General features: G+C 69.1%; 50 protein-coding genes (2 of these 50 only partly in view). 24 read left to right on the top strand and 26 right to left on the bottom strand.

What is annotated here, in order from left to right:
• The 7 genes from SB816_RS12860 to SB816_RS12890 form a co-directional block, all read left to right on the top strand.
• On the top strand, positions 1-321 hold the 3' portion of the coding sequence (locus SB816_RS12860) for a VOC family protein (protein WP_049077856.1). Its footprint begins 27 nt before the window's first position; the window shows 321 of its 348 coding nt (coding positions 28-348); the start codon falls outside the window, past its left edge; it ends in the stop codon at positions 319-321.
• A gap of 40 nt (positions 322-361) precedes the next feature.
• Positions 362-1291: a CysB family HTH-type transcriptional regulator gene (locus SB816_RS12865; RefSeq protein WP_054504216.1), complete on the top strand. Its 930-nt coding sequence runs from the start codon at positions 362-364 to the stop codon at positions 1289-1291.
• Between the two features lie 117 nt (positions 1292-1408).
• The gene (locus tag SB816_RS12870) at positions 1409-3616 is read left to right on the top strand and encodes a rhodanese-like domain-containing protein (protein WP_144657463.1); all 2208 of its coding nucleotides are present in this window, start codon (positions 1409-1411) and stop codon (positions 3614-3616) included.
• Positions 3617-3861: 245 nt separating this feature from the next.
• Positions 3862-4791 (top strand): sulfurtransferase, encoded by a 930-nt coding sequence (locus SB816_RS12875; RefSeq protein WP_196767534.1) that lies wholly within the window; start codon positions 3862-3864, stop codon positions 4789-4791.
• A gap of 93 nt (positions 4792-4884) precedes the next feature.
• Positions 4885-6108, top strand: a complete 1224-nt coding sequence (locus tag SB816_RS12880) for a YeeE/YedE family protein (protein ID WP_395757819.1) — start codon at positions 4885-4887, stop codon at positions 6106-6108.
• 273 nt (positions 6109-6381) lie between these two features.
• Entirely contained in the window at positions 6382-7581 is a 1200-nt protein-coding gene (locus tag SB816_RS12885) for a hypothetical protein (RefSeq protein WP_144657461.1), read from the top strand.
• Between the two features lie 155 nt (positions 7582-7736).
• Entirely contained in the window at positions 7737-8987 is a 1251-nt protein-coding gene (locus SB816_RS12890) for a hypothetical protein (RefSeq protein WP_144657459.1), read from the top strand.
• Positions 8988-9020: 33 nt separating this feature from the next.
• Here the strand turns inward: SB816_RS12890 and SB816_RS12895 are convergent, their stop codons facing one another.
• From SB816_RS12895 to SB816_RS12915, 5 genes are all read right to left on the bottom strand, one after another.
• Positions 9021-9692 (bottom strand): PepSY-associated TM helix domain-containing protein, encoded by a 672-nt coding sequence (locus tag SB816_RS12895; RefSeq protein WP_054504211.1) that lies wholly within the window; start codon positions 9690-9692, stop codon positions 9021-9023.
• Positions 9689-10081 (bottom strand): hypothetical protein, encoded by a 393-nt coding sequence (locus SB816_RS12900; RefSeq protein WP_054504210.1) that lies wholly within the window; start codon positions 10079-10081, stop codon positions 9689-9691. The genes SB816_RS12895 and SB816_RS12900 overlap by 4 nt, the downstream gene beginning before the upstream one ends.
• A 2-nt stretch (positions 10082-10083) precedes the next feature.
• A complete protein-coding gene (locus SB816_RS12905) occupies positions 10084-12489 on the bottom strand; it encodes a TonB-dependent siderophore receptor (RefSeq protein ID WP_410547097.1) in 2406 nt (801 codons plus the stop codon).
• Positions 12490-12617: 128 nt separating this feature from the next.
• Complete coding sequence (locus tag SB816_RS12910) at positions 12618-13580, bottom strand: FecR domain-containing protein (protein ID WP_410547098.1); 963 nt, start codon at positions 13578-13580, stop codon at positions 12618-12620.
• Positions 13577-14092, bottom strand: a complete 516-nt coding sequence (locus tag SB816_RS12915; RefSeq protein ID WP_116791158.1) for a sigma-70 family RNA polymerase sigma factor — start codon at positions 14090-14092, stop codon at positions 13577-13579. The genes SB816_RS12910 and SB816_RS12915 overlap by 4 nt, the downstream gene beginning before the upstream one ends.
• A 259-nt stretch (positions 14093-14351) precedes the next feature.
• Here SB816_RS12915 and SB816_RS12920 point away from each other — a divergent pair, with 259 nt between their 5' ends.
• A complete protein-coding gene (locus SB816_RS12920) occupies positions 14352-15545 on the top strand; it encodes a hypothetical protein (RefSeq protein WP_258955804.1) in 1194 nt (397 codons plus the stop codon).
• Positions 15546-15767: 222 nt separating this feature from the next.
• Complete coding sequence (locus SB816_RS12925) at positions 15768-17057, top strand: hypothetical protein (RefSeq protein ID WP_144657447.1); 1290 nt, start codon at positions 15768-15770, stop codon at positions 17055-17057.
• A gap of 121 nt (positions 17058-17178) precedes the next feature.
• Here SB816_RS12925 and SB816_RS12930 read toward each other — a convergent pair whose 3' ends face one another.
• The 5 genes from SB816_RS12930 to SB816_RS12950 all read right to left on the bottom strand — a co-directional run bounded on the left by SB816_RS12930 (position 17179) and on the right by SB816_RS12950 (position 21626).
• Positions 17179-17667 (bottom strand): GlcG/HbpS family heme-binding protein, encoded by a 489-nt coding sequence (locus SB816_RS12930; protein ID WP_410547099.1) that lies wholly within the window; start codon positions 17665-17667, stop codon positions 17179-17181.
• A 137-nt stretch (positions 17668-17804) separates the two neighbouring features.
• Complete coding sequence (locus tag SB816_RS12935; RefSeq protein ID WP_054504204.1) at positions 17805-18419, bottom strand: response regulator transcription factor; 615 nt, start codon at positions 18417-18419, stop codon at positions 17805-17807.
• Positions 18416-19855 (bottom strand): sensor histidine kinase, encoded by a 1440-nt coding sequence (locus SB816_RS12940; RefSeq protein WP_144657443.1) that lies wholly within the window; start codon positions 19853-19855, stop codon positions 18416-18418. Before SB816_RS12940 ends, SB816_RS12935 begins: the two co-directional genes overlap by 4 nt.
• Positions 19856-19918: 63 nt before the next feature.
• On the bottom strand, positions 19919-21070 hold the full coding sequence (locus SB816_RS12945; RefSeq protein ID WP_410547100.1) for an HPP family protein: 1152 nt from the start codon (positions 21068-21070) through the stop codon (positions 19919-19921).
• Positions 21071-21176: 106 nt separating this feature from the next.
• The gene (locus SB816_RS12950) at positions 21177-21626 is read right to left on the bottom strand and encodes a MarR family winged helix-turn-helix transcriptional regulator (RefSeq protein ID WP_054504202.1); all 450 of its coding nucleotides are present in this window, start codon (positions 21624-21626) and stop codon (positions 21177-21179) included.
• Between the two features lie 120 nt (positions 21627-21746).
• Between SB816_RS12950 and SB816_RS12955 the strand changes: the two genes are divergently transcribed.
• Positions 21747-23531 (top strand): chloride channel protein, encoded by a 1785-nt coding sequence (locus SB816_RS12955; RefSeq protein ID WP_410547101.1) that lies wholly within the window; start codon positions 21747-21749, stop codon positions 23529-23531.
• A 33-nt stretch (positions 23532-23564) separates the two neighbouring features.
• On the opposite strand, the gene SB816_RS12960 is transcribed toward SB816_RS12955, so the two are convergent.
• Positions 23565-24461 carry a LysR family transcriptional regulator gene (locus SB816_RS12960; protein WP_054504200.1) on the bottom strand — a complete coding sequence of 299 codons (897 nt, stop codon included), beginning with the start codon at positions 24459-24461 and terminating at the stop codon, positions 23565-23567.
• A gap of 143 nt (positions 24462-24604) precedes the next feature.
• On the opposite strand from SB816_RS12960, the gene argC reads away from it, so the two are divergent.
• Both argC and SB816_RS12970 read left to right on the top strand, forming a co-directional pair.
• Positions 24605-25549, top strand: coding sequence for an N-acetyl-gamma-glutamyl-phosphate reductase (argC, locus tag SB816_RS12965; protein ID WP_336235359.1), 945 nt, complete (start codon positions 24605-24607; stop codon positions 25547-25549).
• Between the two features lie 106 nt (positions 25550-25655).
• Positions 25656-26174 carry a DUF6622 family protein gene (locus SB816_RS12970; RefSeq protein ID WP_410547102.1) on the top strand — a complete coding sequence of 173 codons (519 nt, stop codon included), beginning with the start codon at positions 25656-25658 and terminating at the stop codon, positions 26172-26174.
• A 76-nt stretch (positions 26175-26250) separates the two neighbouring features.
• Here the strand turns inward: SB816_RS12970 and SB816_RS12975 are convergent, their stop codons facing one another.
• Complete coding sequence (locus SB816_RS12975; RefSeq protein WP_240317223.1) at positions 26251-27177, bottom strand: LysR family transcriptional regulator; 927 nt, start codon at positions 27175-27177, stop codon at positions 26251-26253.
• 139 nt (positions 27178-27316) lie between these two features.
• Between SB816_RS12975 and SB816_RS12980 the strand changes: the two genes are divergently transcribed.
• The 4 genes from SB816_RS12980 to SB816_RS12995 are packed head-to-tail and all read left to right on the top strand — an operon-like array spanning position 27317 to position 31723.
• Complete coding sequence (locus tag SB816_RS12980; RefSeq protein ID WP_410547103.1) at positions 27317-28900, top strand: ATP-dependent acyl-CoA ligase; 1584 nt, start codon at positions 27317-27319, stop codon at positions 28898-28900.
• A gap of 35 nt (positions 28901-28935) precedes the next feature.
• Positions 28936-30249, top strand: coding sequence for an MFS transporter (locus SB816_RS12985; protein ID WP_054504195.1), 1314 nt, complete (start codon positions 28936-28938; stop codon positions 30247-30249).
• Positions 30246-31388 carry a thiolase family protein gene (locus tag SB816_RS12990; protein WP_410547104.1) on the top strand — a complete coding sequence of 381 codons (1143 nt, stop codon included), beginning with the start codon at positions 30246-30248 and terminating at the stop codon, positions 31386-31388. The genes SB816_RS12985 and SB816_RS12990 overlap by 4 nt, the downstream gene beginning before the upstream one ends.
• Before the next feature lie 11 nt (positions 31389-31399).
• On the top strand, positions 31400-31723 hold the full coding sequence (locus SB816_RS12995; RefSeq protein ID WP_231132950.1) for a zinc ribbon domain-containing protein: 324 nt from the start codon (positions 31400-31402) through the stop codon (positions 31721-31723).
• Between the two features lie 34 nt (positions 31724-31757).
• Here SB816_RS12995 and SB816_RS13000 read toward each other — a convergent pair whose 3' ends face one another.
• Positions 31758-32582: a TlpA family protein disulfide reductase gene (locus SB816_RS13000; RefSeq protein ID WP_410547105.1), complete on the bottom strand. Its 825-nt coding sequence runs from the start codon at positions 32580-32582 to the stop codon at positions 31758-31760.
• A gap of 142 nt (positions 32583-32724) precedes the next feature.
• Between SB816_RS13000 and SB816_RS13005 the strand changes: the two genes are divergently transcribed.
• From SB816_RS13005 to SB816_RS13020, 4 genes are all read left to right on the top strand, one after another.
• Positions 32725-33798, top strand: coding sequence for an NAD(P)H-dependent flavin oxidoreductase (locus SB816_RS13005; RefSeq protein WP_410547106.1), 1074 nt, complete (start codon positions 32725-32727; stop codon positions 33796-33798).
• A gap of 237 nt (positions 33799-34035) precedes the next feature.
• Complete coding sequence (locus SB816_RS13010) at positions 34036-34827, top strand: amino acid ABC transporter substrate-binding protein (protein ID WP_049073911.1); 792 nt, start codon at positions 34036-34038, stop codon at positions 34825-34827.
• A gap of 116 nt (positions 34828-34943) precedes the next feature.
• On the top strand, positions 34944-35597 hold the full coding sequence (locus SB816_RS13015) for an amino acid ABC transporter permease (protein WP_006384524.1): 654 nt from the start codon (positions 34944-34946) through the stop codon (positions 35595-35597).
• 25 nt (positions 35598-35622) lie between these two features.
• Positions 35623-36375, top strand: a complete 753-nt coding sequence (locus SB816_RS13020) for an amino acid ABC transporter ATP-binding protein (protein ID WP_026383076.1) — start codon at positions 35623-35625, stop codon at positions 36373-36375.
• Between the two features lie 57 nt (positions 36376-36432).
• Here the strand turns inward: SB816_RS13020 and SB816_RS13025 are convergent, their stop codons facing one another.
• From SB816_RS13025 to SB816_RS13080, 12 genes are all read right to left on the bottom strand, one after another.
• Complete coding sequence (locus SB816_RS13025) at positions 36433-37257, bottom strand: ABC transporter ATP-binding protein (protein ID WP_175143869.1); 825 nt, start codon at positions 37255-37257, stop codon at positions 36433-36435.
• Entirely contained in the window at positions 37236-38294 is a 1059-nt protein-coding gene (locus SB816_RS13030; RefSeq protein ID WP_064525247.1) for a FecCD family ABC transporter permease, read from the bottom strand. The genes SB816_RS13025 and SB816_RS13030 overlap by 22 nt, the downstream gene beginning before the upstream one ends.
• Positions 38291-39328, bottom strand: coding sequence for a FecCD family ABC transporter permease (locus SB816_RS13035; RefSeq protein WP_410547107.1), 1038 nt, complete (start codon positions 39326-39328; stop codon positions 38291-38293). The genes SB816_RS13030 and SB816_RS13035 overlap by 4 nt, the downstream gene beginning before the upstream one ends.
• Positions 39328-40443, bottom strand: a complete 1116-nt coding sequence (locus tag SB816_RS13040) for an ABC transporter substrate-binding protein (RefSeq protein ID WP_410547108.1) — start codon at positions 40441-40443, stop codon at positions 39328-39330. Before SB816_RS13040 ends, SB816_RS13035 begins: the two co-directional genes overlap by 1 nt.
• Before the next feature lie 39 nt (positions 40444-40482).
• A complete protein-coding gene (locus tag SB816_RS13045; RefSeq protein WP_155755521.1) occupies positions 40483-42699 on the bottom strand; it encodes a TonB-dependent siderophore receptor in 2217 nt (738 codons plus the stop codon).
• A 155-nt stretch (positions 42700-42854) separates the two neighbouring features.
• The gene (locus SB816_RS13050) at positions 42855-44084 is read right to left on the bottom strand and encodes a multidrug effflux MFS transporter (protein ID WP_410547130.1); all 1230 of its coding nucleotides are present in this window, start codon (positions 44082-44084) and stop codon (positions 42855-42857) included.
• Between the two features lie 130 nt (positions 44085-44214).
• A complete protein-coding gene (locus SB816_RS13055; protein WP_116791168.1) occupies positions 44215-45129 on the bottom strand; it encodes a helix-turn-helix transcriptional regulator in 915 nt (304 codons plus the stop codon).
• A 207-nt stretch (positions 45130-45336) separates the two neighbouring features.
• Complete coding sequence (locus tag SB816_RS13060) at positions 45337-46503, bottom strand: aromatic ring-hydroxylating oxygenase subunit alpha (RefSeq protein ID WP_410547109.1); 1167 nt, start codon at positions 46501-46503, stop codon at positions 45337-45339.
• Between the two features lie 39 nt (positions 46504-46542).
• Complete coding sequence (locus tag SB816_RS13065; RefSeq protein WP_410547110.1) at positions 46543-47334, bottom strand: siderophore ferric iron reductase; 792 nt, start codon at positions 47332-47334, stop codon at positions 46543-46545.
• Entirely contained in the window at positions 47289-49142 is a 1854-nt protein-coding gene (locus SB816_RS13070; RefSeq protein WP_410547111.1) for an IucA/IucC family protein, read from the bottom strand. The genes SB816_RS13065 and SB816_RS13070 overlap by 46 nt, the downstream gene beginning before the upstream one ends.
• Positions 49139-49744: a GNAT family N-acetyltransferase gene (locus tag SB816_RS13075; protein ID WP_410547112.1), complete on the bottom strand. Its 606-nt coding sequence runs from the start codon at positions 49742-49744 to the stop codon at positions 49139-49141. The genes SB816_RS13070 and SB816_RS13075 overlap by 4 nt, the downstream gene beginning before the upstream one ends.
• A 17-nt stretch (positions 49745-49761) precedes the next feature.
• Positions 49762-51159: a lysine N(6)-hydroxylase/L-ornithine N(5)-oxygenase family protein gene (locus SB816_RS13080; RefSeq protein ID WP_410547113.1), complete on the bottom strand. Its 1398-nt coding sequence runs from the start codon at positions 51157-51159 to the stop codon at positions 49762-49764.
• Between the two features lie 376 nt (positions 51160-51535).
• Here SB816_RS13080 and SB816_RS13085 point away from each other — a divergent pair, with 376 nt between their 5' ends.
• From SB816_RS13085 to SB816_RS13095, 3 genes are all read left to right on the top strand, one after another.
• Positions 51536-52150 (top strand): ATP-binding cassette domain-containing protein, encoded by a 615-nt coding sequence (locus SB816_RS13085; protein WP_410547114.1) that lies wholly within the window; start codon positions 51536-51538, stop codon positions 52148-52150.
• Positions 52141-52941, top strand: coding sequence for an ABC transporter permease (locus SB816_RS13090; RefSeq protein ID WP_336235348.1), 801 nt, complete (start codon positions 52141-52143; stop codon positions 52939-52941). Before SB816_RS13085 ends, SB816_RS13090 begins: the two co-directional genes overlap by 10 nt.
• A 155-nt stretch (positions 52942-53096) precedes the next feature.
• A complete protein-coding gene (locus SB816_RS13095) occupies positions 53097-53723 on the top strand; it encodes a VTT domain-containing protein (RefSeq protein WP_231132944.1) in 627 nt (208 codons plus the stop codon).
• A gap of 146 nt (positions 53724-53869) precedes the next feature.
• Here SB816_RS13095 and SB816_RS13100 read toward each other — a convergent pair whose 3' ends face one another.
• Positions 53870-56098, bottom strand: a complete 2229-nt coding sequence (locus tag SB816_RS13100) for an NADP-dependent isocitrate dehydrogenase (RefSeq protein WP_054416996.1) — start codon at positions 56096-56098, stop codon at positions 53870-53872.
• A gap of 444 nt (positions 56099-56542) precedes the next feature.
• Between SB816_RS13100 and SB816_RS13105 the strand changes: the two genes are divergently transcribed.
• A protein-coding gene (locus SB816_RS13105) for a helix-turn-helix domain-containing protein (protein ID WP_175167948.1) crosses the window boundary here: on the top strand, positions 56543-56772 show its 5' portion. Its footprint extends 1297 nt past the window's final position; only the first 230 of its 1527 coding nucleotides appear in the window; its start codon is at positions 56543-56545; its stop codon lies off the right edge, out of view.

The following is a 56772-nucleotide window of genomic DNA, read 5'->3' on the forward strand; positions in this document are numbered from 1 at the left end:
GTACAGCTTTCCTTCGCGGCGCGGCAATTGGATGCCGTGCGCGAGTTCTACCGCGGCACCCTCGGGCTGGATGAGATGCCGGTCCCGGACGGGCGCCTGCTGTTCGCCCTGGGCGACGCGACCCTGTCGCTGTCACCCGTGGCCGAGGTCAGCCGCGAGGTGCGGGCCGACTATCTGGCGATCCGCACCCACGCCTACGACGACATTCTGCTGCGCCTGCGCGACGCCGGCTTTCATCCGGTCTGTTCGCTGCCCGACGCCTCGCCGCGCGTCATGTACGTCAAAGATCCCAGCGGCAATCAACTGGCATTTCTCGGCTAGGCCTCGTGCTCGGCTCCCTCACACAGGCCTCGGCGATTCCATGAACTTCCAGCAACTGCGTTCCGTGCGCGAGACCGTGCGCCGCGATTTCAACCTGACCGACGTATCCGAAAGCCTGCACACTTCGCAGCCTGGCGTCAGCCGCCAGATCCGCGAACTGGAGGAAGAGGTCGGCGTCGACATCTTCGTGCGCTCGGGCAAGCGGCTGATCGGCCTGACGCCGCCGGGCGAGCAGATCCTGCCGCTGGTCGAGCAGATCCTGCAGTGCGCCGACAACATCCGCCACGCCGGCGCCGAATACGCCGACAGCCGCAAGGGAGTGCTGTCGATCGCGGCCACGCATTCGCAGGCGCGCTACGCCTTGCCGCCGGTGGTCAAGGAATTCCGCCAGCGCTATCCCGAGGTGGTGCTGCACCTGCACCAGGGGTCGCCCAAGCAGGTCTCGGAGATGCTGCTGGAGGGCGAGGCCGACATCGGCGTGGCGACCGAGGCGGTGGCCGACTATCCCGGCCTGCTGAACCTGCCGTGCTACCGCTGGAGCCACAGCGTCATCGTGCCCAAGGGGCATCCGCTCGCCGCGGTGGACGGCGGCATCAGCCTGTCGCAGCTATCGCGCTATCCCATCATCACCTACGGGCGCGGCTACACCGGCCGGGCCCATATCGACGAGGCCTTCGCCCGCGCCGGCATCACGCCGGACATCGTCATGACGGCGATGGACGCCGACGTCATCAAGACCTATGTCGAGCTCGAACTGGGCGTGGGCATCGTGGCCGCCGTCGCCTGGGACGCCGAGCGCGACACGCGGCTGTGCGCCATTGACGCCCGCCATCTGTTCGAGATCAACCTGACGCGCCTGGCGATCCGCCGCGGGGCGTGGCTGCGCGGCTATGCCTTCCACTTCATCGAGATGTTCGTGCCGACATTGACGCGCGCGGTGGTGGACCAGGCGCTCAAGGGCGAAGCCTGAGACCGGGCGAGGGCGCGCATCGCCGGCCGCATAACCATAGACGCATTTCTACGTTGTCCGCGCCCGGTCGCGGACGTAGGCTGATCCGGTTCTTCAACCCCAGGAATTCCGGATCCCATGAGCACCCATCCCGACGCGGCCGCAGCCGCTTTCCGCCACGATACCGAACGGGCCCGCGCCGTGCGCGACTTCATCGCGCAGGTCAAGGCGCTGGTACCGGACCCCGCGCGCGCCACGCCCGAACAACTGGCCCCGGTGGCCCGTCTGCTCGAAGCGCTCGGACGCCGCGCGGAATTGTTTCCGGCCGAGGCCTTCGCCGTGGTGCCCGGACGGCCCACCTCGATCTACCGCCTGGCCGAAGACGCCGACGGCGGCTACGCGTTGTACCTGTCGCTGGGCGAGCCCGGCAAGGCGCAGCCGCCGCACGACCACACCACCTGGGCCATCATCGCCGGCGTCTCCGGCAACGAGCGCAACGAGGTCTATGCGCGCAGCGCCGGCAATGAGCCCGGGCGCGACGTGCTGACCCACGTGCGACGGGTGGACGTGGCGGCGGGCAATTCCATCGTGCTGGGACCGGCCGACGTGCACACCATCGAACTGGTGGGCGACGCGCCCGGCGCGCACCTGCATTTCTACGGCCTGGCGCTTGACCGCCTGCACGGCCGCGTGGTGTTCGAGAGCACCGCCGGCGGCGCCTACCGCACCTTTTCGCCGCCGGCCGCGATCTACCATGCGCGCCTGTCGCCCGCCGGGTTGCAGGAAGCGCTGCGCGGCGAGGCGGAGATCGCCGTGCTCGACGTGCGCGAAGCCGGCCGCTACGCCCGCCGCCACCTGCTGTACGCAGTGCCGGCGCCGCTGTGGCGCCTGGAAGTGCTGGCCGACCGCCTGGTGCCACGCCGCGACACGCGCATCGTGCTGGTGGACGACGACGAGACCCTGGCGCATCAGGCCGCCGCCAAGCTGACGCGCCTGGGCTGGACCGACATCTCGGTGCTGGCCGGCGGCACCGACGGCTGGGAGCGGGAAGGGCGCGAACTGTTTTCGGGCACCAACGTGCCCAGCAAGGCCTTCGGCGAAGTCATCGAACACGAAAAGCACACGCCGTGGATCGACGTCGACGAACTGCACGAGCGGGTCGCGCGCGGCGACGACATCGTGGTGGTCGACAGCCGCACGCCGGAGGAATTCCACAACTTTACGCTGCCGTTCTCGCACAGCCTGCCGGGCGCCGAGCTGGTGTACCGCATCCGCGAGCTGGCGCCGGATCCCAAGACCTTCGTGGTGGTGAACTGCGCCGGACGCACGCGCAGCATTGTCGGCGCGCAGACGCTGATCGACGCCGGCATCCCGAACCGCGTCGCGTCGCTGCGCAACGGCACCATGGAATGGCTGCTGTCCGGCCGCGAGCTGGCCTATGGCCGTCAGGCGGCGCTGCCCGAACCGTCGGCCGACAGCGCCGCCGCCGCGCGCGAGCAGGCGCGCGGCGTGGCGCAGCGGGCCGGCATCGGCCATATCGACGCGGCCACGTTGCGCGCCTTCGAGGCCGAGCAGGGCACGCGCACGCTGTACAAGTTCGACGTGCGCACCCGCGAGGAATACGAAACCGGCCACCTGCCGGGCTGGCGCTGGGCGCCCGGCGGCCAACTGGTGCAGGCCACCGACGAGTACCTGGCCACCCGGCGCGCGCGCGTAGTGCTGGCCGACTGGGACGGCGTGCGCGCCCAGACCACCGGCGCCTGGCTGGCGCAACTGGGCGCCGTCGAGGTCTACCTGTACCAGCCGCCGGCGCTGGCGGCGCTCGAACGCGGCGCCGAGCCGCGCCGCGTGCTGCGGCACCGGCCCGACGTGCCGGCGCTGCGGCCGCAGGCCTTGCAGGCGGCTATCGACGCCGGTTCGGCGGAGGTCTACGACATTGAATCGCGGTTGGCCTACGAGCGCGGCCACGTGCCCGGCGCGCGCTACGCCGCGCCGGATCGCCTGCAGGAGTTCCTGCCGGCCGACACGCAGCGGACGATCGTGCTGACGTCGCCCGACGGCGTGCTGGCCGCCGTGGCGGCGGCCGAGCTGGCCTGGCGCACCGGCCGCCCGGTGCGCTACCTGCTGGGCGGCACCCGCGCCTGGCAGGCGCAGGGCCTGCCGCTGGCGCAGGGCGCCGACGGCGTGCTGACGGGCGACGACGACCAGAGTATCAGTCCGTACCTGTTCGACGATCTCTCGGCGCGCGACCAGGGCTTTCGCGACTACCTCGATTGGGAACTGGGGTTGGTGGCGCAACTGGAGCGCGACGGCAGCGCGGATATCCGGCTGATCGCGGCGGCATAGGCGGAGCGCCTGGGTGCCGCGGGCGATGCCCGGCCAGGGCGTCCGCCGCGCGGCGCTACGGCGCCGGCCTGTCGTGAAGGCAGGCGCCGCGCTGGCCACGCGCCAGGATTCGCGGGCGCGGGTCGCGATCGACCGCGACCTGCGCATTCCGGTAATCAGGATATGACCAGTAAATTGTTCCTGACTGTAAGCTGAACAAATATGCTCCGGATTCCCAGGCCGCATTGCGCCTGCTTCCGGAGATCATGATGTCCCTATCGAAACTGCTGGCGGGCGCGTTCGCCACGCTGGCCAGCCTGATGGCCTTTCCCGCCACGGCGCAGCACGCCAAGTACCTGGTCACCACCGAGTGGCTGGAGAAGAACCTGAACGACCCCAAGGTGCGTGTCATCGAGGTGAGCGTCAATCCCGGCCTGTTCGAGCGCGGCCACATTCCCGGCGCCAGCAACGTCAACTGGCACACCGACCTGGTCGACACCGTCAACCGCGACATCGCGCCGCCCAAGCAGTTCCAGGCGCTGCTGGAGCGCGCCGGCGTCAACACCGACAGCACCGTGGTGCTGTACGGCGACAACAACAACTGGTTCGCCGCCTGGGGCGCGTGGATCTTCGACATCTACGGCATCGACAATGTGAAGATCCTGGACGGCGGCCGCAAGAAATGGGAAGCCGAGGGTCGCCCGCAGTCCAATAGCGTCAAGGTGCTGGCCGCCGGCAACGCGCGTCCCAAGGACGCCAACCCGGCGCTGCGCGCCCACCTGCAGGACGTGCTGGCGGTGGCGCGCAAGGACAAGCAGGGCGTGCTGGTCGACATCCGTTCGGCCGACGAATACAACGGCAAGATCTTCGCGCCCAACGGCGTGCCGGAACTGGCGGTGCGCGCCGGCCACGTGCCGGGCGCGGTCAACGTCACCTGGAGCAAGCTGGTGGCGGAAGACGGCACCTTCAAGTCGGCCGACGAACTGCGCGCCATCTACCAGGCGGTGGGCGTGGACGGCAGCAAGCCCATCATCACCTATTGCCGCATCGGCGAGCGCTCCAGCCACTCGTGGTTCGCGCTGCGCAAGCTGCTGGGCTACGACGTGCGCAATTACGACGGTTCGTGGACCGAGTACGGCAACAGCGTCGGTTCGCCGATCAGCAATCCGTCGGGCACCGTGTGGGGCAAGACCTGAGTGAGCGCCCTGGGAAACTCCGCGCCGGCGGCCGGGTCGGCGGCGGCTGTCGCCACAGGCTCGGCCGCTGCGATCCCGTCCACCGCCGCGGCGATCGCCAATGCGGCGGCCGTGGCGCTGCTGGCCGCCATCGGCGCGGCCGCCTGGTGGCTGGCGTCGCAGCCCGAGGGCGGCCGCGGCCTGTCCTTGTCGCTGCTGCTCGGCGCCGCCTTCGGCATCGTGCTGCAGCGTTCACGATTCTGCTTTTACTGCATCGCGCGTGACGCGATCGAGCGGCGCGACCCGGCCGGCGCCTATGCCGTGCTGGTGGCGCTGGCGGTCGGCACGCTCGGCTACCATGCGGTGTTCGGCGCGTTCCTGCCCATCCCCGGGGCCGAGCGCCTGCCGCCCGGCGCGCACATCGGGCCGGTCAGCCTGGCCCTGGTGGCCGGAGCGTTCGTGTTCGGAGTTGGCATGCGCATCTCGGGCTCCTGCATCAGCGCGCACTTCTACCGCCTCGGCGAAGGCGCGCTGGCGTCGCCGTTCGCCTTGCTGGGCGCCGGGCTCGGCTTCGTGCTGGGCTTCGCGTCGTGGAACGCCTTGTACCTGGCGATGATCCAGCAGGCGCCGGTGGTGTGGCTGCCGCATCACCTCGGCTACGGCGGCACCGTGCTGCTGCAAGTCGCGTTGCTGGCGTTGCTGGCGCTGGGCCTGAGCCGGCTCGGCCGGCGCGTTCCGGCCGCGCGCCAAGCCGATGGCGCGCCTGACGGCGCCGCCATCCGGCCAGCGAATGCCTTCCAGGACGCGGCGAACGACCCGGCCACGCCGCCGCCCTCGCCATGGCAAGCCGTGCTGCGGGACCGCTGGCCGCCCGCGGTCGGCGGCCTGCTGGTGGCCTTCATCGGCGTCATCGCCTATCTGCGCATCGCGCCGCTGGGCGTGACCGCCGAACTGGGCAGCGTGGCCCGCACCGCCGCGTCCGCGGCCGGCGCGCTGCCGGCGCGGCTGGAGGGGCTGGACACCTTCGCCGGCTGCGTCACCGCGGTCAAGAACGCGCTGCTGTCCAACAACGGCGCCTTCGTGCTGGCGCTGGTGGCGGGCGCCTGGGCCGCCGCGCTGGCCGCCGGCGCGTTCCGGCCGCGTTTGCCGACGGCGCGTGAGATCCTGCGCAACTTAACCGGCGGCGTCCTGATGGGGTGGGGCGGCATGACCGCGCTGGGCTGCACCGTCGGCACTCTGCTGTCTGGCGTGATGGCGGGCGCGGCCTCGGGCTGGATCTTCGGCGCGGCCTGCGTGGCGGGGATCTGGGTGGCGCTGAAGCTGCGCCCGACGCGCTGAGCATCCGTCCGCTTTCCACCGGCAACCGCTTCCGCTTGACCGTTCCCGCCGATACGTTATTGCGGAGGATCGGCAATAACGGCTCCATGGACGGGCTGGTCGAGGCGGACCGCGCGCCTTAACAGGCGCCACCGAGGTCCGGTTGCCGGGTGGCGGCGTGGAGGCGGCAGTGGCGTGGTGTCGGAAGTATGGGGCGGGGGTGTTCGGCGTTGCCGCTGAAACCCGGTTATTGCATCGGCAGATCAGATTCGGCGCCGAGCTGAGGCGACAGCGATGAAACGACAGCGCGCGTGCCTGCTCGTGATCGCGTCGGTACTGGCGATGCTTGTGCTGGTGCCGTTGTCATGGTTGCTGCCGTTCCCGCACGGGTTCACCAACGCGCCCGTCAAGTCGGACGAGGTGCAGGAGACGCCAACGACGCGGACGCCGTTCTCCCCGCCCAATGGCGGCCGGGAGATCCGTTCGCTCAGCGTGCATCCCGATGGCAATGACTGGCTGTTCGTGGAGTGCGCCCGGACCGGCGACCACCGATGCGACGTCATGCGCTATCAATGGAAGACGGGAAAGCTGTATCGCTACGGACTGCCCGCTGGCTACACCTATCCCTACGCCCGCTATTCACCGCAGGGCAACTACATCGTGATGTCGCGGCGGCGGATCGCCGGCGATTCCGACGATGAACAGCGCCGTTCGCTCGACGCCATGCAGATCCTGCTGATGCGCAGCGATGGCGAGGGCCTCCAGATCCTTCCCTTGGCGCGGGGCAACAAGCTCTCGCCTTTCATGTCGCTGGATGAAAGCCGGATCGCATTCTGGAGGACGGGACGCATCCTGCCGCCCGGACAACGCCTGGGCCTGCTCGATTTCGATATCTGGGAGTTTGATCGGGCCGACGCGACGGAACGGCCTTTTGCCGGCATCTTCAAATTCGTTTCCGGCGGCCAGGCGCAGTATCTCTCGGATGACGAGATCCTGTTCCGAACCTTCGGGCCGGCGGGGCATCTCTCGAGCTACGAGTCCCTGTATGGCAGAAGCAGCGTCTATCGCATGCGGCGCGGGGATACGCGGCTGCCCGAGCCACAGGTCTTCAGCGGCATCAAGTACGCCGAGATGCCGACGATGGATCGCGCAGGGAACCTGTATCTCTGGGGGCAGACGCCGCGCTACGGCCTGACCGTGATCCGTATTGAACCGGGAGGCCAGCGCAGGGCCTGGCAGCCGGGCCTGGGATTCATTCCGCAGGAGTTGATCTGCGATCCGGCTGGCACCTATCTCGCGGTGATCTATTGGGACCAGCCGATGGATGTCACGAACCGTCCGGGCGGCTTGGCCATGCTGGATATCGCGACGGATACCTGGACTGCGATTTCCCTGCCGTCGTGGCGGGATGCGGAAATCATTCCGGTGAACACAAGTGCGAGCGGCGTGGATAACGGCGCACGGGGCGGTTCGATCAATTCGAGGAGCTACTGATGGCTATGGAGCGTGACGCAATAAGATTGGCGGATCTGGATCCTTGGAGTCCAACAAGCTACATCCCCGTGTACGGGTTTTGGTGCGGGCCAAATTGGTCCGCAGGGGAGAGAGGGGGGGAGCAGAGCAGGGCGCAGCTGATCGAGAGCCCGGTATTGACGCGTATCGGTATTGACGGGGTGACGCCTGGAATCAGCCCCGTCGATTCGTTCTGCAAGGACCATGACATCGCCTATTTCGACGCGCAGGGGCAGCCGGATGAAGCCATGAAAAAGCTGGAAGCAGATCTCGTCTTGATGGCTAGGCTCGACCAGCTTGATTTCGACCAACTTCCGGCGGTTGAGCGCTTATATGCCCGCCTGATGTCGTTTGTATTCTTCGAGAAAATTATATGCGTTGATCTGCCCAACGCTTCGAGCGAGTGGATGGGGAGCCGCATTCTCGAACTCGCCAAGTCCTTCGAAAGACTCTTCCAGAAAATCGATGGCCTGACCTACATCGACCAGTTCGGTACCAAGATGACGGGCGTGGCCCTAGATGGCAAAGTTGGAGGCCTCGCCTATCAAATGTACTGGGTGACGGACAGGCAGGCGGACGGATCGAGCCGTATGTGGAGCTATTACAAGGATGCATTCGAAGAGGCTCACGGCGTTAGTTCTATCATAAATGAAGAGATCATCGGAGAATCTCTAAAAGAGATCATTGTCATGCGCGATGGTTCGGTCTCGGAACAGGTGGGGGACTCGGAGCCCATTACCCTGATTACGCCTGGCTACCATCCTGCCCCGGAGTTGGGCGCGGCGTCAAATAACCCGTTGGCGTCGTACGAATCCGGGCAACTTTTCTCGGGGTGGGGACTCGGGACGCCACAAGCTGGTTTGGGTGGGGGAGCATACGATCCCTATTTGCCCTTCTCGACGACTGTGCCGCCGGGAGGGCAGGATGCGGATGCTCCGGTGCTTACCGAGAGCCCAGCGTTATCCACGCCAGCTGGTTCCGGGACAAGGTATTTCGCCGAGGTCGTCGATACGCCGGGCCCCGGGGATCTGATGGGCCAGCCATCTCCGCCGATTCAGGTGGTAGGCGATGCCCCCATGGATGCTTGGATGCCATCTCCTTGGGATCCGGACCCCTTTGGGTGCTTTTCATGGGAAGGGTCGCCCGAGTTTGATGATTGCTGGGGGTTGTATTCCTTAAGCTTCTTTTCGGTGTCTGAGCCGGGCCCAACAACCGAGTTAGAGTTTGTCGAGGCTCAAAGCGGCGAGCGCGGAAGTATCGCGGACTCTATATATCGCCACGATCTCCACAATGAGCAAGAGGCGGACGATCTTGTCTATGCGCCGGTCTTGGGATTGTTTTCATCGCCCCACCCCCCCGACCTAGCAGTTGGACAAGACATATATTGAACTTGTCCGCACTGCAGCCCGTCTGAGGACCGATCAGGCCCACGATTGCGCCACGGCCGCCAGGCACGCGATCACCGAAGCGAACGCAATGGCCAGCCCGATCAGCTTGCGCTTTTCCAGCTCGGTCCAGAGCAGCACGCCGGTCAGGCACAGCGCGATCAGCGCGCCGCCGATGGTGTCCGACAGCAGCACCCAGGCCACGCCAGTGCCGTTGGCGCGATGAAAATTCTGGACCACGCCCCACCAACTGGCGCTGCTGCGGCGGGCGCTGGCGGCGCCGCTTTGCGGCCAGAATTCCACCTGCACCTGATAGCCCGGCGCGCGGAACAGCGCCTGCCAGCGCTCGGGCTGGCGCGCGGAGACATCGCCCCAGCGCACATCCTGCGCCGCTTCCTTGCGGATGCGTTCGACCGGCTTGTCCAGCTTCAGGGCCTGCTGCAACCAGCGGCCCACCGCGGCGTCGGTTCGGGGCAGATCGGCGGGCGCCTGCAATTGCAGGGTCTCGACCACGGGCCCGGGCATGTCGATCTTGAGCACGGCCCGATGGTTCTGCAGGATGCCGCTGGCGCCGAACAGCAGGCCCAGCAGCGCGCCCCACAAACCGAGCCAGCCGTGGGCCTTGCGCAGCGCCTTCAGGTACTGGCCGCGGCGCGCGGGCGGACGCGGCGGCCGGGCGGTGGCGGAGTTGACGGAGGTGAGGCTCATGGCCGCGCCTCGCGCAGACGCAACGCGGTGACGGTGAAGCTGTCCGCGGTGAAATGCCGTTGCGACTCGCCGCTGTCCGCCGGATAGACCTCGGTGTCGTCCATGCTGGGTAGATAGGCGATGCCGCGGTCGGCGTCGTAGGCCATGTTGTGGGCCCAGGGCCGGGTGCCGATGGAGGCCAGCCGGCGCAGTTGGCCGGTGCGGCCCGCGTCATGGATCGACAGGCGGGCATCGGTGCCGCTGGGCCCCAGCAGCCAGCCGCGGCGCGCGTCATAGGCCAGGGCGATCAGGGCCGCGGCGGCGCAGGCGGCGGACAAGGCGGCGCGCAGGCGCGGCGCGGCTCGAAGCGGGAACGCGGCCGGCGCGGGGGCAGGGATGGACGGTTGCATGCTCAGAATTCCACCCGCGTCGACAGCACGAACTGGCGCGCGTCGCCCATGGAGATGAAGTACTGGTTGGCGCTCGAGGTGTAGTAGGTGCGGTCGAACAGATTGTTGACGTTCAACTGGAACTGCACCTTGCGACCGGCGACGCGGGTGTCGTAGGTGGCGAAGGCGTTGACCACGGTATAGGTCGGCAGCACGAATGAGTTGGCCGAATCGCCCGGGCGGGTGCCGACGTAGCGCGCGGCGGTCCCCAGCCGCAGGCGGCCTTCGCCGATCTGGCCGGCGTTGTAGACCAGCGCCAGCGAACCGGTGTGCTGCGCCACGTTCCACAGCCGGTTGCCCTGGTACTGCGGATCATCGGTGGTGCGCGCGTCCAGATAGGCGTAGCTGGCCATGAAGTCCCAGCGCGCCGACAGCGAGCCGCTCACGTCCAGCTCAACGCCGCGCGAGCGCGCCGCGCCGCTGGTGCGCCAGTCGGTCAGCTTGGTGACGTCGTTGTATTGCGACACCAGCACGTTGCGCTTGCGGATGTCGAACAGCGCCAGCGTGCCGGTGGTCTGGCCCGGCATGTCCCATTTCAGTCCCAGCTCCCACGACTTGGCCTGCTCCGGCGCCACGCCGGCGTCGATCACCGTGCCGCTGGTCAGCGGGGCGATGGTCGAGGTGGGCTTGAGCGATTCGGTGTAGCTGCCATACAGCGACACCTCGGGCGTCCATTTGTAGACCAGGCCGGAGCGCGGCAGCCACTTGCCGCCCTCGATGTCGGTGTTGGTCTTGAACGGCCGGCCGCGACCCGCCAATTGCTCATAGTGCTGGTAGCGCAGCCCGCCCACCAGGATCCAGCGCTCGCCCAGGTGCAGCGAGTCCTGCAGGAAGAACGAGGTGGCGCGCAGCTTGTCGGTCTGGTCGCTGTCGCTGGCGACCACGGTGTTGCCGGGATCCTGCTGGTCGTAGACCGGGTTGACGTAGCTGAAGGGCTTGGACAGGTTCTGCCGGATCAGGTCGGAACGGAAGATCTTGCGGTGCTCGTAGTCGGCGCCGAACTGCAGGTCGTTGCGCAGGCCGCCAAGATCGAGGCGACCGTCGACGTAGCCGATCACGTAGTGGTCCGTGGACAGCGCGCCGCGGGTGCCGTCGTTGCTGCGCTTGATGGTGCCGGCCACCGGATCGATGGCGGTCACGCGCACCTGGTTGGCATCGTAGCGTTCCTGGTTCCAGCTATAGCCCAGGTGCGCCTTCCAGTTGTCGGTGACGCGCTGGTCGATGGTGACCTGGGCCAGCTCGGTGCTGCCCCACATGTTGTTGTAGGGCTCGTCCAGGCGGCGGCGCGAGGGGATGTCGAGCGGCTTGCCGGTGGTGGGATCGAGCGCGGTGCCGCGGTCGAACGGGTACAGGTAGTCGCGGTGCTCATAGGAGGCCACGACCTGGGTGTCCTGTCCGTACCACGCCAGTGATGGCGCCACCAGCGTGTCGCGGCGGCGGCCGAAATCGCGCCAGTAGTCTTCGTTCATGGTGTCGACCACCAGACGGTAGGCCAGGCGCGAGTCGCCGATCGGTCCGGTGCTGTCGAGCGTGGCGCCGACGCCGTCGCGGCCCTGGGCATAGGTCGAACCCGTCAGCGTGATGGCGTGGTACGGCGTGAGCTGCGGCCGCTTGCTGACGATGTTGATGACGCCGCCCGGGTCCATGATGCCGTAAAGCAGCGACGCCGGACCCTTCAGGACTTCGACGCTGTCGGCGGCGGCGTTCAGGCCGCGGCCCTGCACCAGCGGCATGCCGTTGTGCATGATCGAGCCGTCGCGGTTGGCGCCGAAGCCGCGCTTCATCAGCGTGTCCTGGGTGCCGGCGAGCGTGTTGCCCTGGGTGATGCCGCTGACGTTGGCCAGCGCGTCGTCCAGGTTGCGCGGGCGCTGGTCGCGCAGCACTTGGGCCGGCACCACGTTGACCGCCTGCGGCTGGTCCAGCACAGCCAGCGGCGAACGTGTCACCGAGGCCACCGGCTCCGGCTGGTAGGCGCCTTCGGCGGTGGTCGCGCCCAGCACAGTCACCGGCTCCAGTTGGGCGGCATTGTCGCCGCTGGCCACCGGCCGCACCGTGTAGACGTTGTCCGGGCGCCGCTCGGCGCGCAGGCCGGTGCCGTCCAGCAGCCGGCCGAAGCCCTGGTCCACGCTGTAGGCGCCCGACAGGCCGGGGCTCTGCTTGCCGGCCACGAGACGGCCGTCCAGCGACAGCGTCACGCCGGCCTGGCTGGCGAACTGGCTGAGCGCCTGCGACAGCGGGCCGGGCGCGACCTGGAAGCCGGCCGGCGCCTCGGCCTGCGCGGGCGTGACGGCCAGCAGGACCGTTGGCGCGGTCAGCGCGGTGGCCAGCGCGCGGGCCAGGAGCGGAAAACGGAAGGGAGGGACGTGCATGGGATTCCTTGGCGGCGGACGCGCGAAACGCGTCGTACCTCTGCAGTGCCAAGCGAAAAGAAGAAAGGGGAACGGGAAACGCGCGGCTGTTACAAAATAGTTGGGCAAGCCGCCCGCGCCGGCCGGCGCTAGGCAGCCTCCAGCCGGACCCAGCCGGGCAACACGCGCCGGGCGCGCACGGGCAGGGTGGCTTCCAGCGCGCGCAGGATGCGGTCGGTGTCGGCCAGCGGGAACACGCCCACCAGCGGCAGTTGCGCGACCTCCGGCGTACAGGTGACGAAGCCGCGCCGGTAGCGCGCCAGCTCGGCGGCAAAGCGCGCCAGCGGCAGGCCGTCGGCCACCAGCTCGCCCCGGGTCCAGGCGTCGCGGGCGGGGTCGAGCCGTTCGGCCGCGTTGATGACGCGGCCGCTGAACCCCGTGCGGGTGCCGGCCTGCGCGATGCGGACGGGGGCATCGTCGGGACGGATCTCGACCGCGCCGGCGTAGACATCGAGCCAGGCGCGGCCGCCGTCGCGCAGCACGGCAAAGCGGGTGCCCAGCGCCCGCAGTTGCGCATAGCCCACGTCCAACAGGAACGGCCGGGCCGGCGCGCGCGGATCGGGATGGGTGTCGATCAGGGTTTCGCCGTCCACCAGCACCACGCGGCGCGCCCGCGCGTCAAAGCGCAGGTTGACCGCGCTGGCGGTGTTCAGCCACAGCCGCGAGCCGTCCTCCAGCGTGGCCTGGCGGGTCTGGCCGACATCGGTGCGCAGGTCGGCCAACTGGCGGCGGGTGGCCGGCTGGTTCCAGGCGGCGGCGCCCACGCCGCCGACGCCGACCAGCAGCATCAGCGTGCGCAGCGCGCGGCGGCGGCCGCGTCCGGCGCCGGTCAGGGCCTCCAGCGCCGGCTGGCCGGCCACGGATTCGAAGCGCGCGCTGATCGCGGCCACGGCGTCCCAGGCGCGGCGGTGTTCCGGCCGGGCATCGAGCCAGGCCTGCCATTGGCGGGTATCGTCGGCGCTGGCGCGCTCGTCGCCCAGGCGCGCGAACCAGTCGGCCGCGGCTTCGAGCACGCGGCGGTCGGGCGGGGCGGACAGCGTGGTGGGCCTCACCAGACGCCTTCCGCGATCAACAGGCATTGCAGCATCACCTGCGCCATGTATTTCTTCACCATGCGCTCGGACACGTCCAGGCGCCGGCCGATCTCGGCGTAGGTGTAGCCGCCCAGTTGCGCCAGCAGGAAGGCCTCGCGGGCGCGTGCCGGCAGGCGCTGCAGCATGGCGTCGATCTCGACTAGCGCCTCCAGCACCAGCGCGCGCCGCTCGGGCGAGGGCGCGCAGGCCTCGGGGCGCTGGGCCAGGGCTTGCAGATAGGCGTGTTCGAGATCGCGGCGGCGCCACAGGTTGACCATCAGGCCGTGGGCGATGCGGGTGAGGAAGGCGCGCGGTTCGCGCAGGCCGGGCGTGTCGCGGGCGGCGATCAGGCGCACGAAGGTGTCCTGGGCCAGATCGGCGGCGTCGTGGTCGTCGCGCAGGCGACGCCGCAGCCACGCCGTCAGCCAGGCGTGGTGCGAGCGATAGAGCGTGTCGACGGCGTGGGGAGCCGGGAGGTCGCCGGGCGGCACGGGGACTCCAAACCTGAAAGAATAATGGGAATGGTTCCTATTATAGCTATTCGGGCCTGGAGTTCCAGCGGGGGATGTGCTTAGTCGTTGCGCTGGGCGAGGAACCGCCGCTGTTCCGCGTGCAGCGGATGGCTGTCGACGCGCCTGGCCATTTCCTGAGTACTCGTCTGCTTTCGCAGGGCAGCGCATTTCGCCGCCTGGATCATCCATATACGTTGTCGAACATTGCTCCGCTGCCTTGGCGGGCGTCTGAACGTATATGGAAGCGACGATGAAGCGAAATCGCGCGTGGATCTTCGTGGCAACGGTGGCGCTGATTTGCGTGCTGCCGTTGTGGTGGTCGCTCTGGACTTCGGCCTCCCCGGTCGCGAACGAGAAAAGGGCGCCCGTCGCTGTGGTGGAAACGCCGACCACGCGGACGCCGTTTTCTCCTCCGAACGGTGGCAGGGATATCCGCTCGTTGAGCCTGCATCCGAATGGCGTGGATTGGCTGTTTGTCGAATGCGCCCAGGATGGCGACAACCGCTGTGACGTCATGCGCTACCGACTCGATTCCGGCCGGCTGTATCGCTACGCGTTGCCGCCGGCCTATTCCTATACCTACGCGCGCTATTCACCCAAAGGCAATTTCATCGTGATGTCGCGCAGGCCTGTCTATGGCGGGTCGGAAGATGCCTTGGAGCGCTCGCTCCATGACAGTGAAATCGTGTTGATGCACCAGGACGGCCGCGGGCTGGAGGTCATCCCGACAGCGCCCGGCAACAAGCTGTGGCCGTTCATGTCACCGGACGAGACGCGCATCGCGTTCTGGCGAGCCGCTCGTCTGGTGCCGCCTGGCAAGCGCATCCGCCTGTTCGATTTCGATATCCGGGAATTTGATCGACGCGACAGAGTGGAACGGCCCTTTGCCCGCGTCTTTCATTTTGTCGACGGTGGGCAGGCGCAATACATCTCGGACGACGAGATCTTGTTTGAATCTTATGGGCCGATAGATCATTTCTCGGAATACCACCGTCGCTATGACGGCAATGAAATCTATCGAATGAAGCGAGGAGCCGACACGGTGCCGACTCCTGATGTGTTCGATGGAATCGAACATATCAGGATGCCGTCCATGGATCGTGCAGGCAGTCTGTGCCTGTGGGGCCAGACACCCCGTTATGGCCTGACGGTTATCCGTATTGCGGCCGACGGTGAGCGCAGTGCATGGCTGCAAGAAGACGGGTCGGAGGCGTCGTTCGATCCCAGGGAAGTGGTCTGCGATCCGAACGGCAAATATATCGCGTCCATTTATCGGGATCATCCCCTACGTTTTGGTGGCGGGGCAGGGGGGCTCGCCATGCTCGACATTGCTGCCAACAAATGGGTCACATTGCCGTTGCCGCCACGGGCGGAGGCTGAGGAAATTCCGGTGGTCATCTCCAACGGGGAGATGCATCGAGTCGCAAAGTAGTTTTCAAAAGCAGTTCATTGACGAGTGGGAAATGGCATGGCAACAGATGATGGCAGCATCAGTGTGCAAAACCCGAGTTGGAATCCCTCCAGCTGGCTTCCGGTATACGGTCGATGGTGCGGGCCGGATTGGTCCGCGGGAGCGCGCGGAGTAACGAAGACTGTGGAAGAGCTTCTTCGAGAGCCCGTATTCAAGCGTGTCGGTCCCGGTGGAGGGGTGAAGGTGGACAGTCCGCTGGATGAACTCTGCAGGGCGCATGATATTGCCTACGTTAAGGCCATGGATCATCCGGACCACGAGGCAGCGCAGAAATTTCATGCGGATCTGGATCTGTTAAACGACCTCGTGGCGCTGGACCAGACCAAGCTCACGAAAGATGAGAAGACCTACAGCAAACTGATGGCGGTCGCTTTCGCCGAGAAGATCTTCAACGTCGATGTCCCTGCGCTTGGCTACGAGGTGGTCATGACGGCCATGAAGGATCTGATGCTATCGCTCGCAAGCCTCTTCGACAAGATTGATGGGTTGTCCTATATGGATCAGTTCGGCGCCATGATGTGGGGGGCGGTCAATGAAGGAGAACTCCACGGCGGATTCGGTGATCAGGAGTTCTGGGACATCCCGTTCACACGATTCACGCTGATCGCGACCGATGCGGCCGGGGCGGGTGCGGTGATTGCGTATTACGAGGATCCGTATCGGGAAGCGCATGGCATCGCAGCCGTGGTCGCGGGCGAAATAGTCGAAGGATCGTCCCGAACGATCACCCTCTATGATGGGGGCTTTGTCACTTCGCAATCCGGTCTGCAGGACCCTGTCGTGCTGGCGGAGCCTTCGACCATGGCCTGGCCTGGGCTGTATCTCGACGATCTTCAGGTCTTCCCTGACGTGATCCCTGTCAGGCCGCCTGCGGCGACATCGGCGCCTCCAGCAAGCGATCCGGATCCGGATATGGCGAGTATGCCGATACCTTCGATCATGGACATCGGGCCGATAACCTCACATCCATTGCCGTCGGTCCCGTTGCCGTCGTTACCCGAACCCACCGCTCCTCCCAAGGAGCAATCGACGCCGCCCGACAGAACTGATGGCGGTCCGTTTTACGCGGTGTTGGTGGACCCTCCGTTTCCCGACGACGGGACCGGATTGAAGGGGCCTCCACCGCCGCCCATTGTGGTCCATGGCAGTCCCGTCAATGACTGGATCAACGCGACCTGGGATATGTTCCAATGCGACAGCCCCGATTTTTTCACGAAGACTTTCTGCGATGGCCTGCTGCGCGACGCATATCCCATGTCGATCGACTGGGCCGGTAACCTCTCGATAAGGCAGGACCTCAATCAGCTCGTTACAGCCGATTCCGGCGTGACGGCGACGCTGGCGCAGGGAGATAGTCAGTCCGGTGCGCTGCTGTCCGATACGGGCAATGCGTGGCTGTTCGAAGAAGGTTGGGCGGTCGCGGATGCCGCTTGCGCCTTGGTGGGCAATAACCTCGATGATGTGGGTTGGTGATTCGCATTTGCGCGCCCCGCAGGCTGGCAAGCGCGGACAACCCACCTTTGAGTCAAAGCGCGGAGCCGGCCCTTGATTGGCCGATATTCGGCGACAGTCAGAGGCCGGCTCCGCTCGCCGCTTACTTGAACAACGCCGCGTTCTCTTCCAGCACCGCATCCGCGCATTGCGCGTCCAGGTTGCCGCCGGGCGCGCCGGCCACGCCGATGGCGCCGATGACGTTGTTGCCGGCCTTGATCGGCACGCCGCCGCCCAGCAGCAGGTAGCCGGGGATGTCGGTCAGGTTGGCGGCGCCGGGGTTCTTCTGCGCGTTCTCCATGAGGGCCAGCGTCGGCGCCTTGGCGGAGGCCGAGGTGAAGGCCTTGGCGCGGCTCGCCTCGATGGTGTGGGGGCCGGCGTTGTCGGCGCGCACGAAGGCCTTGAGCAGGCCGGCGCGGTCGACCACCGAGGCGCTGACGTTGTAGCCCTTGGCCTGGCAGGCGGCGACGGCGGCGGTGGCCAGCTTCTGGGCGTCGGCGGTCGAGATATTGCTTTCGTTGAGCACGGCGGCGTGGGCGGCGCCGCTGACGGCGAGCGTGGCAACCAGGGCGGCGAGCGGGTGGCGGGTCATGGTCTGCGTCCTTTATTCGTGTGGGGATCGGGAGCAGTCAGTGTGGCCAAAAGGCTGGCGGCGCGGTATACGCCCGATTACCCACGCGCCTCCGTAGCGCTACGGAGGCGGCGTGCGCGACGAGGCTGACGGTGGCGTCATTCCAGCAGCGTGGCGTACTGGCGGATCAACTGCGCCAGCGAGTCGGCCTCGAGCTTGGCGAACACATTGGCGCGGTAGGTTTCGACGGTCCGCGGTGACAGGTCGAATTCGCGCGCGATCTCCTTGTTGCTCAGGCCTTGCACGATGCGCTCCAGCACCTCGTGCTCGCGCGCGGACAGGCGCGCCAGGCGGTCGGCAGCGGCCTGGGTCACGGCCAGGCGTTCGCGACGGGCGATGTGGCCGCGCACGGCGGTCTGCACCGCGTCCAGGAAGATGTCGTCGTCCACCGGCTTCTGCAGGAATTCCATGGCGCCGCCCTTGAAGGCGCGGCGGCACAGGTCGACGTTGGCGTGGCCGGTCAGCATCACCACCGGCAGGTCGGAGGCTTCGGCCAGGCGCGCCAGCACATCGAGTCCGCTGATGCCGGGCATGCGGATGTCGAGCACCACGCAGCCGATGGTCCGCGGCGACAACTGCGCCAGGAACTGCTGCGGATCGCCGTAGCCGGCGCTGCGCAGGCCGACGCTGCGCAGCAGCAGCGCCAGCGCGTCGCGCACGGCGTCGTCGTCGTCCACCAGGTAGACCAGCGGCGATTGGTCGGGCAGGTTCATGCGGGGCCTCCGGCCAGGGGCAGGGTCAGGCTGAAGCAGGCGCCCGAGGGCTGCAGGTTGCGCGCGGCCAGGCGGCCGTCCATCGCGCCAGCCAGCGTTTCGCACAGCGCCAGCCCCAGGCCCATGCCCTGCGCGCGGGTGGTATAGAACGGCGTGAACAGCCGCGGCAGCGCCTCGGCGGCGATGCCCGGTCCGTTGTCGCTGACGCTGAAGACGTAGGTGGCGCCGTCAGCGCGGCCTTCGAGCGTGATCTGGCGCGGCCCCGGGGCATCGGCCAGCGCGTCGGCGGCGTTCTGCACCAGGTTGTGCAGGATCTGTTCGAGCGCGACCCGTTCGGCCAGGGGCCGCGCTTGCGGGCTGGCGTTGTGCCATTGCAGGCGGATGCCCTGGCGCGCCAGTTCGGGCTCGCGCAGGAAACGCAGCGAGGCTGCCAGCGCGTCGGGATCCAGCGCCTCGCGCCGGCCGGGCGCGCTGGGCCGCACCAGCGCCCGCATGCGGCTGATGATATCGGCGGCGCGCTTGGCCTGTTCCGCGCTGGCCAGCAGGGCGCGGCGCACGCTGGGGCGTTCTTCCTCGTCCTCCAGCAGGCGTTGCGCGGCGCGGGTCTGCGCCAGGATCGCGGTCAGAGGCTGGTTCAGTTCGTGGGCGATGCCGGCGGCCATTTCGCCCAGCGTGCTCAGCCGCGCCATGGATGCCAGCCGCGCCTGTTCCTGCTGGCGCCGCGCCTCGGCGCGCGAGCGCCGCGTGGCGGTGATGCCCGCCACCAGCAGCGCGCTGGTCAGGCCCCACAGGCTCCAGGGCAGCCAGGGCCAGGAGGCGGGCGTGAGGGTGCGCGTGCTGTGCAGCGCGAACGGCTGGCTGGCCGCGCCCAGCGGCTTGGCGAGCGCCAGTGGCCAGCCGGGGCCGGCCGGCGCCGGCTGGCGTTGCAGCAGGGGCAGCGGCTGTTCGCCGATGGCGAGCGTCAGGTTGGCCAGGCCAGAGGGGAAGTCGGCGGCGGGCACGAGTTCGCGGGCGTCCACCAGCAGGCTCCAGCCGGACGGCGCCACCAGCCAGTAGCGGGCGGCATCCAGCGGCAGCGTGACCGGGCGGCCCAGGGTGCGGGCCTGCTCGACCGCGGCGCGCAGGCCGGGCGGTTCGGCCGTGCTGCCAGCCCAGGCACCGTCGGGCAGGTAGCCGAGCGCCCGCAACTGCGGCATGGCCGGCCGCAGGCTGGGAAACAGCCGTTCGGGCGCGGGCGGGTGCGACAGCGCGGACAGCGTCGCCAGCACGGCCTCGTGCTGCACGGTCTTCTGGCTCAGCATGCGCTGCGCCACGCTGGTGTCCTGGAAGAAGCGTTCGTATTGGTCGACGTAGTGCTGGCGCCCGATCCAGAGGGCGCCCAGGCAGAACAGGACCAGCCAGGCGAGGAGGGCGCGGTGGCGCAGCGGGGGATTCACGCTGGAATTATGCCCCGCGGCCGATGCGGCGCGGAATCCGTAGGGCTACGGAGGCGTCGCGGCTCACGCCGCCAGGCGGCCGTCGTGGCCGGGCGCGGCGGCCGACAGCGCCATCTGGTGCAGGGCGGCCACCAGGTCCGACTGGGTCACCAGGCCGGCCAGCACGCGGCCCTCGTCCAGCACAGGCACGCAGTGCAGGGCGTCGGACATGGGGCGGGCCAGTTCGATCGCGGGCAGGTCGGGCGTGGCGAACGGCACCTCGGAACGCATGCAGTCGGCCACCAGCAGGTCGGCCGGCGCGCCGCCCGCGGCCGCGACCTGGGCTGGACGGCCGCGTCGGGCCAGCGCGTCGGCCTGCGCCAGCATGCCGGCGTAGTGACCGGCGGAATCGAGCACCGGCAGCCATTGCAGGCGGTGCTTGTCGAACAGGCGCACGGCGTAGTCCAGCGGATCCTGCTGCCGCACCACGACCACGTCGCGCGACATGATGTCGGCGCAGCGTACGTCGCCGAAGCGCCGCCGGCTGGCGCGCAGTTCGGCGGCCAGCACGATGTCTTCGAGGTCTTCCTTGCTGATGTCGAGCAGCTCGCCGCGCTGCGCCAGGGCCTCGTCCAGGTCGGCGCGCGAGAAGCCCAGGCGGGCGCTGGGCGCCGGGTCGCGGGTCTGGTGGCCGGGCGCGGGCTCGACGTGGCGGCGCGGATAGTTGCGCCTGAGCAGGCCGTTGAAGACCACGGCGATGCCCAGCAGGATGGCGGAATTCAAGGCCACCGGCCACAGCACGAAGCCATAGCCCAGCGCCGCCACCTGCGGCCCGCCCAGCACCGCGGTCAGCGCCACCGCGCCGCTGGGCGGATGCAGGCAGCGCAGCGAGAACATGGCGGCGATGGCCAGCGCCGCCGCCGTGGCCGCGGCCACGCCGGGATCGGCTATCGCCTGCGCGCAGAACACGCCGATCAACGCCGACACCAGGTTGCCCGCCATGATCGACCAGGGTTGCGCCAGCGGGCTGGCCGGCGCGGCGAACAGCAGCACGGCCGACGCGCCCATCGGCGCGATGAACCAGGGATTGGCGTTGCCCAGGGCGTGATGGCCGACCCATTCAGTGCAGAACAGCCCGACCAGCGCGCCCAACGCGCCATAGAGCTTTTCGCGCAGATTGACGCCAACCGGCGCCGGCGCGAACGCACCGAGCCAGCGCTTGATAGCCACAGCCAAAACTTTACCTCGCCGCTTCAGATATATCGGGGGACGACAATTTATCACGCGGCGCGCCGGCCGGCGGCATGAGCTTGTGCCGCCGGGTCATGAGAGGCGGGCGGAATCACCGCTCGGCGTCGTCGCCGATGCGGGCCAGCAGGCGGGTCAGCAACGGCCGCATGGCGCGTAGTTCTTCGAGGTGCGAGGCCGACAGGCTGGCCAGGATGCGCTCGGCCTTGTCCGTCAGCACCACCTCGACGCGGCGGCCGTCTTCAGGGTCGGGTTCGCGGCTGACGAGGTCCAGCCGTTCGAGGCGATTGACCAGTTCGGCGGCGGTATGCGGGCGCACCAGCAGGCGCTCGGCGATCTCGCCGACATAGAGGCCGCGGCGGCCGGGCGCGCCGGGCCGGCTGCCCTTGATGGCCAGCAACGCCTGGTGCTGCTGCGGCATCAGGTCGAGGCCGGCCGCGGCGTTTTCGCTGAAGGCGGCGAACTTGCGCAGCGCGTAGCGGAAATCGGCCAGCAACTCGTAGTCGGTGGCGGATGGCAGGGCGGGGGCTGGGGAACGTTTCACCCGGCCGATTCTAATATATGTCGTGATACGATATATTTGATTTTTCGCAAACAGCGGCCGATCACCGTCCTCGCGGACGCGGCGGCCGCGCGTTCCGTTTCCCTCTCCTCGCCTCGAACCATGCCTCCCGTTTCCTCTTCCGTGCGCGCCTTGCGGCTGGGCGACTTCACCACCGACAAGCGTGTCGTGCTGCTGATGGCGCTGGCCGTGCCGACCGGCCTGGCCAGCGTGGCCGCCGCCTGGGCCTTGCTGCGCCTGATCGCGCTGTGCACCAACCTGGCCTACCACGGCCTGTTCTCGTTCGCCGACCTGCCCATCTCCACCGGCCGCCTGGGGCCGGCGTCAGTGGCCATTCCCGTCATTGGCTGCCTCATCATCGGCCTGATGGCGCGCTACGGCTCGGAGAAGATCCGCGGCCACGGCATTCCGGAAGCGATGGAAGCCATCCTGATCGGCAAGAGCCGCATCGCGCCCAAGGTGGCGGTGCTCAAGCCGGTGTCGTCCGCCATCTCGATCGGCACTGGCGGTCCCTTCGGCGCGGAAGGCCCCATCATCATGACCGGCGGGGCCATCGGCTCGCTGCTGGCGCAGACCATCCACCTGAACGACGGCGAGCGCAAGACGCTGCTGGTGGCCGGCGCCGCCGCGGGCATGACGGCGATCTTCGCCACGCCCCTGGCGGCGGTATTGCTGGCGGTGGAGTTGCTGCTGTTCGAGTGGAAGCCGCGCAGCTTCCTGCCGGTGGCCACCGCGGCGCTGGTGGCGGCCGTGGCGCGCGCCTTCGCGCTCGATGGCGGGCCGGTCTTCAGCTATGCCGGCGTCATGGCATTCACCCCGTGGCACCTGTTGGCCTGCGCCGCCGTGGGCGTGCTGGCGGGGCTGGGCTCGGGCGCGCTGACGGCGCTGGTCTACGCGGCCGAGGACCTGTTCGAGAAACTGCCGCTGCACTGGATGTGGTGGCCGACGCTGGGCGGCCTGGCCATCGGCATCGGCGGCCTGATCGATCCGGCCGCGCTGGGCGTGGGCTACGACAACATCCGCCATCTGCTGGCGGGCGACCTGGCCTTGCAGGCGGTGTTGCTGCTGCTGGTGGTGAAGGTGGCGATCTGGTCGATCGCGCTGGGCTCGGGCACCTCGGGCGGGGTGCTGGCGCCTTTGCTGATCTTCGGCGGCGCGCTCGGCGCGCTGGCCACGCCGCTGCTGCCGCCGGCCGCGCCGGGCTTCTGGGCGCTGGTGGGCATGGCGGCGATGATGGGCGGCACCATGCGGGCGCCCTTGACGGCGACGTTGTTCGCGGTCGAGCTGACCGGCAACCTGGGGGCCTTGCTGCCGGTGCTGGCGGCCTGCGTGTTCGCCTACGGCGTCACGGTGCTGCTGCTGCGCCGCTCGATCCTGACTGAAAAGATCGCGCGGCGCGGCCACCATGTCAGCCGCGAGTACCGCGTCGATCCGTTCGACCTGCTGCGCGCCAGCCAGGTGATGACCACGCCGGCGCAGACGCTGCCCGACAGCCTGACGGTGGCGCAGGCGATCGCGCATTTCACCACCGCGCAACCGGTCCACACCAGCTATCCCGTGGTCGATGAGGTCGGGGCGGCGGTGGGCGAGGTGACGCGCGCCGACAGCCTGGCCTGGGCGCTGGAACCGGCACTGCATGGGCGGACGCTGGCGCAGGCGCTGTCAGGGCGAGAACTGGTCCATGGCTTTCCCGAGGAACTGGCCAGCCAGATCGCCGACCGCATGGCGCTGTCCGGCGCCGGCCGCGTGCCGATCCTGGACCGCGACAGCGGCCGGGTGCTGGGCATCGTCGGCCGCAAGGACCTGTTCCGCAGCCGCGCCCGGCGGCTGCGCGAGGAAGCCGAGCGCGCGTCGTTCCTGCGGCGGGCGTCGTCCGCGGGCGGCTGAGTCCATCGGCCGCTTCGACGGGCCGACGCCAGGCTAGGCGCGGTCGTCGGCCGCGCGCAATTGCCAGAGGGCGTCGAGCACGTGCTGGGTGGCGCGTTCGACCTGCCCGTCGCGATGGGCGATGCCCAGCGGCCGCCACAGCGCCGGGCGCAGCGGCCGCATGGCGATGCGCGGGTCGGCCTGAGGCGCGGTGGCTTCGTGCGGCAGCAGCGTGGCGCCGTAGCCGGCCGCCACCAGGCTCTTGATGGCATCGTTGTAGTTCAGTTGGATGCGCGGCCGCGGCTGCAGCCCGGCGCTGGCGAACCATTCCCCGGTCTGGCGCGACAGGCGCGTGCTGGCGTCGTTCAGGATCAGCGGCCGGTCGCCAAGCCAGGCCGGCGTGACGCGCGCCGGCGGGTTCCAGGCGGCGGGCAGGAAAGCCATGATGGGATCGCGCCGCCAGGGCCGCAGCACCAGGCCCGGCACCGGCGGCTGCGGCAACGCCACCAGGCCCACGTCGAGCGCGCCGTCGCCCAGTTGCTGCAGGGTTTCCTGCGAGGTCAGCACGGCCACCTGGACATCGATGCCCGGGTGTTCGCGGCCAAGCGCTTCCAGCGCCTGCGGCAGCAGGTGGGCGATGGCGCCGGTCGACGCCCCCAACCGCACCCGGCCGGCCAGGCCCTGCACCTGGCGCTGCACGTCGTCGAGCGCCTGGTCGGCCTCGGCCAGGATGCGGCGCGCGCGCTCCAGCAGGGTGTCGCCGATGGGCGTGGGGCGGACCTGGCCGCGCTTGCGCGTCAGCAGCGTCGCGCCGACGCGCGCCTCCAGGTCGGCCACGTGCAGGCTGACGGTGGGCGGCGCCAGGTGCAGCGCACGGGCGGCGTCGGCGAAAGAACCGAGGTCGGCGATGGCGACCAGGGTGCGCAGGCGGTCCAGGTTGATTTCACGCATGGCGGTTTCGTTCAGGAATTCTGAATCTTGTCGTCATGATATTCGACTTTTCGTATGGCGTGAGATCGGCAATCATGAACACCCGGATCCATTTTCGACCCAGTCCGCCGGCGCCACGCCGGCTCTTTCGCAAGGCCACGCACATGACGCATCCCCTAGTATTCATCGACGGCGACCAGGGCACCACCGGTCTGCAGATCCACGAACGGCTGCGGGGCCGCACCGACCTGCGCCTGCTGACGCTGGCCGAGGGCGACCGCAAGGATCCGAGGCGGCGCGCCGAGGCCATCAACGCCAGCGACATCGCCATCCTGTGCCTGCCCGACGAGCCCGCGCGCCAGGCGGTGGCATCCATCGTCAATCCCGAGGTGCGGGTGATCGACGCGAGTTCGGCGCACCGCACCACCGCGGGCTGGGTCTACGGCTTCCCGGAAATGGACGCCGGGCAGGCGCAGCGCATCGCCCAGGCCAAGCGCGTCAGCAATCCTGGCTGCTACCCAACGGGCGCCATCGCCCTGCTGCGCCCGCTGGTGCAGGCCGGCCTGGTGCCGGCCGACTATCCGTTCAGCGTGTACGCGGTGTCCGGCTATTCGGGCGGCGGCCGCGCCAGCGTCGATGCCTATGAGGGGCCGGGCGCCACCGGCGGGCTGGCCTTCCAGGTCTACGGACTGGGCCTGGCGCATAAGCACACCCCGGAAATCGAGCGCCACGCCGGCCTGACACAGCGGCCCGTGTTCGTGCCGTCGTACGGGGCGTTCCGCCAGGGCATCGTGCTGACCGTGCCGCTGCAACTGCGGCTGCTGCCCGCTGGCGTCAGCGCCGCGCGCTTGCAGGACTGCCTGGCCGGCCACTATGCCGGCGCCCGCCACGTGCAGGTGGTGGCGGCGCAGGACGCGGCGGCGCACACGTTCCTGGACCCGCAGGCGCTCAACGGCACCAACGACCTGCGGCTGGCCGTGTACGGCAACGCTGACCATGGCCAGGTGCTGCTGAGCGCGGTGTTCGACAATCTCGGCAAGGGCGCGTCGGGCGCGGCGGTGCAGAACCTGGATCTGATGCTGGACGCGCTGGCCCTGGCCGAGGCCTGAAGCGCCAGCGGTTTGTCAGGCGATTTCTGCTCAACTGGGCAGGCGCTGCCGTTCCGGCCGCGCCTGCCTGGGATCCCCTGCCTGGAATCCGCCGCCTGAAGCTTGCATGACCCTGGAAATCCTGCACCGCACGCCGCTCTGGGTATGGGCCCTGTTCGCGCTGCTGCTGTACCGCGGCATACGCGCGCTGCGGCCGCGTCAGCTCTCGGTGTCGCGCACTTTCCTGTTGCCGGTGCTGTTCCTGGTCTGGGTGTTGGTGTCGATCCATGGGGAAGTCACGGACCTGCGGACCGCCTACGAGGCTTTCGCGGCCGGCATGGCCGTGGGCGGCGCGCTCGGCTGGATCTTGTGGTCGCGGGCCGGCCGCGCCACCTATCACCGGGAAACAGGCATGATCGAGCGGCCGGGGTCGCCGATCACGCTGGTCCTGCTGGTGCTGGCCTTCGCGTCCAAGTTCGTGTTGATGACGATGCTGGCGCGCAACCACGGACTGGCCGCCGATGCCGTGTTCTCGGCGGCATTTGGCGGCGTGTCCGGGCTGGTCGACGGCATGTTCTGGGGCGGCACGCTGTCGCAGGTGTGGCACCTGCGACACCTGGCACTGCCGCCGCTGGCGCGGCGCTGACACGGCGGGCGCCAGGCGGACACGTCGGCCGGCGGTGGCTGCCCGCTTCCTTGCGCGAGCCTGTTGCGAGATCCGATCACATCGATGCGCCCGCCGAGCCGCCCGCATCGCGGTCCGCCAGCGTGTCCACCACCAGCGTGCGCAGCCAGCGCGTGCCGGGGTCGCTCTCGAAACGCGGGTGCCAGTGCACCGTGACGCTCAGCGGCGGCAACGCCAGCGGCAGCGGCCGGATCTCGAAGGCGTTGTCGCGGTTGAACCAGACCGCGGCGCGGTATGGCAGGGTGACGGTCAGGTCGGTGCGTCGCACGATCTCGGCGGCGGCCGAGAAATGCGGCAACGTCAGGTACGGCTGGCGGTGCAGACCGGCTTCGCCTAACACGTCGTCCAACAGGCGGTGGGCGCTGGCGCGCGAGGCCACCAGAATGTGGTCGAGCCGCTTGAACTGGCCCCGCGTCAGCCCGGCCGACAACACCGGGTGGCCGCGCCGGCCCATGCAGGCATAGCGCTCGCTGAACAGGTCGGCGTGGCGCGTGTGGCGGCCCAGGCCGGCCAGGTTGCCGATGGCCAGGTCGATGTCGCCATCCTTGAGCGCCTGCGGCAGTTGTTCCAGCGCCACCTCCACCACCTCCACCTGCAGGCGCGGCGCCAGCGCGTGCACGCGTTCCATCAGGCTGGGCAGGAACACCATCTCGCCGATATCCGACATCGACAGCCGGAACCGCCGCGTGCTGCTGGCAGGTTCGAAATGCTGCCGCAGGCTGACCGCCTCGGCAAAGCTATTCATGCCGCGCTCGATCGGGTCGGCCAGCGCGAAGGCCACCGGCGTGGGCCGCATGCCCGAAGGGGTGCGCACGAACAGGGGATCGTCGAACTTCTCGCGCAACCGGGCCAGGGCATAGCTCACGGCGGGCTGCGTCAATTGCAGCCGCTGGGCCGCGCGGGTGACGCTGCGTTCATGCAGCACCGTCAGGAAAACCCGCATGAGATTCAAGTCGAAGTCCACGCTCGCCCTTGTTATCAGTCTGGTTTATGTATTGAATAATACCCATAAATTTGACACATAAATAGTTGATTCCTAGACTAATTTTCATGAGCCGCGGCAGTGACCACGCGGCCGCCGACAACAAGGGGAAGAGCACGTCATGCATGCATTGACTTTGCCGTCGCTGTTGCGCGACCAGGCGGCGCGCCAGGGAACGCGGCCGTGGATCCAGGCGCCGGGCGGGGCGTTGCGGTACGCCGAGGCGCCCGCGCACGCGGCCCGCTGGGCGGCGCTGCTGGCCCAGGCCGGCGTGGGCCGTGGCGACCGCGTCGGCCTGATGGCCGGCAACCGCATCGAGTTCATGTCGCTGGTGCTGGGTTGCGGCTGGCTGGGCGCGGTGGTGGTGCCGATCAACACCGCGTCGCGCGGCATGCAGTTGCAGCACATCCTGGCCAACAGCGGCTGCGTGCTGCTGGTGGCGGATCGGGCCTCCTGTCCCGCGCTGGCCGGCCTCGACGCCGCCGGCCTGGCCCTGCGCCAGATCTGGCTGCTGGACGATGGCGCGGACGGCTCGGCCGCCGCTGCGTCCGGCCTGCCGGCCCCCGCCGCCGCGCTGCCGGCCTTGCCGGACGGGCTCGCGCCCGAGGCCGACCTCGGCCCCGGCGATACGCTGGCGATTCTCTACACCTCCGGCACCTCGGGTCTGTCCAAGGGCGTGTGCTGCCCGCACGCGCAATTCCATTGGTGGGGCGTCATCGCCGCCCGCAACCTGGAGATCGGCGCCGACGACGTGCTCTACACCAGCCTGCCGCTGTTCCATACCAACGCGCTGAACGCCTGTTTCCAGGCGCTGGCGACCGGCGCCTCGATCGTCTGCGACGAGCGCTTTTCGGTCAGCCGCTATTTCGAGCGGCTGGCGGCCACCGGCGCCACCGTCACCTATCTGCTGGGCGCGATGGTGCCGATGTTGCTGGCGCGTGAAACGTCGGCGGCCGAACGCGGCCACCGCACCCGCATCGCGCTGGCGCCGGGCGTGCCCGAACGCTTCCATGCCGTCTTCACCGAGCGCACCGGCATCGCGCTGCTGGAAGGCTACGGCTCCACTGAAACCAACTTCGCGCTGGGCGGCACGCTGGCCGAGCAGCGGCCGGGCGCCATGGGCCGGGTCGCGCCCGAGTTCGACGCCATCGTCGCGGACGAGCACGACGCGCCGCTGCCGGACGGCGAGGCCGGCGAACTGCTGCTGCGGGCGCGGCCGCCGTTCGCCATCGCCACCGGCTACTTCGGCATGGCCGACAAGACGGTCGAGGCCTGGCGCAACCTGTGGTTCCACACCGGCGACCGCGTGGTGCGCGACGCCGACGGCTACTTCCGCTTCCTGGACCGCATGAAGGACGCGATCCGCCGGCGCGGCGAGAACATCTCGTCGTACGAGGTCGAGCAGGTGCTGCTGGCGCATCCGTCGGTGGCGGTGGCGGCGGTCTACGCCGTGCGCTCGGAGCTGGCCGAGGACGAGGTCATGGCGGCGCTGGTCTGCAAGCCGGGCTGCGCGCTCACGCCCGAGGCGCTGCTGGATTTCTGCCAGCCGCGCATGCCGTATTTCGCCGTGCCGCGCTATCTGCGCATGCTCGACGACCTGCCGCGCACCGAGAACGGCAAGGTCCGCAAGTTCCGGTTGCGCGATGAGGGCGTGACGGGCGACACCTGGGATCGCGACGCCGCCGGCTACCGCGTGGCGCGCTGAATCCCGTCCATATATATAAAACAAGGGGTAAGACCATGACGTTGGCATACCAGGGCGCGGCGCAGAGCGCCGACGAGCAGGCCCGCAGGAAGCGCACGCGGCGGGTGGTGATGGCGTCCGTCGCGGGCAACGCGATGGAGTGGTACGACTTTTTCATCTACGGCACGGCGGCGGCGCTGGTGTTCGGCGAGCTGTTCTTTCCCAAGGGCACCGATCCGCTGCTGGGCACCATGGGCGCCTTCGCCGGCTTTGCGGTGGGCTTTCTGGCGCGGCCGCTGGGCGGCGTGGTCTTCGGCCACATCGGCGACCGCTACGGCCGCAAGCTGGCGCTGGAATGGACGCTGGGCATCATGGGCGCGGCCACCTTCCTGATCGGGCTGTTGCCCACCTATGAGCAGATCGGCATCTGGGCGCCGGTGGCGATGGTGGTGCTGCGCGTGCTGCAAGGCGCGGCCGCCGGCGGCGAATGGGGCGGCGGCGTGCTGCTCATCAGCGAGGCGGTGGGCGGCAAGCGCCGCGGCTACTTTTCGTCGTTCAGCCAGTTGGGCGTGGCGGGCGGCTTTGTGTTGTCTTCCGGCGTTTTCATGCTGGCGCAGCAACTGCCGCAGGAGGCCTTCATGAGCTGGGGCTGGCGCCTGCCGTTCCTCCTGAGCGTGCTGATCTTCGGCATCGGCCTGTACATTCGCAAGCACATCCCGGAAAGCGACGAATTCGTGCAGGCCAGGAAGACCGCCAAGCGCGGCATGCCGGCGGTGGAAGTGTTCCGCCGCTATCCGCGCCAGGTGTTCACGGCCATGGGGCTGCGCGTGGCGGAGAACGGCGGCTCGTACATCTTCCTGGCGTTCGCGCTGGCCTACGGCAAGTTCCTGGGCATTCCCAATGACGTGATGCTGGGCGGGGTGCTGGCGTCCATGTTCATCGAGCTGGGCACGCTGGTGTGGTTCGGCCACCTGTCGGACCGCATCGGCCGGCGCGCCGTCTACCTGATCGGCTCGGCCGGCTTGATGCTGGCGGCGTTTCCGTTCTTCTGGCTGGTGCAGACCAAGGAGCCGGTGTGGATCTTCCTGGCGTTCTTCCTGGGCAATACGGTCTGCCACGCGGCCATGATCGGCACCCAGCCGGCGTACTTCGCCGAGCTGTTCCCGGCCGAGGTGCGCTACACCGGCCTGGCGCTCGGCCACGAGCTGGCCTCGGTGTTCGCTGGCGGCCTGTCTCCGCTGATCGCCATGGCGCTGCTGCGCAAGTATGAATCGGCCACGCCGGTGGCGTGGTTTCTGGTGGGGATGGCGGCCATCACGGTCATCACCTTGCTGCTGACGCGCGAGCCGCCGCGCCAGGAATCGGCATGAGCGCCGGTCCCGGCATCGTCGGCGTGGGCGAGACGCCCGCGCTGCGCCATCCCGAGCCCGGCTGCGACACGGCCACGCTGATCGCGCGGGCGGTGCGGCTGGCGCTGGACGACGCCGGGTTGCGGCCGGCGGACGTCGACGGCCTGGGGTTGGCCTCGTTCACGCTGCGCCCCGACCGCGCCATCGACATGGCGTGGCGGCTCGGGCTGACGCTGGACTGGTGCATGCAGGACGAGATGGGCGGCGCCAGCGCCATCAACCTGCTGCGCCACGCCTGGCTGGCGCTGCGGGCCGGGCAGGCGCGCACCATCGTGCTGGTGGCGGGCGACCATTTCAGCGGCGCCGACTTTGCCGCGCTGGTGGGGCGCTATAACCGCAGCGCGCAGGATTACCTGAGCCCCCTGGGCTGCGCCGGACCGAACCCGCTGTTCGCCATGCTGACGCAGCGCCAGATGGCGCAAACCGGCCTGCGGCGGGAGGATTATGGCGCGCTGTGCGTGGCGCAGCGCGCCTGGGCGGCGGGCAATCCCAACGCTGCCTATCGCCAGCCGCTGACGCTGGCGCAGTATCTGGAGGCGCCGATGGTGGCCGAGCCGCTGGGCCGGCTCGATTGCGTGCCGGTGGTCAGCGGCGCCTGCGCGCTGGTGCTGCAGGCGCGGCCGCAAGGCGTGCACGTCGCGCTGCGGGCCAGCGGCGCGCGCTACAACGCCGACCAGCAGGAAGGCGACGGACTGGTGACCGGTATCGCCGGATTCGCGCCCGCGCTGTGGGCCGAGGCTGGCCTCGGGCCGCAAGACATGGACGTGGTCGGCGTGTACGACGATTACCCGGCCATGGCCGTGGCGCAGTTGTGCGACCTGGGCCTGGCGCCGGCGGACGACCTGCCGGGGTTCATTGCGCGCCGCATCGCCACGCGCGAGTTGCCGGTCAATACGGCGGGCGGCCAGTTGTCGGCGGGACAGGCCGGGACGGCCGGCGGCATGCACGGACTGGCGGAAGTGGCGCGCCAGTTGCTGGGCCGTGCCGGCGCGCGCCAGGTGGCGAGGGCCCGCCATGGCGTGGCGACCGGCTACGGCATGGTGCAGTTGCGCTACGGCATGTGCGCCAACGCCGCGGTGCTGGCCCGGGAGGACGCATGAGTTTCAGCGTGATGGAATGCGCACAGTGCGGGCACCGGGTCTACCCGGCGCGGCTGTGGTGCCCGGCGTGCGGACAGGAGCGGGCGCTCGAGGTGGCGGTGGAGCAAGCTGAACTGCTGGCGTGGACCCGGGTGCCGGGCAAGGGCGGCGATGCCGACGGCGTCTTCGCTACCGTCAATGCGCTGCCGCGCGGGCCGCTGCTGGTGGTGCGCCTGGCGGATATGCCGCAAGGGGTGGGGCAACGCTTGCGTCTGCTGACACGGACGGCGCAAGGGGTGGCGTTGCCCTGGGCGCAAGCGTTGTCCGAGGGCGACGCGGTGCCGGGCGAGGGCTGACAGCCCGGAATCGGCCTTGGCGGGAGCGCGCCGATCAGCGCTGCGCGTCGGCCGCGCGGATCGATTGCAGCCGTTGCGCCAGCGCGGGGCTCGACAGTTCGCCGACGCGCACGTCCATCAGCCGGCCCTGGGCATCGAGGAACAGGGTCGCCGGCAGGCCGCGGTTGCTCATCTGGCGCGAGGCGCCGCCGGCCGGATCGAGCAAGGCGTTGGCAAGCGATGGCGCGTGCTCATCCAGGTATTGGCGGACGGTGGCCGCCGCTTCGCCCTGGTTCAGAAAGACGAAATGGATGTCGGGGTTGGCCGCCTGCGCCTGCTCGAAGGCCGGCATTTCGCGGCGGCACGGCGGGCACCAACTGGCCCACAGGTTCACGACCATCGGCTTGCCGTGAAAGGCGGTCAGCGTGGCGGCGGCGCCGTCCATGTGTTGCAGCGACAGTTCCGCCAACTGCGGCTGCGTCTGGGCCGGCGGCGCCAGCAGGCGGCCGCCGCCGAGCCAGACCGCCGTGCCCAGCGCCATCGCGACCAACACGGCGCGGCGTGGAGCGCGTTGGCGCAGCACGGCGTAGGCGCCGTAGGCCAGCGCCGCGGCCAGTCCGGCGGAACCGGCCCAGCCGCCGTCGCGCAGGTCGAGAATCCTGAGCGGGGCCTGCAGGAAGTGATCGCGGTATTGCCAGACGAAGGTCAGCCGCGCCGCCAGCAGGCCCAGCAGCAGGCAGCGCCACAAGACGCGGCTGGCGTCCTCGGCGCGCGCGCCGGCCAGCAGGCGGCTGGCGAGCAGGCCGATGGCGACGGCGGCCGCCAGCAGCGCGAACTCGATCGGAAACACCAGGGGGCCGAGACGGAGGGCGGGGCTCATGCGGCGCGCTCCCGGCGCGCGGCCACGCCGGGGCGGCCGTTGCTGCGAAATTCCATGGCGTGATGCGAGTAGGGACAAGGCCCAAGCCTAGCACGCCGTTGCGATATGCTTGGGCATCCTTCCCCGCCGTCGTGTGCCCTCGATGAAATCGCTGCCTTCGCTGTTGCCCCTGATCCAAGCGCCGATGGTCGGCTCTTTCAGCCCGCTGACCATCGCCGCATGCCGCGCCGGGGCCCTCGGCTCGCTGGCCTGCGCGGCGCTCGGCCCGGACACGCTGCGCGAGCAGATCGCCGCGATCCGCGCGCAGACCGATGCGCCGTTCAACCTGAATTTCTTCAGCCACACCCCGCCGGCGCCCGACGAGGCGGCCCAGATCCGTTGGCGCGAGACGCTGGCGCCGTACTACCGCGAGGCCGGGCTGGACCTGTCGGCCGCCGGCAGCGGCCCGGGCCGCGCGCCATTCGACGAAGCCATGTGCCAGGTGGTCGAGGAATCGCGCCCGGCGGTGGTCAGCTTCCATTTCGGCCTGCCCGACGACGCGCTGCTGGAGCGGGTGCGGCGCGCCGGCGCCATGGTGCTGTCGTCCGCCACCACCGTCGAGGAGGCGCGCTGGCTCGACGCCCGGGGCGTGGACGCCATCATCGCCCAGGGCGTGGAGGCGGGCGGCCATCGCGGCATGTTCCTGACCGATGACATCGGCGCGCAGCCGGGCCTGTACGCCTTGTTGCCGCAGGTGGTGGACGCGGTGGGCGTGCCGGTGATCGCGGCCGGCGGCATCGCCGACGGGCGTGGCATCGCCGCGGCCTTCGCGCTGGGCGCGGCGGCCGCGCAACTGGGCACCGCCTATCTGCTGACGCCGCAGGCCGGCCGTTCGGCCATCCACCGCCAGGCGGTGCTGGCCGCGCGCGACGATGCCACGCGCCTGACCAATCTGTACACCGGCCGCCCGGCGCGCGGGCTGCTGACGCGCTTCATGCGCGAACAGGGACCGATGAGCGCGGCGGCGCCGGCGTTTCCGCTGGCGACCGGGGCGGTCGATCCGCTGCGGGCGGCGGTGGAAAAGGCCGGCAGCGGGGATTTCTCGCTGCTGTGGTCGGGCGAGGCCGCGGCGCTGGCGCGCGAGACCGACGCCGAGGCGCTGACCCGCCAGTTGTGGGACGACGCGCTCGACTGCGCGGCCGGCCTGCGCGGGGGCATGGCGGCGCGGGCCGGCTAGGCTTCAACCCGGCCTGTCCGGGGAGACCGGGGCTCCGGCGGGCGGCGCCAACTGTGCTGACGCCGAAGGGGCATGCCAGCCCGGCCTCCGGGACGGGATCCTGCTCGGCGCTATCGCTTGGCCCTATATATGGCCACGATGAAACACATATTTCCAGGGACGCTAAAATAACCGGCTCGCGGCTTTCGTCGAGCCCTCCGGCCTTCTTCATTCCTGCGCCTCGCGCCCTCGATAAATATGAAAAAACTGACTGCTGTTCTTCTCGTGTCCGCCACCACGATGCTGACCGCCTGCGGCCCGTCCGACAACGCGCCGGCCGCCAGCGCGCAGGCCCCGGCCGCCGCCCGCAAGGTCGTCGTCGGCCTGGACGACAACTTCCCGCCCATGGGTTTCCGCGACGCCAACAACCAGATCGTCGGTTTCGACGTCGACATGGCCAAGGAAGCCAGCAAGCGCCTGGGCCTGGAAGTCGAATTCAAGCCGATCGACTGGAGCGCCAAGGAAGCCGAGCTGAACGGCAAGCGCGTGGACGTGCTCTGGAACGGCCTGACCATCACCGAAGAGCGCAAGAAGAACATCAGCTTCACGGCCCCCTACATGGCCAACCACCAGATCATCATCGTCGGCAACGCCTCGCCGGTGAAGGCCAAGGCCGATCTGGCCGGCAAGGTGGTCGGCGCCCAGGACGGCAGCAGCGCCACCGACGCCATCGCCAAGGACCCGGTCGCCGGCAGCATCAAGGAAGTCAAGAAGTTCGGCGACAACGTCACCGCGCTGATGGACCTGGCCGCCGGCCGCCTGGACGCCATCGTGGTCGACGAAGTCGTGGGCCGCTACCTGATCAGCAAGCGCGCCGGTGAATACCGCGTGCTGGACGACAACTTCGGCACCGAAGACTACGGCGTCGGCGTGCGCAAGGACGACACCGAGCTGCTGGCCAAGCTCGACAAGACCCTGGATTCGATGAAGCAGGACGGCACCGCCGGCCGCATCGCCACCCAGTGGTTCGGCGCCAACATCGTCAAGTAATCTCCCGGGAAACGCCCGGACCGCGCCGCGGTCCGGGCGTTTTTCAGTCCGGCGATTCCCCGCGCCGCCCATCCCGCTCCTGATTCCTCCCGCCGGCAAGGCGCCCACCCATCCGCATGGACTACGTACTCTCCCTCCTGGGACCCCTGGCGCAAGGCGCGAAAGTGACCTTGACGCTGTTCTTCATCACGCTGGCGCTGGCCGTGCCGCTGGGCCTGGTGCTGGCGCTGCTGCGGATCTCCAAGTGGGGCTTCGTCAGCCAACTGGTCAACGGCTACATCTGGCTGATGCGCGGCACGCCGCTGATGCTGCAGATGCTGTTCATCTACTTCGCGCTGCCGTTCGTGCCGGTGGTGGGGGTGCGCCTGCCCGACTTCCCGGCGGCGGTGGTGGCGTTCGCGCTGAACTACGCGGCCTATTTCGCCGAGATCTTCCGCGCCGGCATCCAGTCGGTGGACCGCGGCCAGTACGAGGGCAGCAAGGTGCTGGGCATGACCTACCTGCAGACGCTGCGCCGCATCGTGCTGCCGCAGATGGTGCAGCGGGTTCTGCCGCCCATGAGCAACGAGACCATTACGCTGGTCAAGGACACCTCCCTGATCTACGTGCTGGCGCTCAACGACATTCTGCGCACCGCGCGCGGCATCGTGCAGCGCGACTTCACGACCACGCCGTTCCTGGTCGCGGCCGCCTTCTATCTCATCATGACGCTGGTGTTGACGTGGTTCTTCCAGCGTATGGAAAAGCGCTATGCCAAATACGACCAGTAATCCGTCCGCCGGCGGTCGCGGCGCCATGATCTCGGCGCGCGGCATCGTCAAGTCGTTCGGCGCCAACCGGGTGCTGGACCAGGTTTCGCTGGAACTGGGCAAGGGCGAAGTCGTGGCGGTGATCGGGCCGTCGGGCTCGGGCAAGAGCACCTTCCTGCGCTGCCTGAACCACCTGGAGACCATCGACGACGGCACCATCGAGATCGAGGGCGAAGCCCTGGCCACGGCGGTGCCGGGCGGCCAGAGCCGCTACGCCAGCGACGGGGACGTGCGCCGCATCTGCCGCAAGATGGGCATGGTGTTCCAGTCGTTCAATCTGTTCCCGCACATGACCGTGCTGCAGAACATCATCGAAGCGCCCATGATCGTCAAGGGCATGCCGCGCGCCGCCATCGTGCCAAAGGCCGAGGAACTGCTGCGCAAGGTCGGTCTGCTGAACAAGCGCGACAACTATCCCACGCGCCTGTCCGGCGGCCAGAAGCAGCGCGTGGCCATCGCCCGCGCGCTGGCGATGGAACCCGACATCATGCTGTTCGACGAGCCGACCTCGGCGCTCGACCCCGAGCTGACCGGCGAAGTGCTGCGCACCATGCGCCAGTTGGCCGACGAGCACATGACCATGCTGGTGGTGACCCACGAAATGGGCTTCGCCCGCGAAGTGGCGCACCGCGTCATCTTCATGGACGAGGGCCGCATCGTCGAAGAGGCGCCTTCCGCCGACTTCTTCCGCGCGCCCCAGCATCCGCGCAGCCGCGAGTTCCTGGCGCATATGCTGTAAGGGCGGTATCCGCGCCGGGCGGCTTGCCGCCGTCCTGGCGCCGCCGGCGCGCCGGCCTCAGCCCTGGCCGCCGCGCCGGGGCACGACCATGGGGCTGCCGGTCTCCGGATCCGGCAGCACCCGGCATTCCAGATCGAACACCTGCCGCATGGCGTCCTCCGTGACCACCTGGCGCACCTCGCCCTGCGCGGCGATGCGGCCGGACCGCATCATGACGACCCGGTCGGCATAGCGGAACGCCAGGTTCAGGTCATGCAGCACCACCACCAGCGTGCGGCCGGCGCGGTGCAGTCGCGCGCACAGCTCCAGCAGGTCGATCTGGTGGCGGATGTCCAGGAACGTGGTGGGTTCGTCCAGCAGCATGATGCCGGCGTCCTGCGCCAGCACCAGCGCCAGCCAGGCGCGTTGGCGCTGGCCGCCGGACAGCGTGTGCACGGGATGATCGGCCAGGTCCGCCAGGTCGGTATCGGCCAGCGCCGCGTCGACCGCCCGGGCGTCGGCGGGCGACCACTGCCGCAACAGGGTCTGGTGCGGATAACGGCCGCGCGCCACCAGATCGCGCACCGTGATCATTTCCGGGGCCACCGGGTTCTGCGGCAGATAGGCCAGGCGCCGCGCCACCGCCTTGCGCCGCAGGCTGGCCAGGTCCGCGCCGTCCAGCAGCGCCCGGCCCTGGCTGGGCGCCAGCGCGCCGCCGAGCACCCGCAGGAGCGTGGACTTGCCGCAGCCGTTGGGGCCGACCACCGCCGTGAACGCGCCCGGGGCCACCGTGAGCGACAGGTCGCGCAGCACGGGCCTGTCGCCGTAGGCCAGGTGGACTTGCCGCAGTTGCAGCGCGGACGCGCCGGGGGAAGGGGGGGTCACGTGGAGGTCTTGCGCCATTCGAGTACCAGCAGGAAAGCAAGATAGACGCCGCCGATGCCGGCGGTCAGGACGCCGACCGGCAGCCCGTTGGGGCCAGCCAGGCGGGTCAGCAGGTCGGCGCCGGCCAGCAGCACGGCGCCGGTCAGGGCCGCCAGCAGCGGTTGCGGGCCGCTCGCGGGCACGCAGCGGCGGGCGATCTGCGGCGCCGCCAGGGCGATGAAGGCGATCGGCCCGGCCACCGCGACCGCGGCGGCCGCGGCCAGTACCGCCACCAGCGTGGCCGCCAGGCGGCTGCGGGCCGGCGGCGCGCCCAGGGCCTGGGCCAGGTCATCGCCCATCTCCAGCAAGCGCAGGCGGGCGCACAGCGCCAGCGCCAGCGGCAGCAGCACGGCGCAGGCCGATCCGATCAGGGCGACGTCGTGCCAGGTCCTGCCGGCCAGGCTGCCGTTGAGCCAGGTGGCCGCCAGATAGGCCTGTTCTCGCCGCAGGTTGGACAGGCCGTATTGCACGAAGGCGAAGGCGATCGCGCCCACGGCGATGCCGGCGATGACCATGCGCTGCGGCGCGGCGAAGCCGGCGCCGGAGCCGAACCAGACGCCGGCCGTGGCCAGCAGCGCGCCAGCCGCCGCGCCCCAGGCCACCGGCATCAGGCCCGGCCAGACCATGGCCACCGCCACGGCGCCGGCGGAGGCGCCAGCCGTCAGGCCGATGACGTCGGGGCTGCCCAGCGGATTGCGCGTCAGGCTCTGGAACAGCGCGCCCGACAGGCCCAGCGCGGCGCCCGCCCCCAGCGCCGACAGGGCGCGCGGCAGGCGCACCGTTTGCACCAGCCATTGCTCCACGGCGCCGCCGCTGCCTCGCAGCGCCTGCCACAGCGCGGCCCAGGACAAGCCGGGGTCGCCGGCGCGCAAAGCGGTGACGAACAGGACGCCGGCCATCGCCAGCAGCAGCGCGGCGCAGGCCAGTGAGCGCGGCGCGACAGGCCAGGCCAGCCACGCCCCGATGCGCAACAGCGGGCGGCGGCGAGCGGCCATGGCCGGCGCGGCGCGGGTCATGCCGGGCTCCGCGCGCGGCTGCGCAACGCCGCCAACAGGAAGGGCGCGCCGATGAAGGCGACCACTACGCCGGTGAGCAGCTCCGCGGGCGCGCGCAGCAGCCGCGCCAGGATGTCGGCCACCAGCATCAGCAGCGGGCCCAGCACCACGCAGTACGCCAGCAGCCAGCGCAGGTCCGGCCCCGCGTGGCGGCGGGCGATATGCGGCACGGCCAGGCCCACGAAGGCGATGGGGCCGGCGGCGGCGGTGGCGGCCGCGGCCAGCACCGCCACGCACAGCAGGCCCAGCGCGCGATACAGGCCGGCGCGCAGGCCCAGCGCCTGCGCCAGCGCGGGGCCCAGCGCCAGCAGATTGAGCGGCCGCGCCAGGGCCGCGGCCAGCAGCAGGCCAAAACCGATGTAGGGCGCGGCGCGCCATGCCGCGTCGAGCGATTGGCCCGCCAGCGATCCCACGGCCCAGAAGCGGTAGGCATCGAAAATGTCGTCGCGCAGCAGCGCCACCGCCTGCACATAGGCGAACAGCACCGCGTTGACGGCGGCGCCGGCCAGGATCAGCCGCACCGGTTGCAGCCCGCGGCCGCCGGCGCCGATCAGGTACACCGCCGCCGCGGCGCCCAGCGCGCCGGGCAGCGCGGCCCAGAATGGATGCGCCGGCAGGCCGCCCAGGACCAGCGCGGCGGTCACGATGGACGCGGCCGCGCCGGCATTCACCCCGAGCAGGCCCGGCTCGGCCAGCGGATTGCGGGTCAGCGCCTGGATCAGCGCCCCAGCGACCGCCAGGGCCGCGCCGGTCAGCAGGGCCAGCAGGGTGCGCGGAATGCGCGAGGCCACTACCAGCGCCGCGTGGCTGTCGTCGGGTTGCAGCAGCGCGCGCCAGACCGTGGCCGCCGAGAGGCCGCGCGAGCCGAGCCACAGGCTTGCCAGCACGGCGGCGGTCAACAGCATACAGGCGCCCAGCAGCAGTGGCGCGCGCAGGCGTGGGCTGTGGGAGGGCGTGCCATCGACGCGCGCCGCGCGGGGCTGGCGCGGCGGCATCAGGGCGCGGCTCCGCCGGCCTGGGCATGACGCGCGGCCTGCGCCAGTTGCGGCGCCAGCCGGTCGAGCATCCAGGCCACCGCCAGCGGCGTGCCGGATGACGAGGCCATGACCAGCGCCGGGTCGCTCAGCGCCACGTAGGCGCCGCGCCGCACCGCGGCAATCGAGGCATACAGGGGCAGGGCCGCGGCGCGGTCGCGCTCTTCCGGGGTGTAGAACCAGGACACCAGGATGTCGGCGTCGCCGAGCGCATCGGCGTGCTCGAAGCCCAGGTAGTGGGCGAAATGCCCGGCGCTGGCCCGCAGGCCGCGCACCGACGGCGCCAGGGTCAGGCCCATGGCCGTGAGCGTATCGACGCGCGGATCGCCGGCGACGTAGGCAGCGAAATTGCCCGAGCCCAGGTCGGCGCGTACATAGGCGAAGGTCTTGCCGGCCAGTTCGGGGTAGCGGCGCGCGGCCTGCGCCAGCGCGTCGTGGATGCGCGCCTTGAGCGGCCCGGCGGCCTCGCGCCTGCCGAGCGCCGTGGCGATCAGGTCGATCTGCGTGTCGACGGGCGTCAGGAACGGCTGGCCGGGATAGGCCACCACCGGCACCAGCCGCGACAGTTGCGCGTAGGCCTCGGGCGTGACGCCGGAGAACGGCGCCAGCACCACGTCCGGGCGCAAGGCGATGATCTTTTCGATATCCAGTTCGGGGTACACCGTGATGCGCTCGGGCAGAGGCTGGCCGGTGGCCTCGATGGCGGCGCGCACCCAGGGCCAGTAATGGTCGGCGTCGCCGCCCCAGTCGGCGCGGCCCACGCCCACCGGCACCACGCCCAGCGCCAGCGCCAGGTCGTCGGCGCCCAGGCCCAGGGTGACGACGCGCCGGGGCGGGGCCGTGATGACCGCCTTGCCAAGCGCGCTGTCAAGCGTCACCGGAAAACCGGCAGCCGGCGCATCGGCGCCGTCGCGCGGCGCGGGGCCGGCCGTGTTCGTAGCGGTGGTGGGCGTCGCCGTGGCGGCGGGCGGCGCGGGCCGGTCGCACGCCGACAGGGTGCAGGCCATGGCCAACGCCGCCGCGCACTGGGCGGCGCGGCGGCGCCAGGGCACCGCGATGAATCGATGCAAACGCATTGTGCCGGGAAGCTCCTTGGTGGGTCGTCAGCCGCCGCTTCAGTACTGCGCGCGCAGCGTCAGCATGACGTTGCGCGGCGCGCCATACCAGCCCTGGCTGTAGAAGCCGATCTGGTCGTAGTACTTGCGGTCGAACACGTTGTTCAGGTTGAGGGTGGCCGAGACCTGCTTGCTGAAGTCGAAGCGGGCCATCAGGTTGACCAGCGCGTAGCTGCCTTGCTCCACGTCCACATTGCCGCGCGGGCTGGCGGCGGAGCGGTAGATGCGGCTTTGCCAGTCGACACCGCCGCCCACGGTCAGGCGGTGCAGATCGCCCGGCAGGCGGTAGGTGGTGTAGACCTTGAACAGGCTGCGCGGATGGCTGGTGTTGATCGGCTTGCCGTCGGCGTCCTTGGCGGTGAAGTGGGTGTAGCTGGCGCCGAGGTTCCAGCCGGGCATGAGCTGGCCGCTGGTCTCCAGTTCGAAGCCTTCGACCTTGGCGCCGGAGACGGCACGGTACGCCTGGGTGCCGGGCATGCCGATGACCGACTCGCCCGGGATGGCCTGTGCCAGGTTGTTCTGGCGGGTCTGGTACAGCGATGCGGAGGCGTTCAGCAAGCCGTCCAGGTAGGCCGCCTTCAGGCCGACCTCGTAGCTCTTGCCGTCGATCGGCGGCAGGATCGAGCCGCTGGGCGAACGGGCGTTCTGCGGCTGGAAGATCTCCGTATAGCTGGCGTAGGCCGTGTAGGTGCTGTTGATGTCGTACAGCAGGCCGGCGTAGGGCGTGAACTGGTCGTTGATCTTGTACTGGCGCTTGCTGCCGAAGTAGGTCTGGTTGGTCTCCCAGTTGCTCCAGCGTCCGCCCAGGATCAGGTGCAGCGGATCGGCCAGCGAGAAGCGGCCCACCGCGTAGGCGCCGGTCTGCTTGACGCGAAGGTCGTCCGCAGGCGTCTTGTTGGCGGCCCAGGTGGGTTCGGCGATGTGATCCTGGCGCCAGTCAAAGAAGCTGCCCAGCGCGGGCTTGGCGCCGGTCTGCAGGTACTGGCCGATATTGCTGTGGTCGTTGACGCTCATCCAGCCCAGCGCCAGTTCGTGCTTGCGTCCGAACAACTGGAACGGGCCCGACACCGTGAGGTGGATGTCATCGCGCGAACGGTCGCCATCATAGTTGTTGTACGCGCTGGTCATGCCGGCGCCGGTGACGCGGTCGGGGTAGCCGCCGCGGAACAACTGCTTCATGCGGTAGTCGCCATCGTTGTGGCTGTAGGCCGCGCGCACCTTCCAGTCATTGGCGAAGCGATGCGTCAGGTCGACGAAGGTGGTGGTGGACTCGGTGTCGATGCGGGCCCAGCGGGTGTTGTTGGCCACCGAGCGGTTGAAGTCGGTGCGCGAGCCGTCGCTGTAGAACAGCGGAAAGCCGCTGCCGAAACCGTTGCTCTGGTTGCGGGAATACTCGATGCCGGCGGTCAGCACCGTGTCCGGCGTGAGGTCGGCGCTGATGACCCCATAGAAGGTGCGCTTGCGCGAATCCAGGAAGGTCACGTAGCTGTCGCCCTGGTCATAGGCGGCGACGAAGCGCGAGCGGATGCGGCCGCCTTCGGTGACCGGCACCGACAGGTCCAGGTTGCCGCCGACCTGGTTCCAACTGCCGGCGCTGGCGCTGCCGGACAAGGCGAACTCGCGCAGCGGCTTCTTGCGGATGAAGTTTACGGCGGCCGACGGATTGCCTGAACCGGTCATCAGGCCGGTGGCGCCGCGCACGATCTCGACGCGGTCGTAGATGGCCGAGTCGATGTCGGTGGCGCCGTAGTTCCACAGGCTGAGGATGGGCGAGTTCAGGCCGTCGAACTGGAAGTTGTCGATATCGAAGCCGCGCGACGAGAACGCAAAGCGGTTGCTATCGCTGCGCGAGACCGAGATGCCCGGCGCGCTGGCCAGGATCGCGCCGGTGTCGCGCAGGCCCTGGTCCTCGATCTGCTGGCGCGTCACCACGCTGACGGACTGCGGCGTCTCGCGCGGCGACAGCGTCAGGCCGGTGGCCGTGTTCATGGCGTCGGTCGTGTAGGAATGGGTGCCTTCGGTGGTGCCCGGGATGCCGGCGCCGCTGACGGTGACGGCGGGCAGTTGCGCCACGTCGCCGCTATCGGCGCTGGCGGCGCTCTGGGCGGTGGCTTGCTGGTGGGTAAGGGCGGAGCAGAACAGGGCCGTCTGAATCGCGTAGACAAGGGGACGCACCCGGCGCGGACGCGCGGCGGGCAGGGGCGGTACGAACGGCATGAGGACGAGCTCCAGCGGAAAAATTTGGTAATGAGAATTATTGATTTTTACCGTTGTGCTGATGTATGCCGGACGACGCGATGCATATGGAGAATGCCGTTGGCCCGGTGCGCCGCCGCGCGGACATGCCCGCTCGAAACCCGCGGGCCGGCACGCTAGCCCAGGCCGGCCTCGGTCTTGGCCACGGGGGCGGCGCGGCGGTGCAACCAGGCCCAGCCGACGGCGCTGGCCGCCACGCAGGCCAGCATGGCCGCCGCCAGCCGCAGCGGCTGGCCATAGACCAGCGGCACGCCCCAGCCGCTGGCCACGGAGAATGTCAGCATCTGCATGAAACCCAGCACGGACGCGGCGGTGCCCGACAGGTCCGGCACGTGCCCCAGGATGCGCAATGTCATGGCCGGCACGCCCATGGCCAGGCCGCAGGTGTACAGGCCGGGCAGCAGCACCGCCCAGGGCAGGCGCGGCGGCTCGGCGGCGGCCATGTACAGCACATAGGCCAGGCAACTGCCCCCCATCAGCAGATAGGCCAGCAGCGTGATGCGCCCATCCGACCAGTGACCCGCCTTGCGCGCGGCCAGCAGCGCGCCGGCCATGGCGCCGGCCACCAGCGGCACGAACAGATAGGCGAAATCGGTTTCCGGCAAACCCAGGACGTTGACGATGAAATCGGGCGCCGCCCCGATCAGGAACCCCTGGGCGGCGAACAGCAGGCTGAACGCCGCGCCCAGCGCGGCATAGCGCCGGTTGCCCAGCACGCGCGCATAGTTGCCGCCCAGCGTGCGCCAGGCCAGCGGCTGGCGCCGCTCGGGCGGCAGCGTTTCGGGCAGGCGCCGCGCGCACAGCAGCCAGGCGGCGCCGGCCAGCGCGGTCAGCAGCAGGAACACGGATCGCCAACCCTGGTGCGCGGCCAGGTAGCCGCCCAGGATCGGGGCCAGCGCCGGCGACAGGTTGAACACCAGGATCAGGTAGGACATGGCGCGGCGCGCCACCGCGCCGTCGTAGCAGTCGCGGATGATGGCCTGTCCGACCACGATGCCGGCGCCGGCCGACAGGCCCTGCACCGCGCGCCCGGCCAGCAGCCAGCCGAAGCTCGGCGCCAGCGCCGCCATCAGCGCGCCGGCGACGTACACCCCCAGCGCCGTGAGCACGACGCGGCGCCGTCCCAGCGAGTCGGACAGCGTGCCATGCAGCAGCAGCATGGAGGCATAGCACGCCATGTACACGCCCAGCGTCAGTTGTACGGTTTCCTGCGGAACGGCGAATTCCCGGCCCAGCGCCCCGAATGCGGGCAGGTACGCGTCGATGGTGGCGGGGGCGACACAGGACAGCAGGCCCAGCATCAACACCATGACGGGAAAGGAAGGCAGGGGTTCGCGGCGTGACACGACGGCATCCATGGCAGGGGCTTCCCGGGCTGGGAAGCGCTGTCGCATGGTCGCCCGTCATGGCGGGTTGCAGGAATGGAGAACGCCGCGAGAGCAATGGGCGCCGCCGTAAGCCATGCACGGCCGGCGCTCAGTTCAGTTCGCTGGGCGCGATGCCGTAGCGTTCGCGGAACGCCGTGGCGAAGTTGGTGGCGTGGCGGTAGCCGACGAAGTGCGCGGCCTGCTGCACGCTGCATCCCTGGGCCAGTTGTTCGCGCGCCACCTCCAGGCGGCGCTCGCGCAGCCAGCTAAAGACCGAGCGCTGGTAGGCGGCCTGGAACTTGGCGCGCAGCGTGCTGGGGCTCATGCAGGCCAGCCGCGCCAAGTCGTCCAGCGTATGTTCCTCGCCGGGCGCGTTGTACAGGCGCTCGCGCACCCGTTCCAGCAACTGGCGATCGCGCTCGGAAACGGCGCTGTCGGCCGGCGCGCGCTGTTCCAGCGTGGCCAGGGCGTGCGCCAGCAACTGCGTGGCCACGCCTTCGCGCAGCATGGCCTGCAGCGGGCCGTCCCAGCCGCAATCGAGCAGGTGTTCGATGGCCTGCAGCAGATGGCCCTGCACCTGCCAGCGGCGCAGCCGCAGCGAGGGCGAACGCAGCGCCTTCCAGATCAGCTCGCTGGTCGGGTCGTCGCCCGCGCCATCCGGGTCGGACAGCGACAGGTTGACGCTGCGCAGGCGCTGGCCGGGCGCGTGGATGCCGGTCATGGCGACGGTGTCGCCGTACAGCGCGCTGACGCCGCTGTGCGCGGCCAGCCTGACGTCGTCATGGCGATCGATGCGGGTCTGGGCGTTGCCCTGCAGCATGACGATGGCCGAAAAACGTGGCGACATCATCGAGGTGGCTTCGTAGTGCTGGTGCACGCGCACATCGGACAGCACCAGCGTCAGGCCGGGGCGGATCGCGTGGGTCTCGACCCGGCCTTCGGCGATGCAGAGGGTTTCCGGATCGCCCCGCAGCGCGCCGCTCAACTGCGGCAGTCGGTAGTGGAAACCGCTCTGGCTGCCCATGCGGTTGAAGTCGGCGACGGTGAATTGGGCGGGGGAGGGTGATGGGTTCAAGATCGTCACTCGCGTTACGGGATGAGCCCCTAAGATGGCCGTTCACAAGCCATTAGATGTGAGAATGAGAATAACATATGTTCGCATTGTTGCAGCTATTCTCACCGATCTGGCACCATTTTGTGGAGCCATGCTCATTTCCCCCCGCCACCCGCCTCAAGGCGCCGCGCAATCGCCCAGCTCGTCTCCCATGATGTCGCGATACCACTCGTGGAAATGCTGCATGCCGTCCTCCATCGGCGACTGGTAGGGGCCGCTTTCGGAAGTGCCGCGGCGCAGCAGCGCCAGCCGGCCGGCGTCCATGCGTTCGCCGATCTCGTCATCCTCGACCGCCGTCTCCATGTAGGCCGCGCGCTGCGCCTCGACGAATTCGCGTTCGAACAGGGCGATCTCCTCCGGGTAGTAGAACTCGGCGATGTTGATGGTTTCCTGCGGGCTCTTGGGGTACAGCGTGGAAAGCACCAGCACGTGCGGGTACAGCTCGATCATGTGGGTGGGGAAGTAGGTCACCCAGATCGCGCCGAACTCGGGCGCCGAGCCATCGCGATAGCGCATCAGCGTGTCGTGCCAGTCGCGGTAGACGTCGGAGCCGGGCTTTTCCAGCGAATCGTGCACGCCCACGCGCTGCAGGCTGTGCCGGCGGCCGAATTCCCAGCTCAGGTCGTCGCAGGTGACGAAGCGCCCCAGTCCGGGATGGAACGGCCCGACGTGATAGTCCTCCAGGTAGACCTCGATGAAGGTCTTCCAGTTGTAGTTGCACTGGTGCACCTCGACGTGGTCCAGTACGTAGTCGGAGAAATCGAATTCCGGCCGCTCGAACAGGTGGCCCAGGTCGGCGCGCGGGTCGCACGGGCCTTCGAACAGCAGGCCATGGCAGTTCTTCAAGGGGAAGCGCGGCAGGTTCAGGCATGGCGTGCTGGGGAACTGCGGCGCGCCCAGGATCTGGCCGCGGTTGTCGTAGGTCCAGCGATGCAGCGGGCAGACGATGTTGCCGCCGCTGGCCGACAGGTTGCCGGCGGGGTTGCCGGGGCCGGTGACCGCGCCGGTCTCGCCGCCCAGGATCAGCGCCTGCCGGTGGCGGCAGACGTTCGAGACCAGCTCGACGCCCTGGGCGTTGCGCACCAGCACGCGGCCGCCGTCCTCGTGCGGCAGGCGGCGCCAGTCGCCCGGCTCGGGCACGCCTTTCTCGTGGCCCACGTACAGGGCCGATTGCTTGAATATCCGTTCCTGTTCGCGGGCGAACAGGGCTTCGTCGAAATAGGCCCGAACGTGCAGCGGGCTCAACGCCTCGCGCACATGCTCAAGGCGGCCAATGTCCGTCATTTCCGACTCCTTGTGCCATCCCGCAAGGCCCGGCCGCTCTCAGGCGGGCACGGCGCTCTCGGCGTCGATCCGGGTCATGCGTTCGGCAAGATCCAATTTGGGGCAGGTGCTGCAGTAGTCGCTGTCGCGCCTGCGGAAGTAGTGGCAGCAGACCTGCCGGTCCACGGCGATGACCGGCAGGTCCGCGCGCCGCCAGGTCAGGTAGCCGCTGCGTCCCGGGACGCCGAGCAGGTCCATCCAGGCGCCGGCCTGCCGCTGGGCCCAGGCATTGGCGGCGTCGCCGTCGTCATGGCGCGCCGCCAGCAGCGCGTAGAGCACGCAATCGGCCTGCATGCTCTCGGCGGCGCGCGGGCTGACCCGCAGCACCTGGGTCAATTCGCGGTAGAAGGTGGCGCAGATATTGCGCAGTTGCGCGGCGGCGGCCTGCATGCGTTCGCGCAGGCCGGCGCGCAAGGGGGCATGGCGCTCCAGGGTGTAGCCGATGATGAAGCCGTCGTCCGGCACCGGCTGGGTCATGCGCGACAGGTCCGGCACGATCTCGCTGCGGTGCGCGGCGATCACGCTCAGGTAGACGGGCTGCCAGATCAGCAGCCCCCAGCAGCGCAAAGCCAGGTAGTGCGGCCCGGCTTCCGGATAGCGCTGCCCCCAGACATCGCGCAGCCGCGCGATGGCCTGGGCGTTGTCGGCGCCCGGGCGGATGCCCGGCCCGGGCGCCGCCGCGACCTGGCCCGACAGCCCGGGCACCAGGCGGCCGGTCAGCGCCAGCAGGTCGTCCAGGTCGTGGTTCACGCAAGCGCTCGCACGGTGTCGGCCTGGCCCTGGCCCAGCCATTGCGGGCGATAGCGGGCGATCGGATTGGCCAGGTTGGGCGCCATCTGGAAGCTGCCGATGGGGTCGGCCAGATTGACCATCTGCAGGTTGTTGGCCAGTTGCAGGCGGTTCAGGCACGAATGGATCATCTCGGGAGCGAACAGATCGTACTGGCGATACTTTTCCAGCCGCTCGGGATGGGCCTCCTGGTAGGCGGTGATGCGGCCGGCCACCAGTTTCCAGAAGGCGTCCTCGTCCATCACGCCGTGGTCGGCCAGCACTTGCGCCAGGTGGCGGAAGTAGCCCTCGAACACATCGACGAAGATGGTCAGCAGCTTGTATTCCTCGGGCACATCGGCGGCCAGGCGGCGGGCGTTCTCGGGCAGGGCGGCGTTCGGGTTGAGGATCGACGATTCCTCGGCGATGTCCTTCATGAAGGCGCGCACGGGCACGTGGTCCTCGACCACCAGGATGACGTTCTCGCCGTGCGGCATGAACACCAGGTCATGGGCGTAGAAGCAGTGCACCAGCGGCGTGAGGTAGGCATCGACGTAGCGCTCCAGCCACGCGGCCGCGTCCAGACCCGAGGCGCGGATCAGCTCGGCCAGCAAGGCGCCGCCCTGCGGATCGACGTGCAGCAGCGCCGCCATGGTCATCAGGCGCTGGTTGGCGCCGATCAGCGCGGTGGGATTCTCGCGCCACAGCGCCGAGAACATCTTCTTGTAGGGCGTGTCGACCGAGATGGCCGCTTCGTAGTAGTAGTTGCGGAATCCCAGCGAGGCCGCTTCGCGCAGGATGGTGAAGCCGTTGCGGCGCAGCCACGGGTCCGACGAGATCAGCCCGTGCAGGTATTCGTTGATGGCCGGCGTGCCGGACATGTAGTACGGCGACAGGCCGCGCATGAAGCCCATGTTCAGGATCGACAGCGAGGTCTTGACGTAGTGCTTGCCGGGCTGGCTGATGTTGTAGAAGGTGCGGATCGACTGCTGCGCCAGGTAATCGTCGTCGCCATAGCCCAGGCACACGATCTTGCGCGTGGCCACGTAGGGGGCGAACGCCAGCGACAGCTTGTTGAACCACTGCCACGGATGCGAGGGCATGAAGTAGTAGTCGGCCGGGTCCAGTCCCTGGTCGCGCAGGGTCTGGGTGTGGCGGGCGACGGTATCCGCGCCCAGTTCGTCGCGCAGCAGGCTGTCGTAGTCCATGGTCGACAGGCAGGCGAAGTGGGCATTGTCCTTGTGCACCGCCAGCCACATCACGCGGATCGGGCTGGCGCATTCCGGGGCGTAGACGTGATAGTCCTCGGCGTCGAAACCCAGGCGGCCGTTGTTGGCGACGAAGCTGGGATGGCCTTCGATCATCGAGGTCTCGATGGTCTGGTAATCGGCCACCGCCAATTCGGCGGCCGAGGGCGCGGCGCGGGTGTGCTTGTAGGCGCTGCCGTGCAGCGTGCTGGTGATCTCGTCCAGGTAGATCGGCAGGCGGTCCTCGGGCATGCCGAGCTTGTCGCGGATCTCGATGACGAACTGCAGCGCGTCCAGCGGCGCGGGCGTGCCGGCCATGGTCTTGCTGATGGATTCGGGCGGGATGCGCCAGTGGCGCATGGCCATCAGTTGCGCGTCGAACTGGTACTCGGCATGGCCGTCGGCCAGGACCAGGCGGTAGCGGTCAAAGCCGGGCGCCTCGGCGGGGCCGAGCCGTTCGGGCTCCAGCAGCCATTCGTGGGCATATTCCGAGATGGCCTTCTTCACCAACAGGCGGTTCACTTTGTCCCAGACCTCGGGCGCGAGGTGGCTGGCGATCTGGGCGGGATGGGGCTGGGTGCTCATAGGGAAGACTCCTGGAGTTGGGCCTGTTCAAACTGCTGCCGGGTGCAGAAGGCGATGCTGGCGGTCTTCTCGCGAAAACGCGCCTGGCCGGCATAGACAAAACCCATGGCCAGGTTGAGCGCATGGATCTTGCTGTTGTTGCTGTCGGGTTCCACCACCACGCGCCGGGCCTGGAGGCGTTCGAACATGAAGCGCATCACGAAGGCCAGCACGTTGCGGCTGAAATTCGGGATGCGCACGCGCGGCGGGCCGATGAAGATGTGCATGCCGAGGTCGCCGGCGCGCACCGGGTAGTGCTCGCCGACCTGGTCGTGGGCGGGGTCGTAGCATTCCACCAGGAAGGCGGGGCGGCCGTCGTGGCTGCCGAGCCAGGCGCCGGCATGGCCGCTGTCGACCAGGGCCTCGTAGAAGTCGCGCACCTGCGCTTCGGTGAACGTCTGCATCGACCAGAAATGCGCGTAGTCCATCGCGAACCACTGGCGCAGCAGGGCGGCGTCGCCGGCGGGATCGAGCGGGCGCAATGCCAGGCCCGCGCCCTCGTCGTAGTGGCTGCGCGCCTGGCGGTCGATCTCGCCCAGGAAGGCGGCGGTCATGGTGATCATGGCGGGCTCCCGGGGCATCAGACGGTGGCGGCGCGATGGCCGTCCAGCATGGGCATCAGTTCCGGCGCCACGCCGCCGCGGCACGCCGGCGCCGGCTGGGCCGCGCGATGCGCCAACACGCCGCTGGCCGGCGGACGGAAGTCCTGCAGCGCGGTGCGCGGTTCGACGGCGTAGTGCTCATGGCCGGTCAGTTCGCGCAGGATCTGCGAATTGCGGTAGCAGCAGAAGCCCAGGTCGGGATTGGTGACGCCATGGCTGAGCAGGCCGCTGTTCTGCACGAAGATCTCGTTGCCGCCGTGGTCGATGGTGTAGTTGCGGGCGATCTGGTAGTTGCCGTCCTCGGCCCAGGCGATGCGGTCGTGGATCGGATTGACGCACGCGGGGATGCTGCGGGCATAGCCGGTGGCCAGCACCAGGCCGTCGGCCGCGTGCGAGAACACCTGGCCGGTGTCGACGTGGCGGAACTCCAGGTGGTAGCGGGCGGCGTGGCGGTCATGGCGGCTGGCGCACAACTCGGCATTGGTCAGCAGCGTATAGCGGCGGTCGCCGTTGTGGATCTTCTCGTCCAGCAGGTCGTAGATCTGGTTGATGAGCGAGGCGTTGATGCCCTTGTACAGACTGCTCTGCTCGGCCAGGATCTGGCGGCGGCGGTCTTCGGGCAGGTCGTAGAAGTAGTTGGTGTAGTCCGGCGAGATCAGCTCCAGCGTGAGCTTGGTGTTCTCCATCTGGAAAAAGCGCGGCGAACGGGTGATCCAGGCCAGGCTGTAGTCGTGTTCGTCGCTGTCGCGCAGCAGGTCGTGGAACACCTCGGCCGCGCTCTGGCCGCTGCCGACGATGGTGATCGCGGCGCGCCGCTGCAGTTGCTCCTTGTGCCGCAGATACTCGGCGCTGTGGATGTAGGGCGCCTCGCGCCGGTCGCAGCAGGGCGGCAGCACCGGCTGCGACCCCAGGCCCAGCACCAGCTTGCGGCAGCGGACCATGAAGCGTTCGCCATTGACGCTGTGCTGGCCGGTGACCAGGTAGGTGTCGGTCTCGGGGTCGTGCAGCACGCTCTGCACGTCACTGTTAAAGCGCAGGTTGGGCAGGCGCGCGGCCACCCACTTGCAGTAGCGGTTGTACTCGGCGCGCGTGAGATAGTGGTTCTCGCGCATGTAGTACGAATAGATGCGGCCGGTCTGCTTGCTGTAGTTCAGGTAGCTGTATTCGCTGCGCGGATCGGCCAGGCTGACCAGATCGGCCAGGAACGGGTTCTGCAGGGTGGAGGCCTCGATCAGCATGCCGGGGTGCCAGTCGAAGCCCGGCTTCTTGTCCAGGAAGAGGGCGCGCACGCCGGGCAGCGGGGCCGACAGGCAGGCCAGGCTGAGATTGAAAGGGCCTAGGCCGATCGCGACGAAGTCATAGATTTCACGGTTCATGATGGTTACGCCTTTTGCGGAGTCTCTCGTTGCACGGACGATGCCCGGGGCAGGGCATACTCGGAACAGGGCCGGCTAATCAGGCGGAACGGGACGCGAGCGGCTCGTCGGTCCGTCGGTCCACTGCAACAACAAAGAATTTCCATCGCCGGTATTGCATGAATTGAACATCTGTTTGGGTATGATTTTCATTTGCAATATTGGCACTCTAGCAAATGCGCCCGGGGCGCGACGCATCGCCCGCGCCATGCAGGCGGCGCTCATATGCAGGGTGGCAAAGCGCATAGGGACACGATCGGCGGGCATATCGTCATGCGGCGCCAGCGCCGGCAACGCGCCGGTGCGGCGCGGACAAGTGCGGGTTATGCTTGCCGCCATGTCAGATAAACGTCCCGTGCTCAGGCTGCGCGGTGTCTACAGCGAGCGCTTGTCGCCCGTCAGCCTGGATCTTGCGGCGGGGGAATGCGCCGCCATCACCGGCCCTTCGGGTTCGGGCAAATCGCTGCTGTTGCGCCAGGTCGCCGACCTGGACCCCGGCCACGGCGAAATCGAACTCGACGGCGCGCCGCGTTCGGGCATACGCGGCCATCAATGGCGCCGCCAGGTGATCTACTGCCAGGCCGAGGCCGGCTGGTGGGACGACCACGTCGCCCCGCACTTCGCCGATCGCGCGCGGGCCGCCGAGCTGATGCAGCGCATGGGCCTGCCCGCCGGGAAAATGGACGCGCTGGTGCAGGAGCTGTCCACCGGCGAACGCCAGCGGGCCGCCCTGGCGCGCGCACTAGCGCTGGCGCCGCGCGCGCTGTTGCTGGATGAACCCACCGCCGCGCTCGATCCCGCCGCCACCGAATTGGTGGAAGCCGAGCTGCGCCGCTACCTGGACGGCGGCGCGGCCATCCTGATGGTGACGCACAACCCCGACCAGGCCCGGCGCATGGCCCGCCGCGGCTGGCGCATGGCGCAGGGCAAGCTGGAGCCGCAATGGACGTGATCAAACTGCAGGCCACCGACCTGATCATCGCTTCGCTGCTGGTTGTGCTGTCGGCCGGCATTTCCTTCGCGCTGCGGCTCAACCTGCAGAAGCAGGTGCTGTGGGCGGCGCTGCGCACCGTGGTGCAGTTGCTGCTGGTCGGCCACATCCTGCGCATCGTGTTCGCGCACGCGGCGCCCTGGCTGACCGCGCTGGTGGTGGCCGTGATGATGGCGCTGGCGGCCCGCGAGGTCGCCGCCCGGCCCAAGGCGCGCCTGGCCGGCCACGGCAACGGCTATGTGGGCGCCATGGCCGTCGTCGCCACGACGGTCATCACCGCGCTGTTCATCCTGTCGACCGCTTTGCGGCCCGAACCGTGGTACGACCCGCGCTACACGATCGCGCTGGTTGGCATCGTGCTGGGCAGCGTGCTCAACGCGGCCAGCCTGGCGCTGGACAGCGTGTTGTCCGGCGTGCGGCGCGAAAAGCTGGCCATCGAGGCGCGCCTGTCGCTGGGTGCCACGGCGCACCAGGCCTTCGCGGCGCTGCTGCGGGAATCCGTGCGCCGCGGCATCGTGCCCAGCATCAACCAGATGTCGGCGGCGGGCATCATCACGCTGCCCGGCATCATGACCGGCCAGATCATCGCCGGCATGGATCCCATCGATGCCGCCAAGTACCAGATCCTGTTGATGTTCCTGCTCTGTGGCGCCAGCGGCATGGCGGCCATGGGCGCGGCCTACGGCGCCATGCGGCGGCTGACGGACGAGCGTGGCCGGTTGCGGCTCGATCGGCTGATGGCGGACCGCTAGCGCGGGCGGCGCCCATGGCCGCCTCGCGTCGACCAGGCCGCGCCGGCAAATTTGATGAAATATCGACGGGCTCTGCCGCATACTTCGCCCCTCCATGGAATGGCCGGCGTCACCGGCCGCAAAAGAAGGGCGGGATCCGTATGGGCATTACCGAGATGTTTGCGTGGTTGACCAGCGAGCAGGGCCTGATGGCGCTGCTGGCGCAAAACTGGATCTTGGGCACCTGCATCATCGCCGCCATTGTGTTCATCGAGACCGGCCTGGTGGTGATGCCGTTCCTGCCGGGCGATTCGCTGTTGTTCGCGGCCGGCGCATTCCTGGGCCTGGCGGGCATCGATCCGCTGGTGTCGCTGGCGGCCATCACGGCCGCCGCCATTGCCGGCGACGCGCTCAACTATGCCATTGCCTCTTCCCGCTGGGGGCAGAAGCTCGCCCACAGCCGCTGGGTCAAGCGCGAGCACCTTGAGCGGGCGCGCGCCTATTTCGCGCGCTATGGCGCCATGACCATCACGGTGGCGCGCTTCGTGCCCATCGTGCGCACGCTGGCGCCGTTCGTGGCGGGACTGTCGCAGATGCCGCGCCGCACGTTCTTCATCTACAACGTGGTCGGCGCCATTGCCTGGTGCGGCTCGATGCTGCTGGCCGGCTATTGGCTCGGCTCGATCGCGTGGGTGCGCGCCAACCTGCACTGGGTGTCGGTCATCATCATCGGGCTGTCGCTGATTCCGGTGGCGCTGCAAGGGTTGCAGATCCGCCGGGCGCGCGGGGTATCGCGGGCCTGAGCGGCGCGGGTCGACGGCGCGATGCCGCGTCGGGCCCTGGCCCGCGGTCCGGCGGGCAACCCCGGCGCAAAGAAAAAGCCGGCGGCTCCTTGCGGAACCGCCGGCTTTTTTTGCGCCACCGGGCCGGGCGGCCCGGGGCGGGGAGCTTAGCCGATGCTGGCCAGCACCTGGTTCAGCGTGGCGCTGGGGCGCATGGCGCGGCTGGCCTTGTCTTCGTTCGGCTGGTAGTAGCCGCCGATGTCGACCGGCTTGCCCTGGGCGGCCTTGAGCTCTTCCAGGATCTTGGCTTCGCCTTGCGCGAACGCGGCCGCGGCCGGGGCGAACAGCGCGGCCAGCGCGCGGTCGTCGGTCTGCTCGGCCAGGGCCTGGGCCCAGTACATCGCCAGATAGAAGTGGCTGCCGCGGTTGTCCAGGCCGCCGACCTTGCGGTCGGGCGACTTGTTTTCGTCCAGGAACTTGGCGGTGGCCAGGTCCAGCGTCTTGCCCAGCACCAGGGCGCGGGCGTTGTCGTAGGCGCGGCCGAGGTGATCCAGCGACGCGGCCAGGGCCATGAACTCGCCCAGCGAATCCCAGCGCAGGAAGCCTTCTTCCAGGAACTGCTGCACGTGCTTGGGCGCCGAGCCGCCGGCGCCGGTTTCGAACAGGCCGCCGCCGGCGACCAGCGGCACGATCGACAGCATCTTGGCGCTGGTGCCCAGTTCCATGATGGGGAACAGGTCGGTCAGGTAGTCGCGCAGCACGTTGCCGGTGACGGAGATGGTGTCCAGGCCTTCACGGATGCGCTTGAGCGAGAACTTGGTGGCCTCGACCGGGGGCAGGATGCGCAGATCCAGGCCGCTGGTGTCGTGGTCGTTCAGGTACTGCTTGACCTTGGCGATGACCTGGGCGTCGTGGGCGCGCTTTTCGTCCAGCCAGAACACGGCCGGCGTCTGGCTGACGCGGGCGCGGGTGACGGCCAGCTTGACCCAGTCCTGGATCGCGGCGTCCTTGGTCTGGCACATGCGCCAGAGGTCGCCGGCCTCGACGGCCTGCTCCAGCAGCACCTTGCCCGAGGCGTCGGTGACGCGCACGGTGCCGGTGGCGGGGACCACGAAGGTCTTGTTGTGCGAGCCGTATTCCTCGGCGGCCTGGGCCATCAGGCCGACGTTGGGCACGCTGCCCATCGTGACCGGATTGAAGGCGCCGTGCTGCTTGCAGTCGTCAATGACGGCCTGGTAGACGCCGGCGTAGCAGCGGTCGGGGATGACGGCCTTGGCGTCCTGCAGCTTGCCTTCGGCGTTCCACATCTTGCCCGAATCGCGGATCATGGCGGGCATGGAGGCGTCGACGATGACGTCGCTGGGCACGTGCAGGTTGGTGATGCCCTTGTCGGAGTTCACCATGGCCAGTTGGGGCAGCGTCTTGTAGGCGGCGTCGATGTCGGCGGTGATCGCGGCCTGCTGGTCGGCGGGCAGCGATTGGATCTTGGCGTACAGGTCGCCGATGCCGTTGTTGGGATCGAAGCCGGCCTGCTTGAGGACGGCGGCGTGCTTGGCCAGCACGTCCTTGTAGAACACCGACACCACGTGGCCGAAGATGACGGGGTCGGAGACCTTCATCATGGTGGCCTTCAGATGCACCGAGAACAGCACGCCCTGGGCGCGCGCGTCGTCGATCTGGGCCTGCAGGAAGGTCTTGAGCTTGGCGGTCGACAGCACGGCGGCGTCGATGATCTCGCCGGCCTTGACCGGGGTCTTTTCCTTCAGCACGGTCTTGGTGCCGTCGGCGGCGGTCAGTTCGATCTTGACGTCGCCGGCTTCGGCGATCAGGGCCGACTTTTCGGTGCCGTAGAAGTCGCCGCTGTCCATGTGCGCCACGTGGGCCTTGGAGTCAGCCGTCCAGGCGCCCATCTTGTGCGGGTGCTTGCGGGCGTAGTTCTTGACCGACAGCGGGGCGCGGCGGTCGGAGTTGCCTTCGCGCAGCACGGGGTTGACGGCGCTGCCCTTGACCTTGTCGTAGCGCGCCTTGACGTCGCGCTCGGTGTCGTTGGCCGGGGCGTCCGGGTAGTCGGGCAGCTTGTAGCCCTGGTCCTGCAGTTCCTTGATGGCGGCCTTGAGCTGCGGCATCGAGGCGCTGATGTTCGGCAGCTTGATGATGTTGGCTTCGGGCTGGACCGCCAGGGCGCCCAGCTCGGACAGGGCGTCGCCCAGCTTCTGGCTGTCGTCGAGGTAGTCGGGGAACAGGGCGATGATGCGGCCCGCCAGGGAGATGTCGCGGGTCTCGACCGTGATGCCAGCGGACTTCGCGAAGGTCTGGACGATCGGCAGCAGGGAACGGGTTGCAAGCGCCGGAGCTTCGTCGGTGAGGGTGTAGATAATCTTCGGAGTAAGAGACATGATCCTTGAATCTGTTCGGCGGTGGCGCTAGGCGCAAACCCGAACATGCTATGCGGCGTCAGCCGGTAGATGTTGTCGAGAGTGGGTTCGTATGGGCAGACCCGGGCAGGCCCCGATCGGCTCAACATGGCGCCGCCCGTCCTTTATGTGCTGGTCCAATTGCCCGACCGCCTGGAAGGTGCGAGTGCCACGAATCGAACATTGTAATACCGTGGCCCGCGCGGCGGGCGCGGAAATGGGCGCCAATCGTCCGCGGCGCGTGCGCGGGACATCGAAAAATGGGATTTTTACCCCAGGAATGGCGCCAAATCGGCGCAATCTGCTGGCTACGACCTGCAAGTATTGGCTAATATTCGGCATCTTCCCGTGCCGCCTGGCGGGGCGGGACAGAGCGGGGCGCCGGATGACGATGGGCGTTGTAGCGCCCTGGCGTGGAGAGAGTCAATGCGGTTTGGCAATTTGTTGTTCGATCCGAAGTTCCGCTATGCCAGCCGTACCGATGGCAAGACAATCCAATTCACGCCGGTCGAGACCGCCGCGCTGGCGCTGCTGACCGCGCACGTCGGCCAGATCCTGCCGCGCCAGCGCCTGCTGGACGCCACCCAGCGCGGCGAGGCCGAGGCGCTCGAGCGCAGCGTCGACCTGCTCATCAACCGACTGCGCGGCAAGCTTGG

It is taken from the genome of Achromobacter sp. SIMBA_011 (genome assembly GCF_046535435.1).
In the GTDB taxonomy this organism is placed as follows: Bacteria; Pseudomonadota; Gammaproteobacteria; order Burkholderiales; family Burkholderiaceae_B; genus Achromobacter; species Achromobacter dolens.

What these genes read in the sequence shown, in the direction of transcription:
- SB816_RS13065 (WP_410547110.1), bottom strand. Translation starts at nt 47,334, where the DNA reads ATGGCTGGGCCAGGGCCAGGCCGACACCGTGCGAGCGCTTGCGTGAAC.
- SB816_RS13045 (WP_155755521.1), bottom strand. Translation starts at nt 42,699, where the DNA reads ATGCCGTTCGTACCGCCCCTGCCCGCCGCGCGTCCGCGCCGGGTGCGT.
- SB816_RS12985 (WP_054504195.1), top strand. Translation starts at nt 28,936, where the DNA reads ATGACGTTGGCATACCAGGGCGCGGCGCAGAGCGCCGACGAGCAGGCC.
- SB816_RS12970 (WP_410547102.1), top strand. Translation starts at nt 25,656, where the DNA reads ATGACCCTGGAAATCCTGCACCGCACGCCGCTCTGGGTATGGGCCCTG.
- SB816_RS13010 (WP_049073911.1), top strand. Translation starts at nt 34,036, where the DNA reads ATGAAAAAACTGACTGCTGTTCTTCTCGTGTCCGCCACCACGATGCTG.
- SB816_RS13095 (WP_231132944.1), top strand. Translation starts at nt 53,097, where the DNA reads ATGTTTGCGTGGTTGACCAGCGAGCAGGGCCTGATGGCGCTGCTGGCG.
- SB816_RS13090 (WP_336235348.1), top strand. Translation starts at nt 52,141, where the DNA reads ATGGACGTGATCAAACTGCAGGCCACCGACCTGATCATCGCTTCGCTG.
- SB816_RS13075 (WP_410547112.1), bottom strand. Translation starts at nt 49,744, where the DNA reads ATGATCACCATGACCGCCGCCTTCCTGGGCGAGATCGACCGCCAGGCG.
- SB816_RS12930 (WP_410547099.1), bottom strand. Translation starts at nt 17,667, where the DNA reads ATGACCCGCCACCCGCTCGCCGCCCTGGTTGCCACGCTCGCCGTCAGC.
- SB816_RS12895 (WP_054504211.1), bottom strand. Translation starts at nt 9,692, where the DNA reads ATGAGCCTCACCTCCGTCAACTCCGCCACCGCCCGGCCGCCGCGTCCG.
- SB816_RS12905 (WP_410547097.1), bottom strand. Translation starts at nt 12,489, where the DNA reads ATGCACGTCCCTCCCTTCCGTTTTCCGCTCCTGGCCCGCGCGCTGGCC.
- SB816_RS13070 (WP_410547111.1), bottom strand. Translation starts at nt 49,142, where the DNA reads ATGAGCACCCAGCCCCATCCCGCCCAGATCGCCAGCCACCTCGCGCCC.
- SB816_RS13085 (WP_410547114.1), top strand. Translation starts at nt 51,536, where the DNA reads ATGTCAGATAAACGTCCCGTGCTCAGGCTGCGCGGTGTCTACAGCGAG.
- SB816_RS12900 (WP_054504210.1), bottom strand. Translation starts at nt 10,081, where the DNA reads ATGCAACCGTCCATCCCTGCCCCCGCGCCGGCCGCGTTCCCGCTTCGA.
- SB816_RS12995 (WP_231132950.1), top strand. Translation starts at nt 31,400, where the DNA reads ATGGAATGCGCACAGTGCGGGCACCGGGTCTACCCGGCGCGGCTGTGG.
- SB816_RS12865 (WP_054504216.1), top strand. Translation starts at nt 362, where the DNA reads ATGAACTTCCAGCAACTGCGTTCCGTGCGCGAGACCGTGCGCCGCGAT.
- SB816_RS13020 (WP_026383076.1), top strand. Translation starts at nt 35,623, where the DNA reads ATGATCTCGGCGCGCGGCATCGTCAAGTCGTTCGGCGCCAACCGGGTG.
- SB816_RS13005 (WP_410547106.1), top strand. Translation starts at nt 32,725, where the DNA reads ATGAAATCGCTGCCTTCGCTGTTGCCCCTGATCCAAGCGCCGATGGTC.
- SB816_RS13000 (WP_410547105.1), bottom strand. Translation starts at nt 32,582, where the DNA reads ATGAGCCCCGCCCTCCGTCTCGGCCCCCTGGTGTTTCCGATCGAGTTC.
- SB816_RS12935 (WP_054504204.1), bottom strand. Translation starts at nt 18,419, where the DNA reads ATGAACCTGCCCGACCAATCGCCGCTGGTCTACCTGGTGGACGACGAC.
- SB816_RS12870 (WP_144657463.1), top strand. Translation starts at nt 1,409, where the DNA reads ATGAGCACCCATCCCGACGCGGCCGCAGCCGCTTTCCGCCACGATACC.
- SB816_RS13060 (WP_410547109.1), bottom strand. Translation starts at nt 46,503, where the DNA reads ATGACGGACATTGGCCGCCTTGAGCATGTGCGCGAGGCGTTGAGCCCG.
- argC (WP_336235359.1), top strand. Translation starts at nt 24,605, where the DNA reads ATGACGCATCCCCTAGTATTCATCGACGGCGACCAGGGCACCACCGGT.
- SB816_RS13025 (WP_175143869.1), bottom strand. Translation starts at nt 37,257, where the DNA reads ATGGCGCAAGACCTCCACGTGACCCCCCCTTCCCCCGGCGCGTCCGCG.
- SB816_RS12920 (WP_258955804.1), top strand. Translation starts at nt 14,352, where the DNA reads ATGGAAGCGACGATGAAGCGAAATCGCGCGTGGATCTTCGTGGCAACG.
- SB816_RS13080 (WP_410547113.1), bottom strand. Translation starts at nt 51,159, where the DNA reads ATGAACCGTGAAATCTATGACTTCGTCGCGATCGGCCTAGGCCCTTTC.
- SB816_RS12875 (WP_196767534.1), top strand. Translation starts at nt 3,862, where the DNA reads ATGATGTCCCTATCGAAACTGCTGGCGGGCGCGTTCGCCACGCTGGCC.
- SB816_RS13040 (WP_410547108.1), bottom strand. Translation starts at nt 40,443, where the DNA reads ATGCGTTTGCATCGATTCATCGCGGTGCCCTGGCGCCGCCGCGCCGCC.
- SB816_RS13015 (WP_006384524.1), top strand. Translation starts at nt 34,944, where the DNA reads ATGGACTACGTACTCTCCCTCCTGGGACCCCTGGCGCAAGGCGCGAAA.
- SB816_RS12980 (WP_410547103.1), top strand. Translation starts at nt 27,317, where the DNA reads ATGCATGCATTGACTTTGCCGTCGCTGTTGCGCGACCAGGCGGCGCGC.
- SB816_RS13035 (WP_410547107.1), bottom strand. Translation starts at nt 39,328, where the DNA reads ATGCCGCCGCGCCAGCCCCGCGCGGCGCGCGTCGATGGCACGCCCTCC.
- SB816_RS13030 (WP_064525247.1), bottom strand. Translation starts at nt 38,294, where the DNA reads ATGACCCGCGCCGCGCCGGCCATGGCCGCTCGCCGCCGCCCGCTGTTG.
- SB816_RS13055 (WP_116791168.1), bottom strand. Translation starts at nt 45,129, where the DNA reads ATGGGCAGCCAGAGCGGTTTCCACTACCGACTGCCGCAGTTGAGCGGC.
- SB816_RS12990 (WP_410547104.1), top strand. Translation starts at nt 30,246, where the DNA reads ATGAGCGCCGGTCCCGGCATCGTCGGCGTGGGCGAGACGCCCGCGCTG.
- SB816_RS12960 (WP_054504200.1), bottom strand. Translation starts at nt 24,461, where the DNA reads ATGCGTGAAATCAACCTGGACCGCCTGCGCACCCTGGTCGCCATCGCC.
- SB816_RS13100 (WP_054416996.1), bottom strand. Translation starts at nt 56,098, where the DNA reads ATGTCTCTTACTCCGAAGATTATCTACACCCTCACCGACGAAGCTCCG.
- SB816_RS12955 (WP_410547101.1), top strand. Translation starts at nt 21,747, where the DNA reads ATGCCTCCCGTTTCCTCTTCCGTGCGCGCCTTGCGGCTGGGCGACTTC.
- SB816_RS12885 (WP_144657461.1), top strand. Translation starts at nt 6,382, where the DNA reads ATGAAACGACAGCGCGCGTGCCTGCTCGTGATCGCGTCGGTACTGGCG.